69 protein-coding genes, 1 tRNA gene and 3 pseudogenes (2 of these 73 running past the window's edge) are annotated in these 57,671 nt (G+C 33.4%); 26 read left to right on the top strand and 47 right to left on the bottom strand.

The features are described from left to right. From J3U56_RS05930 to J3U56_RS05805, 27 genes and pseudogenes are all read right to left on the bottom strand, one after another. On the bottom strand, window positions 1-403 hold the 5' portion of the coding sequence (locus J3U56_RS05930) for an SMI1/KNR4 family protein (RefSeq protein ID WP_267367046.1). 263 nt of this gene lie to the left of the window's left edge; only the first 403 of its 666 coding nucleotides appear in the window; it begins with the start codon at window positions 401-403; its stop codon lies off the left edge, out of view. Between the two features lie 60 nt (window positions 404-463). Further along, a complete protein-coding gene (locus J3U56_RS05925; protein ID WP_065632882.1) occupies window positions 464-766 on the bottom strand; it encodes a hypothetical protein in 303 nt (100 codons plus the stop codon). Window positions 767-968: 202 nt separating this feature from the next. Further along, window positions 969-1,169 (bottom strand): hypothetical protein, encoded by a 201-nt coding sequence (locus J3U56_RS05920; protein WP_267347779.1) that lies wholly within the window; start codon window positions 1,167-1,169, stop codon window positions 969-971. Window positions 1,170-1,218: 49 nt separating this feature from the next. Further along, a complete protein-coding gene (locus J3U56_RS05915; RefSeq protein ID WP_267347781.1) occupies window positions 1,219-1,641 on the bottom strand; it encodes a hypothetical protein in 423 nt (140 codons plus the stop codon). 265 nt (window positions 1,642-1,906) lie between these two features. Further along, on the bottom strand, window positions 1,907-2,479 hold the full coding sequence (locus J3U56_RS05910) for an SMI1/KNR4 family protein (protein WP_267347782.1): 573 nt from the start codon (window positions 2,477-2,479) through the stop codon (window positions 1,907-1,909). Window positions 2,480-2,619: 140 nt separating this feature from the next. After that, the gene (locus J3U56_RS05905) at window positions 2,620-2,898 is read right to left on the bottom strand and encodes a hypothetical protein (protein WP_267332749.1); all 279 of its coding nucleotides are present in this window, start codon (window positions 2,896-2,898) and stop codon (window positions 2,620-2,622) included. Between the two features lie 127 nt (window positions 2,899-3,025). Next, window positions 3,026-4,045: an SMI1/KNR4 family protein gene (locus J3U56_RS05900; RefSeq protein ID WP_267347783.1), complete on the bottom strand. Its 1,020-nt coding sequence runs from the start codon at window positions 4,043-4,045 to the stop codon at window positions 3,026-3,028. A 330-nt stretch (window positions 4,046-4,375) separates the two neighbouring features. Next, window positions 4,376-4,585, bottom strand: coding sequence for a hypothetical protein (locus J3U56_RS05895; RefSeq protein ID WP_267347785.1), 210 nt, complete (start codon window positions 4,583-4,585; stop codon window positions 4,376-4,378). Window positions 4,586-4,587: 2 nt separating this feature from the next. Beyond that, a complete protein-coding gene (locus J3U56_RS05890; protein ID WP_267347787.1) occupies window positions 4,588-4,980 on the bottom strand; it encodes an SMI1/KNR4 family protein in 393 nt (130 codons plus the stop codon). Window positions 4,981-5,229: 249 nt separating this feature from the next. Beyond that, the gene (locus J3U56_RS05885; protein ID WP_267347789.1) at window positions 5,230-5,463 is read right to left on the bottom strand and encodes a hypothetical protein; all 234 of its coding nucleotides are present in this window, start codon (window positions 5,461-5,463) and stop codon (window positions 5,230-5,232) included. Window positions 5,464-5,465: 2 nt separating this feature from the next. After that, the gene (locus J3U56_RS05880; RefSeq protein ID WP_267347790.1) at window positions 5,466-5,945 is read right to left on the bottom strand and encodes a hypothetical protein; all 480 of its coding nucleotides are present in this window, start codon (window positions 5,943-5,945) and stop codon (window positions 5,466-5,468) included. Window positions 5,946-6,211: 266 nt separating this feature from the next. Then, a complete protein-coding gene (locus J3U56_RS05875) occupies window positions 6,212-6,655 on the bottom strand; it encodes a hypothetical protein (protein ID WP_267332745.1) in 444 nt (147 codons plus the stop codon). A 136-nt stretch (window positions 6,656-6,791) separates the two neighbouring features. Beyond that, a complete protein-coding gene (locus J3U56_RS05870; RefSeq protein WP_267367044.1) occupies window positions 6,792-7,388 on the bottom strand; it encodes a hypothetical protein in 597 nt (198 codons plus the stop codon). A gap of 288 nt (window positions 7,389-7,676) precedes the next feature. Beyond that, window positions 7,677-8,156: a hypothetical protein gene (locus tag J3U56_RS05865; protein WP_267367042.1), complete on the bottom strand. Its 480-nt coding sequence runs from the start codon at window positions 8,154-8,156 to the stop codon at window positions 7,677-7,679. Between the two features lie 549 nt (window positions 8,157-8,705). Continuing rightward, window positions 8,706-8,867, bottom strand: coding sequence for an RHS domain-containing protein (locus tag J3U56_RS12150; RefSeq protein ID WP_416379531.1), 162 nt, complete (start codon window positions 8,865-8,867; stop codon window positions 8,706-8,708). A gap of 282 nt (window positions 8,868-9,149) precedes the next feature. After that, a complete protein-coding gene (locus J3U56_RS05860; RefSeq protein WP_267332742.1) occupies window positions 9,150-9,467 on the bottom strand; it encodes a hypothetical protein in 318 nt (105 codons plus the stop codon). A 193-nt stretch (window positions 9,468-9,660) separates the two neighbouring features. Then, window positions 9,661-10,068 carry an NTF2 fold immunity protein gene (locus J3U56_RS05855; protein ID WP_100151982.1) on the bottom strand — a complete coding sequence of 136 codons (408 nt, stop codon included), beginning with the start codon at window positions 10,066-10,068 and terminating at the stop codon, window positions 9,661-9,663. A gap of 9 nt (window positions 10,069-10,077) precedes the next feature. Beyond that, on the bottom strand, window positions 10,078-10,305 hold the full coding sequence (locus tag J3U56_RS12145; RefSeq protein ID WP_416379545.1) for a DNA/RNA non-specific endonuclease: 228 nt from the start codon (window positions 10,303-10,305) through the stop codon (window positions 10,078-10,080). Between the two features lie 37 nt (window positions 10,306-10,342). Next, window positions 10,343-10,897 (bottom strand): RHS repeat-associated core domain-containing protein, encoded by a 555-nt coding sequence (locus J3U56_RS05850; RefSeq protein WP_267332741.1) that lies wholly within the window; start codon window positions 10,895-10,897, stop codon window positions 10,343-10,345. Between the two features lie 81 nt (window positions 10,898-10,978). Then, complete coding sequence (locus J3U56_RS05845; RefSeq protein WP_267347792.1) at window positions 10,979-11,527, bottom strand: imm11 family protein; 549 nt, start codon at window positions 11,525-11,527, stop codon at window positions 10,979-10,981. Between the two features lies 1 nt (window position 11,528). Next, window positions 11,529-12,347 (bottom strand): annotated as a pseudogene (locus J3U56_RS12075) (RHS repeat-associated core domain-containing protein); the annotation flags it as partial. Between the two features lie 58 nt (window positions 12,348-12,405). Next, complete coding sequence (locus tag J3U56_RS05830; RefSeq protein ID WP_267367039.1) at window positions 12,406-12,954, bottom strand: imm11 family protein; 549 nt, start codon at window positions 12,952-12,954, stop codon at window positions 12,406-12,408. A 106-nt stretch (window positions 12,955-13,060) separates the two neighbouring features. Next, window positions 13,061-13,638 (bottom strand): annotated as a pseudogene (locus J3U56_RS12140) (RHS repeat-associated core domain-containing protein); the annotation flags it as partial. A gap of 132 nt (window positions 13,639-13,770) precedes the next feature. After that, window positions 13,771-14,700 (bottom strand): hypothetical protein, encoded by a 930-nt coding sequence (locus J3U56_RS05820; protein ID WP_267332738.1) that lies wholly within the window; start codon window positions 14,698-14,700, stop codon window positions 13,771-13,773. A gap of 112 nt (window positions 14,701-14,812) precedes the next feature. Next, window positions 14,813-15,478: an SMI1/KNR4 family protein gene (locus tag J3U56_RS05815; protein WP_267332737.1), complete on the bottom strand. Its 666-nt coding sequence runs from the start codon at window positions 15,476-15,478 to the stop codon at window positions 14,813-14,815. Between the two features lie 233 nt (window positions 15,479-15,711). After that, entirely contained in the window at window positions 15,712-16,155 is a 444-nt protein-coding gene (locus J3U56_RS05810) for a hypothetical protein (protein WP_267344194.1), read from the bottom strand. Between the two features lie 114 nt (window positions 16,156-16,269). Further along, window positions 16,270-16,866, bottom strand: a complete 597-nt coding sequence (locus J3U56_RS05805; RefSeq protein ID WP_267367036.1) for a hypothetical protein — start codon at window positions 16,864-16,866, stop codon at window positions 16,270-16,272. A 795-nt stretch (window positions 16,867-17,661) separates the two neighbouring features. Between J3U56_RS05805 and J3U56_RS12135 the strand changes: the two genes are divergently transcribed. Beyond that, window positions 17,662-17,772 (top strand): SymE family type I addiction module toxin, encoded by a 111-nt coding sequence (locus tag J3U56_RS12135; protein ID WP_416379661.1) that lies wholly within the window; start codon window positions 17,662-17,664, stop codon window positions 17,770-17,772. Between the two features lie 138 nt (window positions 17,773-17,910). On the opposite strand, the gene J3U56_RS05800 is transcribed toward J3U56_RS12135, so the two are convergent. The 11 genes from J3U56_RS05800 to J3U56_RS05760 all read right to left on the bottom strand — a co-directional run bounded on the left by J3U56_RS05800 (window position 17,911) and on the right by J3U56_RS05760 (window position 24,030). Next, window positions 17,911-18,279, bottom strand: coding sequence for a hypothetical protein (locus tag J3U56_RS05800; RefSeq protein WP_267332732.1), 369 nt, complete (start codon window positions 18,277-18,279; stop codon window positions 17,911-17,913). A 15-nt stretch (window positions 18,280-18,294) separates the two neighbouring features. Next, window positions 18,295-18,465 (bottom strand): hypothetical protein, encoded by a 171-nt coding sequence (locus J3U56_RS05795; RefSeq protein ID WP_267332731.1) that lies wholly within the window; start codon window positions 18,463-18,465, stop codon window positions 18,295-18,297. A 227-nt stretch (window positions 18,466-18,692) separates the two neighbouring features. Next, window positions 18,693-19,289: a hypothetical protein gene (locus J3U56_RS05790; protein WP_267367034.1), complete on the bottom strand. Its 597-nt coding sequence runs from the start codon at window positions 19,287-19,289 to the stop codon at window positions 18,693-18,695. A 389-nt stretch (window positions 19,290-19,678) separates the two neighbouring features. Then, window positions 19,679-20,002 carry a DUF7716 domain-containing protein gene (locus J3U56_RS05785; protein WP_267344197.1) on the bottom strand — a complete coding sequence of 108 codons (324 nt, stop codon included), beginning with the start codon at window positions 20,000-20,002 and terminating at the stop codon, window positions 19,679-19,681. 27 nt (window positions 20,003-20,029) lie between these two features. Next, complete coding sequence (locus tag J3U56_RS05780) at window positions 20,030-20,197, bottom strand: hypothetical protein (protein ID WP_267347809.1); 168 nt, start codon at window positions 20,195-20,197, stop codon at window positions 20,030-20,032. A gap of 178 nt (window positions 20,198-20,375) precedes the next feature. After that, window positions 20,376-20,597 carry an RHS repeat-associated core domain-containing protein gene (locus tag J3U56_RS12130; RefSeq protein ID WP_416380300.1) on the bottom strand — a complete coding sequence of 74 codons (222 nt, stop codon included), beginning with the start codon at window positions 20,595-20,597 and terminating at the stop codon, window positions 20,376-20,378. After that, on the bottom strand, window positions 20,588-20,671 hold the full coding sequence (locus J3U56_RS12125) for an RHS domain-containing protein (protein WP_416380299.1): 84 nt from the start codon (window positions 20,669-20,671) through the stop codon (window positions 20,588-20,590). Before J3U56_RS12125 ends, J3U56_RS12130 begins: the two co-directional genes overlap by 10 nt. A gap of 249 nt (window positions 20,672-20,920) precedes the next feature. Then, window positions 20,921-21,295: a hypothetical protein gene (locus tag J3U56_RS05775; protein ID WP_267367031.1), complete on the bottom strand. Its 375-nt coding sequence runs from the start codon at window positions 21,293-21,295 to the stop codon at window positions 20,921-20,923. 296 nt (window positions 21,296-21,591) lie between these two features. Continuing rightward, entirely contained in the window at window positions 21,592-22,035 is a 444-nt protein-coding gene (locus J3U56_RS05770; RefSeq protein WP_267344201.1) for a hypothetical protein, read from the bottom strand. A 333-nt stretch (window positions 22,036-22,368) separates the two neighbouring features. Continuing rightward, window positions 22,369-22,782, bottom strand: coding sequence for a hypothetical protein (locus tag J3U56_RS05765; RefSeq protein ID WP_267332723.1), 414 nt, complete (start codon window positions 22,780-22,782; stop codon window positions 22,369-22,371). 765 nt (window positions 22,783-23,547) lie between these two features. After that, a complete protein-coding gene (locus tag J3U56_RS05760; RefSeq protein WP_267344202.1) occupies window positions 23,548-24,030 on the bottom strand; it encodes an SMI1/KNR4 family protein in 483 nt (160 codons plus the stop codon). Between the two features lie 274 nt (window positions 24,031-24,304). Between J3U56_RS05760 and J3U56_RS05755 the strand changes: the two genes are divergently transcribed. From J3U56_RS05755 to J3U56_RS05675, 17 genes are all read left to right on the top strand, one after another. Next, window positions 24,305-24,556: a hypothetical protein gene (locus J3U56_RS05755; protein WP_267344203.1), complete on the top strand. Its 252-nt coding sequence runs from the start codon at window positions 24,305-24,307 to the stop codon at window positions 24,554-24,556. A gap of 410 nt (window positions 24,557-24,966) precedes the next feature. Continuing rightward, on the top strand, window positions 24,967-25,170 hold the full coding sequence (locus tag J3U56_RS05750) for a tail protein X (protein ID WP_267344204.1): 204 nt from the start codon (window positions 24,967-24,969) through the stop codon (window positions 25,168-25,170). 309 nt (window positions 25,171-25,479) lie between these two features. Then, complete coding sequence (locus J3U56_RS05745; protein WP_267367029.1) at window positions 25,480-25,896, top strand: phage tail protein; 417 nt, start codon at window positions 25,480-25,482, stop codon at window positions 25,894-25,896. An 886-nt stretch (window positions 25,897-26,782) separates the two neighbouring features. Next, entirely contained in the window at window positions 26,783-27,421 is a 639-nt protein-coding gene (locus J3U56_RS05740) for a phage baseplate assembly protein V (protein WP_267367027.1), read from the top strand. After that, a complete protein-coding gene (locus J3U56_RS05735) occupies window positions 27,418-27,771 on the top strand; it encodes a GPW/gp25 family protein (protein ID WP_267344206.1) in 354 nt (117 codons plus the stop codon). Before J3U56_RS05740 ends, J3U56_RS05735 begins: the two co-directional genes overlap by 4 nt. Continuing rightward, complete coding sequence (locus J3U56_RS05730; RefSeq protein ID WP_267367023.1) at window positions 27,759-28,670, top strand: baseplate J/gp47 family protein; 912 nt, start codon at window positions 27,759-27,761, stop codon at window positions 28,668-28,670. Before J3U56_RS05735 ends, J3U56_RS05730 begins: the two co-directional genes overlap by 13 nt. Next, window positions 28,660-29,265, top strand: coding sequence for a phage tail protein I (locus tag J3U56_RS05725; RefSeq protein ID WP_267344208.1), 606 nt, complete (start codon window positions 28,660-28,662; stop codon window positions 29,263-29,265). The genes J3U56_RS05730 and J3U56_RS05725 overlap by 11 nt, the downstream gene beginning before the upstream one ends. Then, window positions 29,262-31,178: a phage tail protein gene (locus tag J3U56_RS05720; RefSeq protein ID WP_267367019.1), complete on the top strand. Its 1,917-nt coding sequence runs from the start codon at window positions 29,262-29,264 to the stop codon at window positions 31,176-31,178. The genes J3U56_RS05725 and J3U56_RS05720 overlap by 4 nt, the downstream gene beginning before the upstream one ends. 9 nt (window positions 31,179-31,187) lie before the next feature. Beyond that, complete coding sequence (locus tag J3U56_RS05715; RefSeq protein WP_267367018.1) at window positions 31,188-31,796, top strand: tail fiber assembly protein; 609 nt, start codon at window positions 31,188-31,190, stop codon at window positions 31,794-31,796. Between the two features lie 841 nt (window positions 31,797-32,637). Continuing rightward, window positions 32,638-33,813 carry a phage tail sheath protein gene (locus tag J3U56_RS05710; RefSeq protein WP_267344211.1) on the top strand — a complete coding sequence of 392 codons (1,176 nt, stop codon included), beginning with the start codon at window positions 32,638-32,640 and terminating at the stop codon, window positions 33,811-33,813. Window positions 33,814-33,826: 13 nt separating this feature from the next. Continuing rightward, on the top strand, window positions 33,827-34,339 hold the full coding sequence (locus J3U56_RS05705; RefSeq protein WP_267344212.1) for a phage major tail tube protein: 513 nt from the start codon (window positions 33,827-33,829) through the stop codon (window positions 34,337-34,339). Window positions 34,340-34,397: 58 nt separating this feature from the next. Continuing rightward, complete coding sequence (locus J3U56_RS05700) at window positions 34,398-34,697, top strand: phage tail assembly protein (RefSeq protein WP_267344213.1); 300 nt, start codon at window positions 34,398-34,400, stop codon at window positions 34,695-34,697. Window positions 34,698-34,705: 8 nt separating this feature from the next. Next, complete coding sequence (locus J3U56_RS05695; RefSeq protein WP_065634419.1) at window positions 34,706-34,825, top strand: GpE family phage tail protein; 120 nt, start codon at window positions 34,706-34,708, stop codon at window positions 34,823-34,825. Then, window positions 34,818-36,677 (top strand): hypothetical protein, encoded by a 1,860-nt coding sequence (locus J3U56_RS05690; RefSeq protein WP_267367016.1) that lies wholly within the window; start codon window positions 34,818-34,820, stop codon window positions 36,675-36,677. Before J3U56_RS05695 ends, J3U56_RS05690 begins: the two co-directional genes overlap by 8 nt. Before the next feature lies 1 nt (window position 36,678). Then, window positions 36,679-37,107, top strand: coding sequence for a phage tail protein (locus J3U56_RS05685; RefSeq protein ID WP_267367013.1), 429 nt, complete (start codon window positions 36,679-36,681; stop codon window positions 37,105-37,107). Between the two features lie 7 nt (window positions 37,108-37,114). Beyond that, window positions 37,115-38,233 (top strand): contractile injection system protein, VgrG/Pvc8 family, encoded by a 1,119-nt coding sequence (locus J3U56_RS05680; RefSeq protein ID WP_267347820.1) that lies wholly within the window; start codon window positions 37,115-37,117, stop codon window positions 38,231-38,233. Between the two features lie 83 nt (window positions 38,234-38,316). Further along, window positions 38,317-38,535: an ogr/Delta-like zinc finger family protein gene (locus tag J3U56_RS05675; protein WP_065633969.1), complete on the top strand. Its 219-nt coding sequence runs from the start codon at window positions 38,317-38,319 to the stop codon at window positions 38,533-38,535. A 252-nt stretch (window positions 38,536-38,787) separates the two neighbouring features. On the opposite strand, the gene J3U56_RS05670 is transcribed toward J3U56_RS05675, so the two are convergent. Beyond that, entirely contained in the window at window positions 38,788-39,609 is an 822-nt protein-coding gene (locus J3U56_RS05670; RefSeq protein WP_267332707.1) for a VirK/YbjX family protein, read from the bottom strand. A gap of 376 nt (window positions 39,610-39,985) precedes the next feature. After that, window positions 39,986-40,062 (bottom strand) — tRNA-Ile (locus J3U56_RS05665). Window positions 40,063-40,284: 222 nt separating this feature from the next. Between J3U56_RS05665 and J3U56_RS05660 the strand changes: the two genes are divergently transcribed. Beyond that, a complete protein-coding gene (locus tag J3U56_RS05660) occupies window positions 40,285-40,647 on the top strand; it encodes a DUF4156 domain-containing protein (RefSeq protein ID WP_065633640.1) in 363 nt (120 codons plus the stop codon). A gap of 54 nt (window positions 40,648-40,701) precedes the next feature. Here J3U56_RS05660 and serC read toward each other — a convergent pair whose 3' ends face one another. The 6 genes and pseudogenes from serC to J3U56_RS05630 form a co-directional block, all read right to left on the bottom strand. Next, on the bottom strand, window positions 40,702-41,787 hold the full coding sequence (gene serC / locus J3U56_RS05655) for a 3-phosphoserine/phosphohydroxythreonine transaminase (RefSeq protein ID WP_267347898.1): 1,086 nt from the start codon (window positions 41,785-41,787) through the stop codon (window positions 40,702-40,704). Window positions 41,788-41,946: 159 nt separating this feature from the next. Further along, window positions 41,947-43,320, bottom strand: coding sequence for an argininosuccinate lyase (argH, locus tag J3U56_RS05650; protein ID WP_267332653.1), 1,374 nt, complete (start codon window positions 43,318-43,320; stop codon window positions 41,947-41,949). 205 nt (window positions 43,321-43,525) lie between these two features. Next, window positions 43,526-44,743 (bottom strand): annotated as a pseudogene (locus J3U56_RS05645) (argininosuccinate synthase); the annotation flags it as partial. Window positions 44,744-44,847: 104 nt separating this feature from the next. After that, window positions 44,848-45,627, bottom strand: a complete 780-nt coding sequence (gene argB, locus J3U56_RS05640; protein ID WP_267367010.1) for an acetylglutamate kinase — start codon at window positions 45,625-45,627, stop codon at window positions 44,848-44,850. A gap of 92 nt (window positions 45,628-45,719) precedes the next feature. Beyond that, window positions 45,720-46,730: an N-acetyl-gamma-glutamyl-phosphate reductase gene (gene argC, locus J3U56_RS05635; protein WP_267367007.1), complete on the bottom strand. Its 1,011-nt coding sequence runs from the start codon at window positions 46,728-46,730 to the stop codon at window positions 45,720-45,722. A 294-nt stretch (window positions 46,731-47,024) separates the two neighbouring features. Then, complete coding sequence (locus tag J3U56_RS05630) at window positions 47,025-48,488, bottom strand: aminoacyl-histidine dipeptidase (protein ID WP_267332649.1); 1,464 nt, start codon at window positions 48,486-48,488, stop codon at window positions 47,025-47,027. A 139-nt stretch (window positions 48,489-48,627) separates the two neighbouring features. On the opposite strand from J3U56_RS05630, the gene gpt reads away from it, so the two are divergent. From gpt to proA, 4 genes are read left to right on the top strand one after another with little or no spacing between them, the layout of a single operon-like run. After that, the gene (gene gpt, locus J3U56_RS05625; RefSeq protein WP_082209453.1) at window positions 48,628-49,161 is read left to right on the top strand and encodes a xanthine phosphoribosyltransferase; all 534 of its coding nucleotides are present in this window, start codon (window positions 48,628-48,630) and stop codon (window positions 49,159-49,161) included. 16 nt (window positions 49,162-49,177) lie between these two features. After that, window positions 49,178-50,440: an alpha/beta hydrolase gene (locus J3U56_RS05620; RefSeq protein ID WP_267344221.1), complete on the top strand. Its 1,263-nt coding sequence runs from the start codon at window positions 49,178-49,180 to the stop codon at window positions 50,438-50,440. 26 nt (window positions 50,441-50,466) lie between these two features. Further along, window positions 50,467-51,576: a glutamate 5-kinase gene (proB, locus tag J3U56_RS05615; RefSeq protein ID WP_267332647.1), complete on the top strand. Its 1,110-nt coding sequence runs from the start codon at window positions 50,467-50,469 to the stop codon at window positions 51,574-51,576. 31 nt (window positions 51,577-51,607) lie between these two features. Next, a complete protein-coding gene (gene proA / locus J3U56_RS05610) occupies window positions 51,608-52,861 on the top strand; it encodes a glutamate-5-semialdehyde dehydrogenase (RefSeq protein ID WP_267344223.1) in 1,254 nt (417 codons plus the stop codon). A 56-nt stretch (window positions 52,862-52,917) separates the two neighbouring features. On the opposite strand, the gene yegQ is transcribed toward proA, so the two are convergent. Beyond that, window positions 52,918-54,261, bottom strand: coding sequence for a tRNA 5-hydroxyuridine modification protein YegQ (yegQ, locus tag J3U56_RS05605; protein ID WP_267367005.1), 1,344 nt, complete (start codon window positions 54,259-54,261; stop codon window positions 52,918-52,920). 398 nt (window positions 54,262-54,659) lie between these two features. Between yegQ and J3U56_RS05600 the strand changes: the two genes are divergently transcribed. From J3U56_RS05600 to J3U56_RS05590, 3 genes are all read left to right on the top strand, one after another. Further along, the gene (locus tag J3U56_RS05600; protein WP_267367003.1) at window positions 54,660-55,961 is read left to right on the top strand and encodes a GntP family permease; all 1,302 of its coding nucleotides are present in this window, start codon (window positions 54,660-54,662) and stop codon (window positions 55,959-55,961) included. 17 nt (window positions 55,962-55,978) lie between these two features. Next, window positions 55,979-57,136, top strand: coding sequence for a glycerate kinase (locus tag J3U56_RS05595; RefSeq protein ID WP_267344226.1), 1,158 nt, complete (start codon window positions 55,979-55,981; stop codon window positions 57,134-57,136). 242 nt (window positions 57,137-57,378) lie between these two features. Beyond that, a protein-coding gene (locus J3U56_RS05590) for a sugar diacid recognition domain-containing protein (protein ID WP_267344227.1) crosses the window boundary here: on the top strand, window positions 57,379-57,671 show its 5' end (the start). Its footprint extends 862 nt past the window's final position; the window shows 293 of its 1,155 coding nt (coding positions 1-293); the start codon lies at window positions 57,379-57,381; its stop codon lies off the right edge, out of view.

The following is a 57,671-nucleotide window of genomic DNA, read 5'->3' as shown; positions in this document are numbered from 1 at the left end:
TTAAGTTTGTATTTTGTTCTAAATACCCCCCTTTCATATCAAAATATAGATCATTAACTTCGTGATCCCAGTGATAAATTTTACCCTTCGGGCTTAAACAAAGTAGGTCACCATAATTAAGGCTAGCTATCGCTAAATAATTTTCTGGAATGCGATCTAAATAGCTATCATTGATTGCCAGTAAATCTTCTGTATCTTTTTTTGAAAAACCAAAAATAACCTCTAAGGGTAACGCTTCGCCATCGCAATTAATACAATAGTCTATTTCAGCTTCATCATTTAAAATGATCACATTATATTGTTTTAGAAATTCGATATAGGCATGATTTATTTTTGTATTTAAATTTAACTTTGTAATACGTTTATCAATATCATTTGGAACACTGTATTTTGATGTAAACATTTTAACTCCAAAAATATCATCCATAAATAAAAGCTGATGAGATATTAATTTCGATATCATTCAAATTGGTAACACACCCTTTATACCAGAGAATTTTTGTACATTTATATCCAATGATTTAAAATAATTTAGCGCATCTGATATATTTGTAAATTGCTTAATGTCTTCTACCCCATAATCTTCTATAATTTCCATTTTCTTTTCCATGATATGAAAAATATAGGCATTATATAAACCATTTTCCTTTTTAAGTGCATATTGAAAAAAAAATCGCTCACCGTCTATCTCTTTTATTTCATCAAAACCTCTAACCTTACCCTGCTCTATAGCCGCAATGATTTTTTCAACTGAAACGTTACTCATCACTATCTATCCTTACGTTTAATGTTTAAATACACATGGTTCAATCCATATCATGAAGTTAAGATGATACTAATTGAGGTTAAACCCAGTTAGTAACCCAAATGGGTCTGGCTGTTTAAGGTTAAAGTCGACGGCGCGGTTACTATAGCTGTGAAATAATTTTTATGTATTTATTGCTATAATAAGACTGATTTAATAAAAACTATATATTGTTTAACTTATTCATCAATTCTTTCATGCATTTGTTTGCAATTTCTTTATATTTTACAGCTTTCTTTTCAGAATAATTTTTATCTAACATTTGTTCAAACTGAGCCATTGTACCCCAAAAATCCTTAGTTTGAATTGAAATTCCGCCGTTAACCCAACAAACAAAAAATAATTGGAGGTTATCTTCAGGCATTTGAAAATAAACAATATTCTGTATTTTATATAATCTATTTTTAAACTGTTTAATTAAGTGTGAGCATCGTTAATTTGCCTTCCAATGATAAAGAAATAATCAAGCCTTTTCCTTCTAGATTAACAACATCGCAAAATTTATTTATATTCCATTTTTTTAATTTAGATAGTTCGAGCCATTTATCTAGTGTCCAGTCATTTACGCTACCTAGCGTCACCATCTTTTTTCTAATACCATGCATATCAATACTTATATTTATTACAATGTTATTTTCAGATAAAATGCTGACATTACCATACAAATAGTTGTATATTTTAAATTTTTTATTTAATTTTGCTTTTGGTAGTTCTGGTTCACCCAATGTTTCATCAATAAGAGAATCTGGTGATCCAACACGCAACTTGTTAATTTGTAAACTATCAATAATATCCATTATCTCAATTTGAAACATTGGGCTCCATTCTTTATTCATTATTGACAACCTATCTTGGCATTATATTTATGTACATTTTATTGAATATCCCTGTAGCCTCTTGAATTTCTTCTTCCGCTTAAATTCTTAAGTTTAATAAAGATGGTGGCTTGGGTTGATAATAATAGACTTCACTTAACACTTTCACCTATTTTTGAAAACAAAGTATTGTATTTTTGCACTTATTTTGAATGGACTAGTCATCACTCTATTTAAAAAATTATTAATTTTTAGTTAACTAATAAATGCATTTTAGGCAAACTTATTAACCATAAAAATATTGCATAAAATGATCAATGTTTTCACCTAAAATCGGAGAAAGCGCCATTTTAATTTTGGGTAAAAATTCAGGTTTTATTTCATCACAATCATCATTTGTATATATTTCATAAATATTATATTGGTTATAGACAATATCAACAATTACGGTTAATGCTTGTATAAATTGAAGAAAATTATCGGCGATTTTGAACGGTTCTAAAACGTCATATGCAGCAAAAATAGAGGGGTTATTGTTATCTTCTTGAAAATTAAATAAAATAGGTTCACCTCCTCCGTTCTGTTCTAAAAAAACAATATAATCTTGCTTTTTTAAATTCGAAAAAGAGTAATTGGTGTTTCGTTGTTCTAAATTTAAATAGTCAATAAACGATAAAGAAGACATACCCGTCTCTATAACAAGCTGTTGTAGCTCAAATTGACGGTAAAACTCGATTAAACATTGATTGTTATGTAAATAGGATGAATCCACCTCTTTTGGGCTTTTAGCTAAGTACTGACCATCATCATGTTTTTTTAATATGTCTAATAATCTTTCAAATGCATTAATTTCTAACATTTTTTATCCCAATACCTTTAACCATTTAATAATTTTCAAATAATGGCTGTTTATCAATCATTCTTTAGCCGCTATTTTTATAACTTACACGGTGTATTTGTTTTCAATTCAAGTATTGAATAATACTCGACCTGTTTTTTTTAATCACCCTCTGCGATGATAATTTCATTTTCATTGCTAGCTTTAACAAGAAAATTAATAAAGTTGATAATGTCGCTGTCTTTACTCTTTGCTAAATAGCTAATAAGTATTTTTTGATGATCGGGATAAATTCTGGTTTTACCATATGGGTCAATAGAAATCCCAGTTTTTTCTTTTAAATAGCAAAATGAATTTTCTAATTTTTTAATGATATTATCATGTAAAATGAACAATGGTTTATTGCCATCGAAATCGGATAAATAAGAAAAATCAATCATAATCAATACGCTTAATACACAATATATTGTGTATTATTTTATCGTGTACGATATTACAAAAGCAATTTCTATGTTAAATGCGTTATCGGTATTAATCTTGCGCAGTACTATTAGTCATCAGATGTTTTTAAAAATCTTCCAGATCCTTATCACAAATTAATTTAGACATAAATTCATTAAAGCTGTTACACAGGAAAAGTGTACTTTTACTTTGATTATCAGATACAGATAGATTGTCAGACCATGTATCGAAAGTGCAATAGTATATTTTTCCATTGTTGAAATTAATACAAAAATAGTTACCACCTGCGTCGTTGGCAAACGGCAATAATTGTTTCGACAATAATTCTCTATTCCAAAATTGTTGGGCAATATGATCCATCAAATAGGCTTTATTATCATTTAAAGTTGCATAATATTTTATCGGAACTAATTCATGAATTGTGACATAATCATATTCGCCTTGTGGATCGATCCAAGTATTATTTTCGGGCATCCCACCATTCTGTTTTAATAAAAACGCTTTTAATTGTTCGGGGATTTTAATTTTTAAGATACTTTCAATCTCAGCAATATCACTGGTATCAATTGATTTTTCAGAATGATAAAATTGGTTACTTTCACGGGGTTTGATATCTTCATATTCGATAGCGTAATCGTTATCTTCTTCATCTGCGGTCAGACAACCTAAGAAATGTTCTAAAGATTCAGATAAATAAATACTATTTTTTTCGAAATTTTGTTCTTTACTAAGCGTTGTATCCCAAACTGATCTTAGGTATTGATATATAGCACCAGTATCAATATTTATACATAAAAATCCATTCTGGTAACTGCGAGCAAATGGTAGTAGAAACTTAGGTAATTTGTCTTCATTCCAATGTTGTAATGCAATTCCCTCTATTACAAATTTGGGATCATTTTTAAATGCTTGATTATATTTTATTGGAATAAAATTTGAAATTTCAACAATATAAGCTGGCTCACCTACCTTATACACACTTTTATATACAAGGCCGCCATTGCAAGTAAGATACAGCTGTTTTAAGGATGACGGTAATTGAATACCTAACTTATTTTCACATTCTGTTAGGTTATCAATAGTTATCTTCTTTTCGCATTCATAAAAATTATTTTTGTCAAACATCCCTTTCACCTAATGATAAATCCATAGCGTTGGGTGGGTATTATCTTGGCTTTTCCCCAGGTTAATTAACCCTACTGCTGCGTTACTTTGCTTAATAAGTTTTTATTCAATCGAATAGTTGTATCGTGACACTGTAACAAATAGACAAAATGACATCACGACTTGAATGACATCTTACGCTGAACACTTTTCTGCTATAAATTAAAAAGCGAAGATGTCAGCTATAAAATCAGTTTTAACCAATTTACATATTGACTATTTTGGTAATGAATATTTTTTTATTTTATTAAATCTTGTTCACGTAATTTAGTTAGTACTTCACGCCCTTTTTCAGAAAGTTCCATTTTTTTTTAAATAAATAGCCAGCCTGTTTTCAGGAATTATTGAAATTCGTTTAGGATATTTTATGAAAGAATCTAAGGTATCATCTGGAAAAGGAATGTTAGGGTTATTGTAATCATCTTCATCTGGATCATAATCGTCTTCGACTTCTGTTCTTGTTATCATTGCTAATGAGGCATCAATGTCGTTGGCGACCAATTTTAAGTTTGTATTTTCCCCCCTTTCATATCAAAATATAGATCATTAACTTCGTGATCCCAGTGATAAATTTTACCTTTCGGGCTTAAACAAAGTAGGTCACCGTAATTAAGGCGAGCTATTGCTAAATAATTTTCTGGAATGCGATCTAAATAGCTGTCATTGATTGACAGTAAATCTTCTCTATCTTTTTTTGAAAAACCAAAAATAACCTCTAAGGGTAACGCTTCGCCATCGCAATCGATACAATAGTCTATTTCAGCTTCATCATCTAAAATAATCACATTATATCGTTTTAGAAATTCGATATAGGCATAATTTATTTTGGTATTTAAATTTAACTTTGTAATACATTTATCAATATCTTTGGGTATACGATATTTTGATTTAAACATGGTTATTCCTTACATAATCAAATTGATGCATTATTTTTATAATAAAAGCTTTTTTATTTTGTATTGATAAAATATCATACTTAATTATTAAACGCCATTACGATGCAACTCATTAATTTAAATTAATATTTAAGTTGATAAACTATTATTCTAAACAGGTGATTTTGATGTTCGACAGCAAAAGCCACTCAAGATATAGAGAAAACATAAAAATGTAGTAAAGCAATATAAGCAAGTTATATCGCTTAGTTAGGATTGTAGTAAATTGCTATTGATAAAAGAGATGACGTCGTCTTTATCCATTTCAAATTCTGGACTTGCATCAATGCCGCTTAAATAATCGATAACATAGGCTAGTTTTGCATCAGTAATACGATGATCTAAATAGAATTCAAAAGCATAATTCGCCACGTTTGACGCAGTATAATTATTATCAAGCAGATAAAATAATCCGTTTAAAAACAATAACCTTAAGTCATGCATATTCATCCATCTATTATTTGTGAATTTAAATTACTCAATATATCAGCGTAAAAAAACGTTTCGTTATAAGAAAAGATCATTCTATTTTTAGAGGCGATAAATAGAATACTTGTTTCGTCACTGGGATAAAAAAAATCATTCCATGATTTTATAAAAATATCCACAGGCACAATCGCACTTGCTATTTTCCCCCAGAAGAAAAAAACAGATGAATGACCTGCTAGTTTGTTTTCGAAAAAAAACGAAGATTGTTTGGAATTTTTAAAATCTAAATCGATTTTTTCTGTCACTGAACAAAACATTGGTGGCATTTTCATTAAGTGATCAAATGGGAATATCATATCCCAAAATCGACTAGATTCATCTTCATCAAGAAAAATTATCCTCTTTTTTTCTTCAGAAGATAATATGCATTCTGTAGAGTTGAATCTCCAACCAATTGGATATTTTTTTTCATCAATAGTAAAACTTTCTCTATTCATAATAATATAGTCTAGTACCAACAAGATTTTAACCGTACTTGATTAGCATTATTTATTTTTATGAAAGTTCTATTTCTTTTGAAAAATCAAATGCAACCAGACCGGCTTCTTCTACTTTTTTGCCTAAATACTGTCCCTAATACCTTAAATTCTGTTATATCTGGCTATATTCTATTTCTTGTATCGGTTTGCCGCACAATTAATAGCTATATATTTTTTTTCCAACTCTGGCAATAACGCCTTAGGCACTATTAGTTTTTAAGTTATCAATCCTCGAGATCTTTTAGCCATTTTTGATATCTTTCTGGATCCTTTGCAATCAATGTTTTTAATGTTTCAAACACTTCTTTTATCCCTGAAGGATCCACTTTATATTTATTGAATACAAAAATCATTCCCTCTGCGATGGTATCAAGAACATAGAACATTTGTTGCGTATAACAACTAAACGTTTTATAAGGTATAAAAATTGAGAAATGCACCTCTTTTCGTTTTGATAAGGTTAAAGGACCGTAGACTAAATTTTTGTGTTCTTGTGTAGCAGAGATAGTAAAAACTAAATCATAATCTGTTGTTTTAAACAATTTGTCATAATGTGGAAGCGTTTTGTTTAATTTATTGAGATTTGATCTCCACGGATTTAAAACCGTATTAGTAATTTCATAATAAACGCCAACTTCAGCCCACAAGAATAAAAAATCAATCTTCATTTACATCGTCCTTTCGATTTATCACTGTTTTGATTGCAAACTGGAATTTTTCCTGTTTTTGTATAATGCTCCTCAATTTTCAGTGTCGCTACTGGTTTTGTTGTTGGAAAGCGTTTTCAATAGCATAAGTATCTTGCTATTTAACTTTAACTTTCTCTACACATACCCCAACTAATTTGATATTTTTCAGCCTTTCATAAATACTTTCATATAAAAGTAAACCCAATTCCGTACAGCATATTGGGTATGGTGGATATTCGCTCTCAAGTAAAAACCACGGCGCTCTTTCTCTTCTTGAGTGAAAATGGCAGTCAGGGCAGACAAAAAGACGCTCATTTTCAGGAATAGGCTGTCCATCAAAAATATATGGTTTTTCACCTCTAAGTACAACGTAATCATATTTACTAATAAAAGTTATAAATGGCTGTTTATGCTTTTCACTTTCCACTTTATTATAAATAGAACCTATATTTAAATGTTTTTCAGCCTCTTCACCCAGCAAATTCAATAAGCGCAGCGACATACTACTAGGTATCAGAAGATGACCTACCATGGGCATATCTAGATTTTTCCTGATTTTCCCATCCGTAATCACATCCATACCACCGTGAGGTAGTTTTAGTGTATGGCAATAATGACAAAATTGCTCTTTGTTTTTACGCTCCCATTCGGGAACGATATCGACAGTGTCCATTCCTGAATAATATAGGTGATAAAGTTGTTCACGCTTCATTTAATTTCCTCATATCTATTATTATCTATATTCTCCCTAACAGCACTTTCAATATTAGTTCCATATTTTGCATCAGTTTTCCTAGCGGCATCAAAAGACGGTTGCTAGCTTTGCCCAGTCGGTGTTTTTCGATACGGCGTCGATTAGGCGGTGTTAGACGTCATAATCGAGTACAGGGTGCCGTTGGAAGTCTCATTCTAGGTGTTACAATAACGTCAAAATTTGTGCTAATCAATCTAGAGTAGATTAATTTTTTGAAATAAATTACATTATTATTTCAAATAAATATTATTTTTCTTTTGGTTCCCAAAAAGAATCATCAGAAACAAAAATCTCATTCAGTTTTAAATCTAAAGGAATATATTCAATATAATCAGCCATTTCATCATATGGTGAAGGAAGTGTAAAAGATATACCGTAATCTTCGTCAACAATAAGTGTACCATTTGGAATGCGCTGACTTTTTGTTAACAAGATAAGCTCTTTCATCGTAATCCCCGCATACAATTTTTTCTTGTATTTCCCTTGATAATGTTCATTACATCCTACAGCAATAATGTCACCTTCAGAATTAGTAGAAATTATTATTGTCCCAGCCTCTAAAAAATAGGCATACATTTTTTCATTAAAAGGGTAAGGGGTCATATATTCTTTTACTTCGACCGTAAAATTTTTGTATATTTCATCTAAATAAAAATCTATATGGCGTTCCAATTCAATATTTCCTAAAGATTTATAGCTAACTATATCTGCATTAAAATCAATCATTTTTCATTTTCCATTCATAAGCATTCCGTTAATATAGACAGGTGAATCTTGAATACGATCATAGTTTTTAAATTCCCAATGGCCAATTCTACCTAAAACCTCATCTGGCCCTTTGCCTGTTGATTTATAGACTTTCCAATAATCATTACTGTGTATATTAGGTTGAGATGCAGAACCACCTGTATGATAATCCAATTTATATGTTGTACCAGATTTAGTTGTTTTAACATAAACTGTATATTGAATAGCGTACGGATTTTTTGCTTATGATTTCGTTACCTTCCTCCCCTTCGATATCAAGTAATCATAAACTTCTTCTGGCTTTTTACTTGCAAACGATTTAACCAACATTTAGATCCGTTTTTTTTACGTTTGAATCCTTCGGAAGGTTTACAGCTCCAGTTCCACGGTTCGATCCATATCAACCCATTAGGCGCATACTGATACTAATTAAACCCACCCAACAGCCCAATCGGGTCCAGCTGCGTGAATCTACCTATATCACGTCGCTGTACCTTAAAATATTGTAATGTAGGCAAATTTATTTGTCTAAATACTGTCCCAATACCTTAGGTGATGTTGTATCTGGCTGTGTTCGATTTCTTGTATGGTGTTGCCCCGCAGCTGATAGCTGCATGACCATACAATATGATCGGTTTCATCAGTAAGTTCTTCTGGGGCACCGTTGACATCGGTGTGGTAGTACAGCACTTATGTTCTGTACCGGTGGTGGTCTCTACACTAGCTAAGGGTTCGTAGACGCTTTTACTTCTATCGGTACGAGTTTCTTGAATCATTATTAACCCGTCCCACAGAAAGTGGGTACGGTTGCAGGCTTTGCCCGCTCGGTCTATCTGGTGCTTTTCGATACGTCGGCCTAAGGCATCGTAGCTGTCGTACTGTGTACCTTTGCAATCTGTTTGCTAAGGGTACGGTCGTGTGCGTCGTAGGTATATTGCAGTCCACATAAGTTATGTAACTGTCTGCAACGTATTAGGTTCTGATTTTCGCTTTTTCTGTCTTGGTGCAACAGTTTTCGATGCGGCCGGTGCGGTCAGAGTGGTAATCGGTCTGTCCTTGCCGGGTATGTTTTTTACTCACCAGCCGGTCGAGGTTGTCGTACTGGTAGCGGCGGTCGGTAAGGATGTCGGACAGGATGGTGTTGTGGCCACGCCGAGTTTGTTTACGTTGTAGGCGGCTGTTGCGGCCGTATTTGAATTCGGTGTTCAGTTGCCCCTGACTGCGTAGGACTTCGCGGTACAGGTGGCCGGACCCGTAATACAGGCTGTTGAGGGTTCGCCCGTCCGGCAAAGTGGTGGCGATGCGGTTACCCGAGTTGCTGTACTGATAGCATAACGTCAGAAATGGTAAGTAATTTCGGCTATGTTGCCTGCGGTAAAGTCGACAATGTTAACATTATCAAGGAAATTAAACGTTAATTTTTTCACTTGAATTCTTTAGTTTAACAAAAATACTTGGTTGAATTGATAATAATTAAGAAAGATTAAAGAGTATATTTTTCCCATTTATTATCTATGTCATCGTAAACTTCTTTTTTATCAATCCGCCATTCATGATTTTTAAAATGCAAAGTATATCGAAATTGATCTTTTACGCCATTTTGTTCTTGAGTATATATTACTATTTTATTATTTTTCAATTCTTCGGTTTTTAAAAATTTTTCATCTGGCGAATATTCAGGCGGATTACCACAGCCCAATGAAACTTGCCGTCCATATTTTCGCTCTTTCTTTGTACAATATTTATTAAATATACAATTCAAATCATCAATCATATTTAAGCGAACTTCTTCGGATGAACCATTTTTTACAAGTGGATAATAATGTTTCTCCCAATTATTCATTGCAATAATAAAATTTTTTAAAATATTTTCTGCATTTTCTAAACTCATTTTATTTACCTAATTATCAAATACTTCGCTTAACACATTTTTCCCATTTTGAGAAACAGAATATTGTATTTTTGGACTAGTACTACCTTTGTCATAAATAAAATTCCATTCTATATCTACCGTTCCATTTTTTTCAATATATCTTCTTACTCGCTTCTCAAAAGTTCGGTATTTTCCCCGATTCAAACCTTTTAATTGAGGGAAAACATTATCTGTGACACCTGAACCTTCTAATATTTTAGCTAAGATATGTAAGCGTCATCATTTGCATTACCTAATCTTGTAGCCCAAGCTTTTGAAGAGGATTTGTTGCTGTCCCTGTGCCTATATCAGCTTTGGAAACTGTTGCTTTTGCTGAAAGAGGCTGACCATGAGTGCCCCGTTCAACTTTTACCTTACAAATCCAGCCCCACGGATCAATCCACATCAGCCCATTAGGCGCATACTGATACAGATTAAACCCACCCAAGAGCCCTATCGTATCCGGCTGCGTGAATCTGCCTATATTCGGGTCATAGTACCTGAAAGTATTGTAATGTAAGCCCGTTTCTCTGTCTAAATACTGTCCCTGATACCTTAAGTTCTGTTGTATATCGGTATGTTCGATTTCCTGTATCGGTTTGCCCCACAGCTGATAGCTACATGCCCATACAATATGACCGTCTTCATCAGTGAGTTCTTCCGGGGCACCATTGACATCGGTGTGGTAGTACAGCATTTTCTGTTCCGTACCGGTGGTGGTCTCCACTCTGGCTAAAGGCTCGTAGCCGCTTTCATCAGTGTAGATATAGACGTTTTTGCTTCTGTCGGTACGGGTTTCCTGAATCATGCTTAGCCCGTCCCACAGATAGCGTTTCGTTTATCAGATGTCTTTCTGACTATTGTTAATAGCCAGGTTTACTAAATTAGATTATGTGTATAAATCTATTCCTTTTACTTTATTTTTTATAAAAAACTGTCGTAACGACTCTGAAATCACAATTAGCCCTATAGATTCTTCACACCTTGCCATACAAAATTGCTCATTTATATTTTCTTTAAAGACAATTTCATAAAATTTTTTAGGTCCATCAGGCAAACTCTCTAATAATGGTATATATTCAGATTTATTCATATCAATACATGATATTAAACGCAGAATATTTAAAACCTTATAACCAGAATAGCTGCGACCATTAACAATTATAGTTGCATCTATTAGCTGGACATCATGTAAAAAATCTTGATTGTTTGAAAGTAAATTCGCAAGTCTAGGCGAGATAAAAACAGGACCATCACTGAAATAAATATCATAAGAGAGTAAACGTTTTTCACTTACTTTTTTTTCTAATTTAAAAACTATTGGTTTATTTGATTGAATTTTTTTGCATTGTAAAAGTTCGTAATAATCATCTCCAGTTGAGATATATTGAAACCAATAACTATCAGGATAATTACCTATCATAAGTTCATAAATCATATCAACATCCTTTAGACGGCCTAATTGAATTTTTATTTAAAATAGTTTTTCCACGACGTAAATCCATTCTTTCTGTTTTTATTAGTTCATTTAAATGTTTTTCGTATTGCTTTTGTGTCCAATTTTCTTTTTGACCCCTTTCATAAATGTCATCCATTTGCCTTTCTATCTTCCGTGTGTATGGTTTATGTGAACCGTTGTGAATCGTTCTAGTAGCATGCGCATCAGCTGAAGTAGGCAGATACATTATATTTTTAACCGAATGAATATTCATACCAGCCGCTTTAATTAAATTATGATTTTTCAGTTGCTGTGGAATAATATGATGCTTTTGGAACCCATCAATCTTCGGCATCGTATTATATGTCCATAAACCCCAAGGATCGATCCATATCAACCCATTAGGCGCATACTGATACAGATTAAATCCACCCAGCAACCCAATCGGATCCGGCTGCGTGAATCTGCCTATATCCGGGTCATAGTACCTGAAAGTATTGTAATGTAAGCCCGTTTCTCTGTCTAAATACTGCCCCTGATACCTTAGGTTCTGTTGTATCTGGCTGTGTTCGATTTCCTGTATCGGTTTGCCCCACAGCTGATAGCTGCACGCCCATACAATATGACCGGCTTCATCAGTGAGTTCTTCCGGGGCACCGTTGACATCGGTGTGGTAGTACAGCACCTTTTGTTCCGTACCGGTGGTGGTCTCTACTCTGGCTAAGGGTTCATAGCCGCTTTCATCAGTGTAGATATAGACGCTTTTGCTTCTGTCGGTACGGGTTTCCTGAATCATTCTTAGTCCGTCCCACAGATGGCGTTTCGTTTATCAGATGTCTTGCCTGACTATTGTTAATAGCCAGGTTTACTAAATTGGATTATGTGTATAAATCTATTCCTTTTACTTTATTTTTTATAAAAAACTGTCGTAACGACTCTGAAATCACAATTCGCCCTTCAGATTCTTCACACCTTGCCATACAAAATTGCTCATTTATATTTTCTTTAAAGACCATTTTATAAAATTCTTTTGGTCCGTCAGGCAAACTCTCTAATAATGGTATATATTCAGATTTATTCATATCAATACATGATATTGAACGCAGAAAATTTAATGCCTTATAACCAGAATAGCTGCGACCATTAACAATTATAGTTGCCTCTATTAGCTGGACATCATGTAAAAAATCTTGATTGTTTGAAAGTAAATTGGCAAGTCTAGGAGAAATAAATTCAGGACCATCACTGAAATAAAAATCGTAAGAGAGTAATCGTTTTTCACTGACTTTTTTTTCTAATTTAAAAACTAATGGTTTATTTGATTGAATCTCCTTGCATTGTAAAAATTCGTAATTGGCAACTACAGTTGAGTCATATTGAAACCAATAACTATCAGGATAATTACCTATCATAAATCTATAAATCATATCAACATCCTTTAGACAGCCTAATTGAATTTTTATTTAAAATAGTTTTCCCACTACGTAAACCAATTCTTCTTGTTTTTATTAGTTCATTTAAAGCTTGTTTGTATTACTTTTGTGTCCAATTTTCCTTTTGACCCCTTTTATCAATTTCATTCAGTTGCTCTTCTATATCCCGTGTGTATGCTCTATGTGAACCGTTGTGAATCGTTCTAGTAGCATGCGCATCAGCTGAAGTGGGCAGATACATTATATTTTTAACCGAATGAATGTTCATGCTAGCCTTTTTAAGTACATCATGATTTTTTAATTTCTGTGGAATAATATGATGCTTTTGGAACCCATCAATTGACGGCATCGTATTATATGTCCATAACCCCCACGGATCGATCCACATCAGCCCATTAGGCGCATACTGATACAGATTAAACCCACCCAAGAGCCCTATCGTATCCGACTGCGTAAATCTACCTATATCTGGGTCATAGTACCTTAAAATATTGTAATGTAAGCCGATTTATTTGTCTAAATACTGTCCCAATACCTTAGGTGATGTTGTATCTGGCTGTGTTCGATTTCTTGTATGGTGTTGCCCCGCAGCTGATAGCTGCATGCCCATACAATGTGACCGTCTTCATCGGTGAGTTCTTCTGGGGCACCATTGACATCGGTGTGGTAGTACAGCACTTATGTTCTGTACCGGTGGTGCTGCCTATTCAAGACAATGGGGTTCTGTCAGTATCAAGGTATGACAATTATAGCCGGCTATAACAAAGTTGAATCCAGTACAGACTATAAAAGTAAAATATTTAAAATTAATTATTTTTTACCTTCTCTGATTTGAGCTAAGCCATTTTCAAGACGACTTAGGTTTTGATATTTGTTAGCAGCTTGACTTCTATTTAAATATTTAAGCCATCCCTCTACAGCTGTATTAAATAATGCTAGACCTTCTGGTGTTACATTTTCCCTTTTAATCACTGTGTCGGTTTTTAATTTTCCTTGTTCATCAAAGGGCTCCAAATCGATTAATAATTTTTGTTTTTTTAAAAAACCGAATAAAGCTGTGGCAGTTTCAATGACAGCATCTTGAAGTTTTTTGCTTTTATTTTTATTAAGCAACATAGGAATATTATATAAAGGATAATCAATTATTTCTTTATTAAATGCAATTTTCAAATCCTTATCATTGATATATCCTAGCATTTCCTCACTCAATAAATATTCTAAATCAATATCTTGGTACGAGATTTTATTCTTTTGTATAGCATATAGACTGATTAAAAATGGATAAGCGTATGCCTTAGGATAATAAATAATATCATCAATCAATTTTTTATTTACTTCGATAAGATTATAGGCTCTTTCAAGATAGATGGTATTCAATATTTTAAGTATTGCATCAAAAATATTTTTTTTCCCACTTTCTGTTTTGGGTAATAAGATTGTATCAGATTTTTTTTCCCCAAAATAATGTGAACTATAGACCATATCCTTATTATCGAAATTTGAAGAGTAAGGAGGTTGAATACTATCAATAAAATCTTTGATTTCAGATGAATATACATACATATGGAATACATATTGATAATATCTAGAAGGTACAATAAATATATTTGCTTTAGCCCCCTTTTTATTGTCTAAAATAATTTTATTCCTATTTACTTTTATATAAGGATAAGATTTTAACTTATCTTTTAAAAAAATTTGTAATTCTTTTTCAAATTGGGTTCTTAATTCTTTAGACATCGTATATAGCCTCCAAACCTAACGCCTTTACCACTGTGCGTAGCAATTTCGATAATTCCTTTTTTACCTTTAGATGACATAATAGTTACTTCTGTTTGATTTAATTTATCTTTTAGTTTATTAAACCTTGTTCACGTAATTTAGCAAGGACTTCACGCCCTTTTTCAGAAAGTTCCATTTTTTTTAAATAAATAGCCAGCCTATTTTCAGGAATTATTGAAATTCGTTTAGGATATTTTACGAAAGAATCTAAGCTATCATCTGGAAAAGGAATGTTAGGGTTATTGTAATCATCTTCATCTGGATCATAGTCATCTTCAACTTCTGTTCTTGTTATCATCGCTAATAAGGCATCAATGTCGTTGGCGACCAATTTTAAGTTTGTATTTTGTTCTAAATAGCCCCCTTTCATATCAAAATATAGATCATTAACTTCGTGATCCCAGTGATAAATTTTACCCTTCGGGCTTAAACAAAGTAGGTCACCATAATTAAGGCTAGCTATCGCTAAATAATTTTCTGGAATGCGATCTAAATATCTATCATTGATTGCCAGTAAATCTTCTCTATCTTCTTTTGAAAAACCCAAAATAACCTCTAAGGGTAACGCTTCGCCATCGCAATTAATACAATAGTCTATTTCAGCTTCATCATCTAAAATAATCACATTATATTGTTTTAGAAATTCGATATAGGCATGATTTATTTTTGTATTTAAATTTAACTTTGTAATACGTTTATCAATATCTTTGGGTATACGATATTTTGATTTAAACATGGTTATTCCTTACATAATCAAATTGATGCATTATTTTTATAATAAAAGTTTTTTTATTTTGTATTGATAAAATATCATACTTAATTATTAAACGCCATTACGATGCAACTCATTAATTTAAATAAATATTTAAGTTGATAAACTATTATTTTAAACTGGTTATGTCGATGATTGATAGCAAAAGCTGCTCAAGATATAGAGAAGTAGTAAAGCGCTGTAAATTTTTAAAATTTTCAGTCCTCGAGATCTTTTAGCCATTTTTGATATCTTTCTGGATCCTTTGCAATCAATGTTTTTAATGTTTCAAACACTTCTTTTATCCCTAAAGGATCAGTTTTATATTTATTGAATACAAAAATAATTCCCTCTGCGAGGGTATCAAGAACATAGAACATTTGTTGCTTATAACAACTAAACGTTTTATAAGGTATAAAAATTGTGAAATAAACCACTTTGTTTTTTGACGATGTTGTAGGACCGTAGACTAAATTTTTGTGTTCTTGTGTAGCAGATATGGTAAATACTAATTCGTAATCTGTTGTTTTAAATAATTTATCATAATGTGGTAGAGTTTTGTTTAATTCATTAAGATTTTCTATCAACGGATTTAAAACTGCATCAGTAATTTCATAGCAAACGCCAACTTCAGCGTATAATTGTAAAAAATCAATTTTCATTTATATCGTCCTTTCGGTTTATAACTATTTTGATTGCCAACTGGAATTTTTCCTGTTTCACTGCCTCTACTGGTTTTGTTGTTGGAAAGCGTTTTCAATAGAATCAGTATTTTGCTATTTAACTTTAACTTTCTCTACACATACCCCAACTAATTTGATATTTTTCAGCCTTTCATAAATACTTTCATATAAAAGTAAACCCAAGTCCGTACAGCATATTGGATATGGTGGATATTCGCTCTCAAGTAAAAACCACGGCGCTCTTTCTCTTCTTGAGTGAAAATGGCAGTCAGGGCAGACAAAAAGACGCTCATTCTCAGGAATAGGTTGTCCATCAAAAATATATGGTTTTTCACCTCTAAGTACAACGTAATCATATTTACTAATAAAAGTTATAAATGGCTGTTTATGCTTTTCACTTTCCACTTTATTATAAATAGAACCTATATTTAAATGTTTTTCAGCATCTTCACCCAGCAAACTAAATAAGCGCAGCGACATAATACTAGGTATCAGAAGACGACCTACCATGGGCATATCTAGATTTTTCCTGATTTTCCCATCCGTAATCACATCCATACCACCGTGAGGTAGTTTTAGTGTATGGCAATAATGACAAAATTGCTCTTTGTTTTTACGCTCCCATTCGGGAACGATATCGACAGTGTCCATTCCTGAATAATACAGGTGATAAAGTTGTTCACGCATCATTCATATACCTTATATCTATTATTTGCTTTATTTTCCAAAATAGCACCTTCAATATTCATATTATTTAGTGTATTAGTTTTGTGTTTTTCGATAAGAACTTTTATCAAATGGTTGGCTACATTACTTGATGCTATAAAATCCCAAACCATAAATACCTCATATTTTAATTATTATCTATTGTGAGATGTTTATCTTTCTTAATTATTTTTACTTTCTCGAATTTTAGCTAAAGCTTTTTCTAGCCGACTAAGATTCTGATATTTATGAGGATTTGTGCTTCTATCTAAGTAATCATACCATCCTCGAACAGCAGTTTTGTATAATTCCTGACCTTATGGCATAAGATTAGATTTTATAAGAACCGTATCAGTTTTTAAATTACCCTCTTCATCAAACGGCTCAACACCGATTAATAATTCATGTTTTTTTAAAAAACCAAATAAAGCTGTTTTGGTTTGTATAATAGCATCTTGCCAACATTTTTTTTATTTCTTGTAAGCAACATTGGTAAATTACGTAAAGTATAATCAATTTCATTCATTATTTTACCCCACTAACAATTGACTATCGGGTCCGGCTGCGTGAATCTACCTATATCAGGTCGCTGTACCTTAAAATATTGTAATGTAGGCAAATTTATTTGTCTAAATATTGTCCTTGAGAGCTTAGGTTCTATTGTATTTGGGATGTTTTATTTCTTGTATCGGTTTACCTCACAGCTTATAGCAGCACTCCTAGATAATGTTACCGTCTTCATCGGTGAGTTCTTCAGCACACGGCACTATACCGTAAGTTATTTACAGCGATACACCGTTAATTAAGTTAAGCGGTAAATGGCTGAGAGAGGTAGGATTTAATACCGGCACCAGCGTGACAGTAAAGATTGCGAAGACTGTATTGATTTAATACCGGACAGTCCGCAGGAAGGGGAACTGAGGGAGCAACTGGCACAGGTTAAAAATATGCTCAGTTGGGTTAGGTAGAATTTAATTATTTAAAAAAATAGCTGGGAGAGATAAATTTTCCCGGCCCTACATATAACATCTATTCATATTTACTAAATTTCTCTATCCAGCCATTTTCTGTAAAAAGTTCACCAGATAATCCATCACTGAGCTCAAGAATATTTTTTTCATCATTCCCATCTTGAGATATCAACAACTTCATGTTTTCTTCATTTTGCTCAAGCATATTAAGAACATTATAAATAACACTGTCAATAGAATTAAAAACCACTTTTTTCAAAACATTAATTTGATTTTCATCAAAGGCTTTTATTTCATTACTCAGCTCAATAGAGCTTTTAGATTTCATTCTACCATTTAATATGGCTTCAAACTCAAAAATAGATTGATCTCTGATACTAGAGATAAACTCTTGACCAAAGGAATCAAGTAATTTCTTATCTGACATATTAATTACTCCTATCTAATTCCACGGTATATTTGATGATGAAGTTACACCCTGTGATCTTAAATTCCATAAAGATTGAGCGACAAGATCTCTCGCCTCTTTAGTGGTGGTACCACCGGCTTTAAGAGCATCTACTGCTATTTTTTGGTGTTCATCCAAGGTATTCGAGCAACCACTCTTAGCCACTTGATCATAAGCATTGCGTTGTTAATTAGTCATATCCTAATTTCGCCATGCCTTCTGATTCATATAGTCCTGACTAATTGAAAAACCTTTCTTTACATAGTCCTTTCGGTTTATAACTCTTTTGATTGCCAACTGGAATCTTTCCTGTTTTTGTATAATGCTCATCAATTTCAGTATCTCTACTGGTTTTGTTATTGGAAAGCGTTTTCAATAGAATCAGTATTTTGCTATTTAACTTTAACTTTCTCTACAAGTACCCCAACTAATTTAATATTTTTCAGCCTTTCATAAATACTTTCATATAAAAGTAAACCAAATTCCGTACAGCATATTGGATATGGTGGATATTCGCTTTCAAGTAAAAACCTTGGCGCTCTTTCTCTTCTTGAGTGGAAATGACATTCAGGACAGACAACTAGACGAACATTCTCAGGAACAGGCTGTCCATCAAAAATATTTGGCGTTTCACCTCTAAGTACAATGTAATCATATTTACTAATAAAAGTCATAAATGGCTGTTTATGCTTCTCACTTTCCATTTTATTATAAATAGAACCTATATTTAAATGTTTTTCAGCCTCCTCACCCAGCAAACCAAATAAGCGCTGCGACATACTACTAGGTATCAGCAGATCACCTACCATGGCCATATCTAGGTTTTTCCTTATTTTCCCATCCGTAATCACATCCATACCACTGTGAGGTAATTTGAGTCTATGGCAATAATGACAAAATTGCTCTCTGGTTTTATGCTCCCATTCAGGATCGAGATCGACAGTGCCCATTCCTGAATAATACAGGTGATAAAGTGGTTCACGCTTCATTTCGGTATACCTTATATCTATAATTGTTTATATTTTCCCAAGCAGCAGTCAATATTTATTAAATATTTTGCATCAGTTTCCTAGCGGCATCAAGAACAGTATAAAAAGATGGTTGCTAGCTTTGCCCTGTCGGTGTTTCGATACGTCAGCCGATGGCTTAGCGTGTGAAGTGGTGAAATGGTAAAATAAACGCAATGACACTATTTAGTCGTTCTTAAGTCAGTTTTTGTTTAGGCTCGTTCTAGTCTTATTGAACGATAGTCAATTAAATTATGTTTTATTCATATAATATATTTCTAATATCTTCAATTAAATACACAATTACAATCAGAATGATGACTTACACGTTATTGAAATGAAATTTTAGTATGATTAAAAGTTTCCAATTTTTAATCAAAGTCTAGAAATGCATCATTTTCATAATAAAAGATGAAAGATCTGAATAAATCATCTAATGTAACATTGTCTGATTGCCCTTGAGCATAACTAACTACATCTTCAATACTCGATCCGTCTAAGGTCTCTATCCAGCCGTCATTTTCAACTTGTTTGGGAAGATATTCATCTGAATCAAGAGGAAAATCCCCACTATCCAAAGAAAATATACCTTGTGTATCAAGATTCCAAGTCGTTTTATCTGGGGGAAGATAAAACCAAGTTTGAGGAATTTTATCTGGATTAGAAAGAATTTCTCGAATCGTCATTAGTTTCATATTGTCTCACTCAAATTACAATTTACATTAACCACCAAGCTTTTTTAAGCCGCCTTTCTGATTTGGATGTAAACTATTTTGTACAAGCCCATACGCTTTGTGCTCTGCTCTTGGTATGCGTTCAATCGTTGTCGGTTTATATGCATTATGATGCCATGAATATTTTGGTGGGCTTGTCGATTTCCCCCCCGCCAATAGGACCTAATTGAACAGGTGCCACAATACCTTTAGGTAACATCAACTAAATCTTTTTCTATTGTGCTGATTTCTATATGCATAGGTATGTCTGTTTGATACCATACACTATATTTAGAGCTAAATAAAGGACTACCAAAAGCATCTGCACCCAATGATTTTTTTGAACCCAGCCCCCTCAGTTCAACCCATTGGGCGCATACTGATACAAGTTAAACCCACCCAACAGCCCAATCGGGTTTGGCTGCGTGAGTCTGCCTATATCTGGGTCATAGTACCTAAAAGTAGTGTAATGTAAGCCCGTTTCTTTGTCTAAATACTGTCGCTGATACCTTGAATCTGTTGTATCTGGCTGTGTTTGATTTCCTGTATCGGTCTGCCCTACAGCTATTAACTGCATGCCCATACAATGTGACCGTCTTCATCAGTGAGTTCTTCTGGGGCACTGTTGACATCGGTGTGGTAGTACAGCACTTTTTGTTGTATGCTGGTGGTGATCTCTACTCTGGCTAAGGGTTCATAGCTGCTTTCATCAGTGTAGATATAGACGCTTTTGCTTCTGTCGGTACAAATTTGTTTATGACACAGGCTATATTACTCACTATTTTTGATAGCTATTGAGTTTTTTATCTTTTAAAAGTTGGAATCACGTCAAACATAATCATTAAAACTTAATTTAACTAAAGAGTAAAAAATATATATTTTTAGTTTTAAACTATTTTTTTATTTATTCTTACTTAGTTCATCAATAGCATTTTGAATACTTGTGATATAGTCTTTTTTCTTCATTTTTACATTAATTAATTTAGAACTATTCCATTTTTTAATTACCAAATAATCAACATCATTTATAGAGCATAAAATACCAAAATCCCCATCAAATGATTCAATGAAAATAGGCAAACACGAGTTATAGATATTTTCTGAAAGACTATCAAATACGGTATTGACTTCATTATAATTAACCTTAATTAAGCTACTATTAGCTAATCTAATAAGTAAATCATCAAATGATAATTTTAATGCGTCAGCTAATACTGTTTGTTCAAAATCACCAATGACATACTCATCACAGAATAAACAACAATTACAGAACAAATAATCGTTATCATTTGAAAAAAAAGTTTTAATGTTAAAAAAATGTTCATCAACACCTTTATTATGAATTTTTTAGAATCTATCCTTTTTCAAAACCCTATTAGATCTGACTGTGTGAATCTGATTATATCAAGGGCATAATGTAATATAGGTCAATTTTACTACCTACACTCTATTCCCTTTTACCTTGGATTTGTTATATCCGGCTGTGATCTATTTTTTTCGCACCGGTGATAACTATATATCTATTCTAACTAGAGCAATAGCGCCTTAAACGTTATAAATTTTTAAAATTATCAGTCCTCGAGATCTTTTAGCCATTTTTCATATCTTTCTGGATCTTTTGCAATCAATGTTTTTAATGTTTCAAACACTTCTTTTACCCCTGAAGGATCAGTTTTATATTTATTGAATACAAAAATAATTCCTTCTGCTATGGTATCAAGAATGTAATATATTTGTTGCGTATAGCAACTAAACGTTTTATAAGGTATAAAAATTGTGAAATAAACCACTTTGTTTTTTGACGATGTTGTAGGGCCGTAGACTAAATTTTTGTTTTCTTGTGTAGCAGATATGGTAAAAACTAATTCGTAATCTGTTGTTTTAAATAGTTTATCATAATGTGGAAGCGTTTTGTTTAATTTATTGAGATTTATTCTCAATGGCTTTAAAACCGTATTAGTAATATCATAGTTAACTTCTACTTCAGCATATAATTGTAAAAAATCAATTTTCATTTACATCGTCCTTTCGATTTATAACTCTTCATCTACATCATAGGTTTCGGCAAGATAAAATCCTTTATTTATATATTTTTTTATCATTTTTAGTATAACAATAATATAATGTTTTTTTTACCAATCTACTCAGCAATTTAATCCCTTTAATAATCATTTTGTTATATGACACTTAAGTTAAAGTTACAATGTCACATTCATTTAAATAATTAATTAACAACATGAGATTTTTGAATTAAAGTATGGGTCTTAATCGTGTAAAAATATGGCTAACAGTTAGCCTGTTTTTTGACTAAGTGAAATTCGGTTAGGGTTTTGTTAAAAACTATACTGTTAATCATCCTCTTTAGCAAAGCGAATAGCTTCTTTTACTCTTCTATTTTTCTTATTTTTAGCTAAAAATGCATCACTATTTAGAATGTTAATCAATTGTTCTTTTCCTAATATCCTTTTGATATTTGTTAACATAATTTCTAGATCTGAAACTTGATCATTAATATGATCAGATAAATCCATTGATAGATAACGATCTTCAAGCAAAGCTAAAGCACGATCGGGGTTAATTCTTAACAACAACTCAAATGCTGGTAATTGAAAGATACGACATTTTATTAGATTTTCTAACAAAAACGTTGCTTTTGAGACTTCTACCTCATCGATAAAATTATTTTTTCCATATTTATCCGTTAGTTCAATCCACAATTTTTTATATAAGGATTCAAATCTTTCGAGTGTATCAACAAGCATTTACGATCCCCTTATGAATAATCAACATATCTTATATTTTGCTAATTAGTTGCCTTATTGCTTGAAATTATCTTTTCAAGCCAAACTAATAGCAGATAGATTTATCTTCAATGTGATTAATTTTTGTTTTATTATGGTAAATAATATTTACGGCTAGAACTAAATTTATAACACTAATTCAATAAGTTAAATGTAAATACAACTTTTAACATTATAAATCTTTTCAATCATTCTAATGCATAATTATGACTGCAATTTTCGGTGATAATATTTAGATAATGTAGAATAATAATATGTGTTTTTTAATAAAATTTTTAAGTACAATTTAATTAAATATTTTACTATGTTTACAATATCCTACTCTTGTGGGATAGATGGAACTATAGTTCTATTTTTATAACAGTTATAATTGAATATGAGCAGCTAAATATAAAAATTTAAGCTTTTATTAAATACTACCTAATAAATTAATCTCATTTTAAAAAAATAAAACTTAACTAACTTAGTTGGTTACAACTTTTATCAGTGAAAGCAAGATGATAACAAATACTACATCTTATTTTTAATAATTCAATAAATAAATTCACTTTGCAATAGTATTGATAATAAAATCTACAACAACGCTTCAGGTTTATGTATAAGTTGTCATGCATAACCTAACAGCGACTTCACTAACAGTATATTACTGAATATAAAATTTAATATTGATGTTTAGTTCAAATATCAACAGCTTTCATTACTCACTAACATTTTTGACTTTGTTAACTATTTATCTTCAGTTAATGCATTTAAAAAATCATCCAATGATGCTGATAAATAATCGCTATTTTCCGTAAAGTTTTGTTCATGAGTTAAACTATCATCCCAATCCCATAAACAATATCGATAAATAGCACCATTATTAAGATTAATACAGATAAAACTATCGCTATAATCTAATGCAAATGGTAATAATGTTTTCTCTAATTTATGCTGTTGCCAAAGTTGTTGCACAGTTCCTTCTATTAAAAAATCAGGATCATGATCAGAGGCTAGGTTATATTTAATAGGCATAAAAAGAGCAATTTTTAACTTATCTACTAAATTGGGCAAAGTAAAACAATCTTTATATACCAAACCACCATTACAACGTAAATATAATGCCTTTAATGAGTCAGGTAAAGTAATGCCCAAAGTTTGCTCGCATGTTTGTAAATCTTTTTCAGTGAGTTGCTTTTCACTTTGATAAAAATTATTCATATCAATCATTTTATGTCCTTACTTTATTGCTTTGTCTTCCTACCTATTCATTATTGATCTTATTTTATTTATTTGAAAATAAATTTTTGTTATATAACGATCTACTAAAGTTCGATTAGCCAAAATATACGTTTATTGAAAAGTATATGTTACTAATAATCGTATGTTATTTTTAAAATAATTAATTTAATCATGGTATTATTAATTTTTTAGAAAATTCAATTATCTAGCTCTAGATGAAAGGTAATATTGTAAAACCACGATTAAAATTTTAGTTAGTCTTTTGACGTCTAACTTAGCTAATGCCATTTATGAGATAACCTGCCCTAGTTTTGTAAAGGTGAAATCAATTCCAACTGAATTAGAGATACTCCATGAAGGATGGCAAATAACACAGACGCAAAATGCGCTATTACATGTAGATTGGGACGAAGTCTGCTCTGATAGATCGGTTAATTTAGGCCAGCAAATCCCTTTCACCATAACGATTAACGGTAAAACATATAAACATGCTTGGCTAATAGACAATAATTAATCACATTGAACGCTATTCTGGGTAGTCTATGTTTACCGATAGCTTATATAGTGCAACATTTTTTTACCAAGCTTAGAATAGCGATTATTCAAATATTAAGCGAAACTTGATAAAAAAAACCCAAGTCGTAAGTTGTTAACAACAAAAGAGCAAGTTTCGACTTAACCAACCAATTAGCCCATTTATTGATTTGTAACTTACAAAAATACATTTTTAAACGGTTGTTCAAAAACCGTTAAATAGCGATCATACAGAGCAAACCTATTTCACTAAAATCACCCTATTTTGGTGTAACAGTTTAAATATTAGCTTTTTTATATACTTTAAAGGTCAATTTTAGTAAATAAAATAAATTATATTTCGTAACTAAAAAAGTCTAAACTTTTTAATAATTAATGGAGTATCTAATCATGCTTGTTTATTCAATGCAAAATGAAACAGTTGACGCATTAGCATATCGCGTTTTTGGTAGCACGGCTGGTATTGTAGAAACTATTTATCAAAATAACCCTAATCTTTGTGAACTCCCTGCCATGTTACCAATCGGCACTGCTGTCAATGTTCCTGAGTTTGTATCTGAACCCAAAAAAAATCAGATTAATTTATGGGATTAATTAATTCAAAACCATAGTTTTTGTTTACTTTACAGCTAAAAACAGGCCCGATTCTTTTAATCCACATCGATGACTTAATCGTCTCAATAATAAATTCAAGTAGGACAACAAAACCATATTTATTAAATAATAATAAACGTCTTGAACTAAGTGTAAAGATCGAATCATACTAAAACTAAACTCGAATAATAACCATTCAAACATGATTTAAAATAACAAAATGCTACGTTAATTTAGAATAATTTTTATTATATGTTTGGTATGGGTACATACGAGTAGTAATAACTCAACATAATCAAAGAGATTACTATGAAAAAAATTGATAACCTGAAACAATTTCTTTTTGAAAAAAAACTAATTAACAATGCCGTTTCACAATTACAAATGGCAGTAACAAACGGCCATATCGAAGCGATTACTACGAGTAATTTAGTACTTTTTTATCATTATACTTTGCATTTAACTTTTGATAATTACCAATTTCCATTCGAAGGACTAATGCAGGCAATAGTTAGTTGGATGACAAACAATCAAAGCGATAGTATGCTAAATCCAGAATCACGTAAAACGTCAATTAAATTTGATGTTCAAGACATCACTGAATGTCATTGCAAAATAAATATTAAGCTAAAATTGTCAGAACGCATTCTTACACAAAATATAAATGAAGCATTACAATCTCAAATAATTAAAGACAAAATTCTTGATGAAGATTTATTAAATTAGTGAGATTTTCCTTTTTAAAATAAGTTAAAATATCTGCCTACTCTATATAAGGTGTAATAAAAAACACCTTGTTCTATTTTATTTTTAATTTGATATAAATAACTTTTAGTGATCACATTTACATAGAAATAAAATCGATATTTGTTATATCCAGTTACTAATTGCATTAAACGAATACCAAAAACTTTATTATTTAGGTTAAATGAACGCATTTATGCAACGATAAAGTAATAATCAGAGTTTTTGCGAGTATATCTATTTTGTTAAAACAGTGATGGGCAATGAACTTGTATCTACCTTATTTTTTATTTGAAAAGAATAAAATAGCCATGGTATTGTAAAATATTTTTATAATTTGAATGAGTATAAAAAGGACTGGCATGGTTGACTTTAATGTGATGATAAATTGATCATTCCTATTATTCAATAAAACACTAAATTAGTTTATTTTAAGAGTGTTAGTAATATTTAATAATATATCCTACCGCAAATAGCATATTTCTCCTTTTATTATAGTTAACGCGCCTAACTTCCCCTACTCTTCCTTATAATCTTTAGAATTAAAATCCGCTGATAATACAATATTGGTTGCTTTTCCGCCCCTTTAGCCACAAAAAAACAAATTATCATTCTTATTGTCATTTTTTAACAAACCGTAACAAATGGCAGATGTTAGAAACATAAGGATTGTGTGCTACGCAGCTTTTCAAAACACATTTTATTCAATGAAAGCTGACATCCATATAAGTTGTAAATACATTTATAACCAACCCCGCCTATTGTTTTAATCACGCTAATAATTATTAGCTGTTCATGGATGTTGTAACTAAATATTCTACAAATAAGGTCGCTTTATTTTTAAAGCATAATTGACGATTATAGCGCCATGAAAACATATCATCCAGCCGACTTAGTCGACATATTACGAAAAATAGAAAATCTGATCCGTCCCGGTGTAGTTTGTGAAACAAAAGGTGACAGGGTTAGAGTCCGTTCAGGCAATCTTATTACAGCTTGGTTGCCCTGGTTTACTCATCGAGCAGGGAAAAGCCGTTCATGGTGGCGCCCATCTGTTGGAGAGCAGGTGTTTATCTTAAGTCCCAATGGTAATTTGGAGCTAGGGTGCGTATTACCAAGCCTTTATTGCAATGATAATCCAGCACCTTCAAATTCTGAGGATGGATATTGTGTGACTTTTCCCGATGGCGCTTCATTCGAATACGAACCTAAAACTAGCAGCTTAACGATAAAGGGAATAAAAACAGCAGTCATTGAAGCTAGCGAACAAATTACCGCTAAAGCTGGTACTAAAATTCACTTTGATACACCACTTGTCGAATGTAGTGACCATGTCACATTTAAATCTTTCAATGCAACAGGTGGTGGACAAAGTGGCAATACCGGATATTTAACTGGCAATGTGATTCATCAGCAAGGCCAATTATCGTCCAATGGTATTGTTTTAGATTCACATATCCATACAGGTGTTAGAGCTGGTGGTGAAACAACAGGAAAACCCAAATGAGTTATATTGGCATGAATTGTAAAAGTGGGCGCACGATTACTGATATGGATCATATCAACCAATCTATTAAAGATATTTTGACAACCCCTGTCGGTTCTCGAATTGAACGTCGTAATTATGGCTCATTACTTTTTTTATTATTGGATCATCCCAATACCGAAGCAACAAGATTAAAAGTGATTTCCGCAACAGTAATGGCATTAAGCCAATGGGAACCACGTATAAAAATTGATGCAGTTGATATTTTCAATGACAAAGAAAAATTAACAGTACACATCGTTGGTTCACGAACAGATAAACCAAATGAATCATTCAGCAGTGAGATTGAGGTAGCAACATGGCAACATTAACAGATCTTTCATTATTACCCCCACCTGACATCATTGAATCGTTAGATTTTGAAAAGATCTTTCAACAACGTAAAGATAAATTTATAGCACTTTATAGTGATGAACAACAGCAAGAAGTCGCCAAAACATTACAATTTGAAAGTGAACCAATTGTTAAATTACTGCAAGAAAGTGCCTATTACGAATTAATTTTACGTCAACGAATTAATGAAGCATCACAAGCCTTGATGATTGCACATGCTAAAGGTCGTGATCTTGATAACTTAGGCGCGAATTTTAATGTACAACGCTTAGTGATCCAACCTGAGGATAATACGGTTGTTCCTGTAATTAAACAAATTAAAGAATCGGACAGCGATTTTAGACTGCGTATTCAGAGTGCATTTGAAGGTTTATCCGTTGCTGGTCCTCGAGCTGCCTATGAATTTTTTGCCCGAAGTGCTGATGGACGAGTATTGGATGCAGCTGCTGAAAGTCCTTCACCTGCTTGTGTAACTCTTGCAATTTTGTCGCGAGAAAATAATGGCAAAGCATCGGATGAATTAATAGCAATTGTCAAACAAGCCGTAAATGAAGAAAATCGTCGTCCAATCGCCGATCGTGTCACAGTCAAATCAGTCGATTTGATTCACTATAATATTAAAGCTTCACTTTATCTATACCCAGGACCTGAATCTGAACCAATAAAAAAGACAGCAATCAACAATTTGCAAAATTATATTACCGAAAAACACCGAATTGGTAGACGCATTAGTCGCAGTGCAATCATCTCTGCTTTACATGTTGTTGGCGTTGAACGAGTAGAATTACATGAACCTGTGCAAGATATATTAGTTAATCGCGAACAAGCCAGTTTTTGTTCTGATTATCAAATTGGGGTAGTGAGTTATGGCGAATAAAACTTTACTTCCGCCGACTGCTACAAGATTTGAGAAAAATCTTTCACAGGCTATGTTATGCGATCCACCCATTCCTTTACGTTCACTTTGGGATCCAATGACTTGCCCTTTCAAACTTTTGCCATACTTAGCTTGGCAATATAGTGTTGATCGCTGGGATGAAACTTGGCCAGAACAAACGAAAAGAAAGGTAATTGCTGAAGCTTTTGAAATTCATAAATTGAAAGGTACTAAAGAAGCAATTCGTCGCGCAGTCGAACCATTTGGTTATTTAATTAGTATTACCGAATGGTGGCAAAACAACCAAAAACCTGGCACTTTTTCATTACAAATAGGTGTTTTAGATAAGGGAATTACTGCCGACTCTTACAAAGAATTAAATCGAATTATTGACGATGTAAAACCCGTTTCACGTCAATTGTCTTCACTCTCAATTCAATTAGTGTCCAAAGGTGAAATCACTGTTGGTGCTAGCTGTTACGACGGGAATATTCTTTATATTTACCCTTATGTGACTGAAACAATAACTACAACCTCCGAACGCCAAGTAGGCGCAATTATTCACTTAATCGATACAATGAGCATAAAACCATGAGTCAAACTTACTATACAATATTAACTAAACAAGGCGCTGCATTGCTTGCTAATGCAACAGCTTTAGGGGTGCCATTAAAATTAACGCAAATGGGTGTTGGTGATGGCAATGGATCAATCCCTAAACCACTCGCTACTCAAACAAAACTGGTTCATGAGGTCAGACGAGCTGCTATTAATACGTTATTTATTGATAAACAAAATTCTAACCAAATCATCGCCGAACAAGTCATTCCTGAAAATGAAGGTGGTTGGTTTATTCATGAGATCGGTTTATATGATGATGAAGGTAATTTAATTGCAGTCGGTAACTGCCCTGCAACTTATAAACCTAAATTAGTTGAAGGTAGTGGTCGAACCCAAGTAATAAGAATGGTAATTATAGTTGATAACGTCAACTCAGTTGAACTAAAAATCGATCCTTCTGTAGTACTTGCAACTCGTGAATATGTTGATAACTTAATTGCAACGAAAATGGAAGCACATGAAAAATCAACCAACCATCCTACTGCTACAACTAAATCAAAGGGATTTGTACAATTAAGCTCAGCAACCAATAGTACAGCTGAAAACCAAGCCGCAACGCCTTTAGCAGTAAAAAATACTTATGACTTGGCAGCAAACTCAGTTAAAAAATCAGGGGATGTAATCAGTGGACAATTAAAGTTTGAATACAAAGCGTACGGTATCAAATTCAATTATGAAAATCCTGATAATGTTACAGTAATTCGACCAATTGGAGACAACTTCTCATTTCTTTTTTATGATGCAGAAAAAAAGAATTGGTTTACAAAGCTTAGGTACACTAATAGTGGAAATGCGTGGAGATTTGAAAATAATGATGATGTTACCATCAATGGTAAATCAGCATTAAAAGCAGGCGATTACGGGATTGGCGGTCAAACAGGCGCTACTGTCAACAATTTTGATGAACGCTTGGTAGGAGGGTTTTATCAATGTAGAACATCCAATTTTCCTAATTTGCCACTTAACGGGAGAGATGATTCGGCAACATTGCTTGCGTATCCTAGTAACAGCGAGCATTGGAAAGTCGAACAATTAGCTGTAGTTAATAACAAGACCCCTCGCATTTATTATCGCACAGATTCAAAAGATGATGGTAAGCAAAATTGGTATGAAGCAATAACAACGGCAAATGTCGAAAAGTACGCATATCGTTTTCATGGTTATTTAAATAATGAAAATCTTAATAATATCAAAGCGCCGCGACATGGCATCTATTTGCAAAACATGAATGAATTTGCGACGACATCGAATAATTATCCGATACCCGCCGCGGGGTCGTTAATCGTGACCCAGACGGGCGGAGACGGTATTGACGGCTGTGTACAGATTTACACAGACTATTACTCGTCACGACAATTTATTAGAACGTATCGACATTCATATAACGTGTGGTCAAACTGGTCTGAGCAAGTTACATCCAACAATATTAATAATTATATCCCTGCCGGTATACCTATGCCGTGGCCAAGTGATCGGTTGCCGCTGGGCTGGCTGTGGTGCGACGGCGCGCAGTTCAATGTTCAACAGTTTCCTCGACTTGCCAGCGTGTACCCGTGGGGCACTTTGCCCGACCTGCGGGGATTATTTATTCGCGGAAACGACAACGGACGAGGAATAGATCCGAATCGTGGATTACTCAGCTATCAAGATGATGCAATACGTAACATTTGGGGTAGGTTTCCAACTGTTTTTAGAGCCACGAACCCGCCTCCAATTGGTTCCGAGGGGGCTTTTAGGACTGATGCGTTTTGGAATCCGGCAGTAAAAACAGGAAACCCCGACGATTGGGGCGCTATTTTTGCGTTTGACGCATCACAAATCGTGCCGGTCGCTAATGAAAACAGACCAAAAAATATTACATTTAACTATATTGTAAGAGCAGAATAAGGGGAAAAAATGAAATACGAATTACAACCAGCAGTTGCAATTTTAGATGAAAATGGATTAACCACATCAGCTGGATGGTCAATAATTTATAATGTGGATTCGCAAACTGGCGAATATCAAGGAGCAACATATCAGTTTTTACCGGTCGGTGTAGGCTTACCCGCTTATGCATACTTAGATGCTCCAAAAAAAGCAGAAGATGATCATGCAATTGTTCGTCAAGGTGATAAATGGATATACCCAGTGGATCATCGTGGTAAAGCAATTTATTCAACAGAAACTGGTGCAGAATCAACAGTAACTAATATCGGTGATACCCCAGAAGGTTACACGTTGTTAAAACCAACCAGTGATTTTGATTCGTGGAATGGCAAAAAATGGGTACTAGATAAAGAAAAACAGCATCAATATGATGTGACTACAGCGCAATCACAACAATCACAATTACTTAATGATGCAAATAGCGCAATTAGTAATTTACAAGACGCTGTTGATGCTGAAATTGCAACAGAACAACAAACTGAAATGCTTAAAAAATGGAAAAAATATCGTTTTGAATTAAATCAACTAGATGTTAATACCGCGCCAAATATTCAATGGCCAGCAAACCCACAGTAACAATTAATTATTCCGGGTAATTGTATCTGTTTTTCATGTCTAGACAGTGCAATTATCAGGAATATCAGTATTAATAAATGACATTTTGCTCATTTTAGATTGTCACCAATTACTATACCCCGCCGTATATCAGTGAATTAGCTCCAGTATTATATTTTATATGGATTACAACATTCTCACTCAAATGATATTATCACTTATGATAATTATATACACATGGAAAGTTGATATATTTCTCATGATTTTAATTACTAAAATAATTGCATTCTTAAAATCACCAATTCATTTATCTATTATTTCCTCTTAACGACATCTCATTAGCAAACATCTATAAAGAGAATAGTTTTTTATTAAAAAAGTCTTTAAAATAAGATGTTATCATCTACTAAATTGATGATATGTTATTAATTTGCGTAACGTCTCCCGTTTAACATGCTAAAAACATGTTAAAGCTTATATCATCAAAAAATGTGATTATTTTTCATATGTATCTCATTAAGAAACCAATAATCTTTGATATTGAATTTATTTAATTGATTTTCATAAATCATCAACTAGTTATTTTAGTTTTTATTTAAGTAATGTTTAAAGTTATTCTAGTCAAATGTATAAACTGCGTCCAAATATTTTCTTTAAAAACATTATTTGCCTTTAGAAAAGGACTATTTTTTTTAATATTTTCTAATCTGATCAAATTTAATTACCATCAATCATCGATGAATTCTCTTATTCAGTTGTAACAATATTACTTACAAATTCAACGACTAACACTCATTTCTGAAATATGTGACTATAAGCTCGCACATTAACCTTACCATATATTAATCGAAACGGAGATCTTATGGCTAACGATTATCATCACGGCGTCCGAGTCATCGAAATCAATGAAGGAACACGTACTATCCGAACAGTTTCAACAGCTGTTATTGGGGTGGTCTGTACTGGAGAGGATGCCGATGCAACTTATTTTCCACTTAACACCCCTATTTTAATTACAAATATCAATACAGCAATTGGTAAAGCAGGTTCTCAAGGTACTTTAAAACCAACACTAGAAGCAATTGCTGATCAATGTACGCCAGTAATTGTAGCTGTACGTGTTGAAAAAGGCGCATCTGATGCAGAGACAGAAGCAAACATTATTGGTACTACAACCGAGAATGGCAAATATACCGGTATGAAGGCCCTTCTTTCAGCACAAACACAGTTAAAGGTCAAACCACGCATTTTGGGGGTACCGGGTTATGACTCGTTACCTGTTGCAACAGCATTAGTGTCATTAGCGCAAAAATTACGTGCATTTTGCTATGTTTCAGCGTTTGGCGCAAAAACAAAGGAACAAGCGGTGCTCTATCGCGATAAATTAGGTGCTCGCGAAGCTATGATCATTTGGCCAGATTTTGTCGGGTTTGATACCACCAAAAAATCAAACGTTACATTGTCTGCAACTGCACGAGCATTAGGTTTACGTGCACAAATTGACCAAAAGGTAGGTTGGCATAAAACCTTATCTAATGTACCAGTTAATGGTGTCACCGGTATATCACATGACGTGTTTTGGGATTTGCAAGAAGAAAGTTCAGACTCAAACTACCTTAACGAAAATGAAGTAACAACATTGATTTGCAATCAAGGTTACCGTTTTTGGGGCTCACGTACCTGCTCTGCAGATACCTTATTTGCTTTTGAAAACTATACACGGACAGCACAAGTATTAGCTGATACGATTGCCGAAGCACAATTTCAATTAGTCGATGCGCCTATGCATGCTTCTTTAATTAAAGATTTAGTCGAGTCGATTAATAATAAATTCCGTGAATTGAAATCTAATGGTTACATCGTTGATGGTAAAGCCTGGTTTGATCCAGAATCAAATACTGCCGATATATTAAAAGCTGGCAAACTTTATATCGATTACGATTATACCCCAGTGCCCCCACTTGAAAATCTTATGTTACGCCAACGTATTACCGATAAGTATCTAATCGAATTGGCTGACTCAGTTGCTACAAACTAAGGAGAACAACTAAATGGCTCTACCTAAAAAACTCAAATATTTCAATGTCTATGTGAATGGTACATCGTTTGTCGGTGAAGTGGAATCTTTCACACCACCAAAACTAACCCGTAAGTTTGAAAACTATCGTGGTGCAGGCATGCCTGGTAGTGTTCCAATTGACTTAGGCTACGATGATAACGCACTCACTGTGGAATGGACTATAGGCGGCTTAGCACATGAAGTTCTAAAACAACATGGCGGATTGCTCAATGGCGTAACTTTACGCTTTGCCGGTGCTTACCAAAAAGATGACAGTGAAGATTTTATAAAAGTCGAAATCATCGTCAATGGTCGACATAAAGAACAAGATCGTGGAGAACTTAAACAAGGTGAAAGTAACGCAACCAAAATAACAACACAGTGTACCTATTATAAAGAAATTATTGATAACGAAGAAATAACCGAAATTGATTTTATTAACATGATTGACAAAGTTAATGGTGTAGATCGTTTATCCTCTGCACGTAATGCAATTGGTTTATAAATTAACACATAAAAATTACTATAACTCAGCCCGAAAGGGCTAATTGAGAGATTAATCAATGACAAACACAAATAAAGTAAAACTAAAAACTGGGATTTTATCAGGTAAAAAAATGATTACTGAATTTACCATTCGTAAACCATTAACTGGTGATTTACGTGGTGTTAAATTAATTGATTTTATTGATTTAGATATCGATGCATTAGCAAAAGTATTACCAAGAATTACTATGCCTTCAATTGCTGAACATGAAGTTTTTGGTTTAGATTTAATTGACTTATCTGAAATCACAAAAGTTGTTATCAGTTTTTTGTCCCCGAACTTGAACGATGCGAGCCAAGAATCCCTAACCGAGTAGAAGATGCAATGGCAGATATTGCCTTGATATTTCATTGGCAACCTTCCGAAATGTACAAATTTACGTTAACTGAACTAATGGAATGGCAAGAACAAGCTTGCCAAAGAAACGGTACCCAAAATGGATAATAGAGAAAATATCACAGTCCAACAACATGATACAAAAATGGCGCTACCGTTTCGCGCCATTTTTGTGGCTGTTGGTGATTTAAAAAAACAGACTAAAATCATATCAAATCAATATAATAGTTACCGCAAGTTACAATTAAAACTTAATAACGGGTTATCAAGTGAATTAAAACTCACCGATAAAAATAACGCGTTAAAGCTTATTAGACAAAATCGTATTAATTGGTTAACAAAATCAAATAATGCTGCTAATCAAATTGTAAATAATCATGACTTAACTTGTTTGATCAAGCCCAATATTATTTTTAAACGTAAATTCCCATTATCAAAAAATGATAATCCTAGGAGCGATTTGTTACACAAAAGCCACGCCAATATAAACTACCAAAAACAAAAAACTGATAATTTAAAATTTAAAAACTGTCATAACCATTTAATTAAAACTGTCCATAAACTGGCTATCGCAAAAATTAACGCCAATAACAAACTCAATGAGCAACGAGTAAAATTAATTAATTTTTTTAATGGTGATATTCACTATTCAACACATAAAATCAAAAGCCCATACAGTAAAAATAGAGATATTATAAAAGCGCATATTAATAGCTCAATTACGCCAAATCATGCGGCTGCTCAGATCAATTTTAAAAAAAATATAAACGTAAATAACGACTATTTGAATCGGAATATAAGCTATCCCAAAATTTCAGTTAATCTGAAATTTATAGATAGCTTTGCCTATGTATTTAATCAATCTAAACCATTTAGGCTTAACATACAAAATTTGGAATTTGTTACCACTATTCTTGCAATAGATGTATTGGTTAATAACATTAATACAACCAAAACGATTTCACAGCGCGTAAAAGAATGTTTTTTTAATTACTTACCTAAAACAACTAAACATAGTTTTTGGATAGATAAACATCCAACTTTAAAAGCAACATCTGAGCTATTTAAGATAAATCCTATCTTATATACTAAATCAGCTATTAGCCTAATGAGAAACTTAATATCATCTAACAACAAAAAAAGTGAAAGGTTCGATCCAAAGTTAATTCGTCATGATGATTTTTCGAGTAAAATATTCAATCATACTTATAATAATTTTTTTGCTAAGCTCACCACAACTAAACAAGCCAGTACAGACAAGAGGTTAAATAATAGTTTAGAAACGCTCAAACAAATAGCTAGCGCTAATCAACATTATCTAATTTCAACTAACAGTTCACTCATCAACAAGACCTCAAAATCATGTATTGATGGTTTTTATTTACCTAATCTAACATTTAAACTTATTGAAAAAAGTTTTACTTCCTACAAAATCTTTTCTCAAAAAAGTTTCAATGCGCTAAAAAAACTGTATTTAGAATCAACCGATAATCCCCATTTACAAATGCTTTTTATGAGAATAGTTAAGGATTTCACCCATCGTTTTAAAAATAAGGTATTGGATAATAAAAAAATAATCTTGAGTTTATTTGAAGATACATTGATTGATCATAACTTCATTAAGGTTTTCTACGACGTTAACCTTAAAACGATTAAAAATAATTTTCAAGCCATTGTTCATGGTAAAGATGAAATACTTTATTCCATGTGCAATTTTGCTAACAAAATTAATCTAACGCAAACCAACATTGAAAATTATCTAGTAAATAGTCATTCAACGCTAGTTACAAATTTGACTAACAAGTTAATTCAAGGAAGCGCTTCACAGTATTATATCACTGTAAATGCCGCCCCTGGCATGAATGAACAAGAACTTGCAAATAAAATCACTGAAGAACTTGATCGACGAGAACAACAAAAATTATTTCAATTTCGCAGTAGCTTAAAGGATATCGATTAATATGATGATGTGTTATGGCTTTTTTGTTTTTAGCCTAAAAAATTTACCCTATCAGACCATGAAAATAAATAAAAGTTGGAGTTACGTAGCTAATGAAAGAGTGAACAGACGCCCTGCTCTTCAATATACTGGTCCAAATAATGATACAGTTACTTTATCGGGATCAATCTATACTGAAATTACCAATGGTAGACCAAGCCTTGAATTATTGGAAAGAATGGCTTATCTAAAAACGCCATTGCCGTTGATTGAAGGTACTGGTGTACCGCTAGGCTTTTTTGTGCTCGTCAGTGTAGAACGCACCCATAGTGAGCTAAATCGTAATGGCTCACCTCTGAAAATTGACTTTACTATGGTATTAAAAAAAGTCGATATTTCTGACTTTTTTGGTGATAGTAAAATCAGCGACATAATAGATATAATCATATAGGTATAAAATGGCAACCCCTAAATTCAAAATTGAATTATTACCAGATAATAATCAACAAAGTAATTCAGATCAACGCGAAGATTTAACTTCATTATTTGATGCAAGACTTATATCGATGATAATTACAGATAATCGAGGTTTTGAATCAGATACAATTGAAATGCAACTCAATGATGCCGATGGTAAACTCAAATTACCAAAGCGAAAAGCCAAACTCGCTGTTACTTTAGGATGGAGTCAAATTCAAGCAACTGATAAGGATTCAGATGACAATATCATCGGGCCTAACATCAAAAACGTTTTTTTGATAGATGAAGTTGAGCACAGTGGTACTCCTGACCTAATGACTATTCGTGGTCGAAGCGCACAAAATACCGAGGAGTTAGAAGAAAAAAAAGAACAAAGTTATGAAAATATTACGCTGGGCGATTTAATTGCTATCATAGCTAAACGAAACAATTTAGCTTATCGTTTTGATAAAGATATTGGGGCCTCGCAAATCTTTCATATGGATCAAACTCAAGAGTCTGATATCTCTTTTCTTACGCGAATGGTAGATGAAGCCGGTGGCGTTGTGACCGTAAAAAACGATATAATGCTCGTGTTTAAAAAAGGAAAGGGACTTACCGTTGGTGGTAAAATCATACCTCCAGCAATTATCAAGCGAGAGTCGGGAGATAAACATCGATTTTTTACCTCTGAGCGAACAGGTTATACAGGTGTTCAGACCTATTGGTATGATTATGCCAACCCAACTAAAAATCCACTTAAAATCATTTATAAAAGTCAGATAGATAAAAGCCAAATTGTATTAAATGGTAAAAACGAAAAAATCAAAATAATTCGATATGTCTATGCCAATAAACAAAGTGCTGAAAAAGCAGCAAAAAGCGAATTAAACAAAATAAAACAAGGTACAGCTCAATTTACCATCGAGTTAGCTAAAGGTAGGCCGGATCTTTTTACCGAAATGCCGGTTATCGTTGAAGGATTCAAAACAGAAATAGACTCGACCAACTGGACTATCATACAATGCGTTCACACTTTAAATAGAAGCGCTGGATTCAAAACAACGGTACATTTAGAAATCAAACTTAAAGACGAAATTTATTATAATGAAAATTAAAGCCTAAATAGTAAAAAAACGCTAGACTTAATTTAAGTTTAATATAAAATTAAGCTTAGCTTAATTATAAAAGGTATCAAAATATGAAATGTCCACACTGCCGTAGTAAAACTTTTATCCGTTCAAGTGAAGAAATTAGTAATTTAACTCGAAAACAATATTATCAATGCTCCAATCTATATTGTGGTCACACTTTTACTGCAATACAGTCTGTATCAGAAACTATCGTACCTAGCGCTATTCCCGATCCAACTGTAAATATTCCTATATCACCTTATAGTCGTTATGCTAAACATGCATAAATAAAGATCGGGTTAGAGGATTAAACTAACCCGATTACTTAAAAGGCTCTATCGACTTATTATCGTTTATAAAATTACAAATAAAAGTGTTAGATATAATAAATGTTAAGCTAAATTAAAATAAAAAATAGATCGAATAATTTTAATATAACTAAATAACTTATTGATAGAATGAATTGTCTATATATCAACAATTCATTCTATCATTTTGCTAACAGATAGTTTCACACAAATACCAATAAAACTTTGGTATTATTGAGGGTTAACAATTGCTAAAAGATTTTTTTGACATTGTTCACTAATACTTTCGCGAATTAATTCTCTTTTTTTGAATTCACTTCGCTTATTACTTTTAACATCTTCAATCGATTTTTGAGGCTGATTACACGGCAATTTAAACCAAGCTTTATTATATGAGACACCATTTAATTCTTGCCAAAATTTATCATAATCGAAATCAAATTTACCAAACTTCACATGCCCTTTACTTTTGACAGCGTATATATTTTCGATTTTAAAAAATTTAGCAATTTCCATCATAAAAACCATTATTAAATTCTTAGGCCTAAAACCAAAAAAGTCTTTTGTTAGTTGCTTTAATATCTCATTGCTTGTATGACCTTGTACGCCCGCGATATAAATTTCATTCAATAACGTTATGGTAAAATGAATTGAAAAAACCAACTGTTCACCAAAACGCATAATAATCCTTAAATCTCCTTCTCTTGGATACAAAGGCGCAGTAAGATGGAACGAAATTTTTGCATCATTCTTACCCTCAACTTGAGCCAACATAATACCATCAAGCTTTTTAGAATAAAGTTTATCTATTACACGTGGATTGATTTTTTGATCAATAAAATCAATATGAGAATTTAAAATAGCGAGCTTTTTATTATATGAAATTTTTTCACTAAGATATTTATGGAATATTTTTTCACTAAATGGATAAGGATTTTCCCATTTTTGGTAAGCTAATGGATAGACACTTGAGGTACATTTTTTTTTAAAGTCTGAATAGTTAGATCTATTTAATGTAGCTTTAATATAAAATAAAGTTAATCGCGACTTCATTCCTAGAATTCCTTAATGATATAACAAACAAAAATGGAGATTTTTAAGCCATTATTATGAATTTTTTAAATGATTATATAGTAAAAAAATAATAATGTATTATTTCATCTTATGATAGTAAGTAAAGCCAATAATATAACAGTTTTTTAATTTATGACTTTACGCTTAATATATAAAATAACTTACTCACCAATCGATAATCTTACATAATAATTGATAGAACACATTTTTTACATTATAAAATCGCGCGTTCGCGTTGGTCAAAAAAAGTTGTTACTAAGAAGTTATTTATTGTTTAATTTTCAAAAAAACTGAATCAATTCTAATTTATGTTAATGTAAAAACTCAATTTAAAAGAAAATAGTCAATGTAGATATGGTGGCCCCTACTGGACTTGAACCAGTGACCAATCGATTATGAGTCGACTGCTCTGACCAACTGAGCTAAGGGGCCATATTGAGAAGTGCTACTTAATTAGTAGGGTTGCGATTATAATAGAGTTATTTTTAATTTGCTACAATTAATTATTAAAATAGGTTGGGTTGCTTAATTATTAATCTTTAACTCGTAGCCATATCTATATTGATTAATAATTACAGATATTTTTTAATCTATTAACCTGATACAATAACTTTATAAATAATTATTCGTTGTTTTATTGGTTGAGGAAATATTATGTCTTTCAAAAAATGTTTACTTATTAGTGCAGCTATTTCAACTGCATTACTTTTAAATGCTTGTAGTAACTCTAACTATCAACTCACCTCTGCGGGTAGACAAGTTCAATTTATTGACACAAAACCTGCCGCTAGTTGTCAATTTGTTGGTAAAGCAGAAGGTCGTCGTAGCTCACTATTTTCTGGCTTAAAAACACACAGTGAGCTTATTCGAGATGCCGCTTCAGATTTAATGAATAAAGCTGCCGCTATGGGTGGAAATGTGATTTATAATGCCCAAGATGCATCATTGAATTATATATCAGAAGTCGCTCCAACAGATGCTGTCATGGTTGGTGAAGTTTTCCGCTGCAACAATTAAGCAAAATAAAAAAGGGAGCTTAATGGCTCCCTTTTTTGACAGAGTTTTAAATAATTATCCGTACTGTTTTTCAAAGTGCTTCATAAAATCGATTAAATAGTTAACGCCTTCAAGATCCATTGCATTATAGATTGAAGCCCTCATCCCACCAGCAATTCTGTGACCTTTAATTCCGATAATATTTGCTTGTGTTGCTTCGCTAACAAACTTTTTATCAAGATCGTCATTGGGTGATAAGAAGGTTACATTCATGATAGATCGATTAGAGATAGCCACGGTATTACGATAAAAATCAGATTGATCAATAAATTGATATAACAATTGTGCCTTAGCTTGATTACGTTGCTCAATCGCTTTTAATCCACCTAAATTTTTAATCCATTTGAATACTAACCCAGACATGTACCAAGCGAATGTAGGTGGCGTATTAAACATTGAGTCATGATCCATTAAGATTTTATAGTCTAAAACGGAAGGTAATACTTTTTGAGCATGACCAATTAGATCTTCCCGAACGATGACAATCGTGATTCCTGAAGGGCCAATATTTTTCTGTGCCCCCGCGTATATAATGCCATAGCGACTTACATCAATCGGTTGAGATAAAATACAAGATGATAAATCAGCAACGACTGTTTTATCGCCAAAATTAGGTTGTTCGAATATTTCCACTCCGTCAATGGTTTCATTAGGGCAATAATGAATATACGCGCTATCATCACTCAATTGCCATTCGGACATGGGTTTGATTGAGGTCATGCCTTGGTTTTTAATCACCACATTTTGTTCAATCACATTACAGTATTTTGTTGCCTCTTTGGCGGCACACTGGCTCCAATAACCACTGTTTACATAATCAGCACTTGTTTTATTACCAAGAATATTCAAAGGTACGGCAGCAAATTGCGCTCTTGCTCCACCTTGGCTAAAGAGAATTTTATAATTATTAGGTACGTTTAGAATATCACGAAGATCGTTGGTTGCTTCAATTGCACAAGCATCAAAATCCTTACCTCGATGACTTAACTCCATGACAGAAGCACCTGTATTATGCCAATCTAATAATTCAGTTTGAACTTGTTTTAAGACATCAGCAGGTAGTTTTGCAGGACCTGCACTAAAGTTATAACTTTTACTCATTGCAATTCACTTTAATCCTTTCAAAAAGAGCTCTATTTTTACACTGTCTTAAAAGATATACAATCATATTTTTAGTAAAAATATTTGTTTAATAAATAGGTTTTTATCAAAATGCCGACTTATCATCGGCAAATTATATAGCTAGATTTAGATAGAAAGTTATAAAACTTGTTGTTTGGCGTTGGCTATCGCTATTTTAACTTGTTGTGGTGATACACCACCTTTGGCTAATCGCTTAGCTAAACATGATTCGAGTGAGAGATTTTCATAAACATCTTGTTCAATAACCGAACTGAAGATTTTTAATTCATCCAAAGAGAGTTCTTCTAATGCTTTTTGTTTTGCTATTGCACCAATAACCGCTTCGCCGACAATATGATGCGCTTCTCTAAATGGTATCCCTTTTGCCACCAAATAATCGGCAAGTTCAGTTGCATTAGCGTAACCTTGCTTTGCAGCTTGTCGACAAACAGCATAATTGACTTTTATATCTTCAAGCACTAATGCGGCCATATCTAAACACTCATGCCATGTGTCTAGTGCATCAAATAAATGTTCTTTATCTTCTTGCAGATCTTTATTATAAGCAAGAGGTAAGCCTTTAAAGGTTATCATTGCCCCAGTTAGTGCACCTGCAACTCGCCCTACTTTACCTCGAATAAGTTCTAATGCATCAGGATTCTTTTTTTGTGGCATTAATGATGAACCCGAGGTTACACGATCAGACAATTCAATGAAATTGGCTTCACCGCTATTGAAAATGATTAGATCTTCAGCAAATCGAGATAAATGAACCATACCAATTGACGCATTGTTCAATAGCTCTAAAATATGATCACGATCAGAAACAGAATCTAAACTATTATTGGTCGCGCAAGAAAATCCTAACCAATAAGCTAACTCATCACGATCGATTGGATATGCTGTGCCAGCAAGCGCGCCACTACCCAAAGGACTAACATCTAAACGTTTTAATGTATCTTGTAAACGACTTTCATCACGTGTAAGCATTTCATAATACGCTAAGCACCAATGCGCAAACGTAACAGGTTGTGCACGTTGTAGATGGGTATAGCCAGGCATAACCGCATCTTGATGCTGCTCGGCTGTAAGCACTAAGCGCTTTCTGAGCTTGTTAATAGCAGTGATAAGGTGAGCAATTTCATCTTTACACCATAATTTTAGATCGGTTGTTGATTGATCGTTACGGCTACGCCCCGTATGTAATTTTTTACCTAAATCACCAACTTTTTCGATGAGTTTTTGCTCTACCCAACTGTGAATATCTTCCGCATCACTTTGTAGAATTTGTTGTGGGTTTTGCCGTACTGATTCTAATAATTCATTTAAAGCTTTTTCTAATTTTTTTTGTTCATCATAAGATAAAACGTCAACTGTCACCAATGCTTTAGACCATGCAATTGATCCAATGATATCTTGCTCTGCAAGCCGATAGTCAAAGCGTAAAGAATCATTAAAATGTTTAAATCGTTGATCTGCTGCTTGGCTAAAACGCCCACCCCATAATGCCATAATTACCTCAAATATTATCTTTAAATCAATTATAAATTTATAAATTAATTAATAATTCTATAACACCATAAACAATATATACAGGACTTTGCCTGTATATATTATTAAGTTTTATCAAATTTAGTGGTTAAAACTATTTTTTAGTTTTAGTCGCTGTTTTCGATTTGTTTGCTGTTGTTTTAGTATCAGCTTTTTTAGCTGGTTGTTTTTTCTTACCTTCATTTAATGCTCGAATGCGTGAAGATAATGAGAACAAGCGAATAAATCCACCTGCGTGACTGTGGTCGTACACTTCATCTTCACCAAAAGTCGCAAATTCTTCACTATATAAGCTATTAGGTGATTTTTTCTGAACGGCTGTAGCACTTCCTTTATAAAGTTTAACGACAACTTCACCTGTCATATCCTCAGCCAAAACATCAGCTGCCGCTTGAATTGAACGACGGTATGGCGCAAACCAACGACCATCATAAACAACATAAGCCATTTCTAAACCTAACTGTTCACGCCATTTGAAGCTATCACGATCTAAAATCAACTGTTCTAAACCTCGTAATGCAGTCATCATAATTGTGCCGCCTGGGGTTTCATAACAACCACGCGATTTTATACCAACTAAACGGTTTTCAATAATATCAACACGGCCTACACCATGTTTAGCACCAATTTTATTTAAAGTCGCAACACAATTGTATGGTGATAATTTCTTGCCATTGACTGAAACCACTTCACCTTTTTCAATACCAATGGTGACAAGTTCTGGTTTATTTGGTGCATCTTCTGGTGATACTGTCCACGCCCAACAATCTGCATTGGCTTGATTCCATGTACTTTCAAGTACACCACCTTCTGTTGAAATATGCCATGCGTTCTCATCACGACTATAGATTTTTTCAACGGTTGCAGTTGTTGGAATTTTACGTACTTTTAGATAATCAATTAAAGCTTCGCGCGAACGCAAGTCCCATTCACGCCAAGGTGCAATAACTTTAAGTTGTGGAGCAAGTGCAGTATACGTTGTTTCAAAGCGCACTTGGTCATTCCCTTTACCTGTAGCGCCATGACATAATGTATCGGCACCCACCTCTAAAGCATATTCAACTTGCGCTTTAGCAATAATAGGACGAGCCATAGAAGTGCCTAGGTAGTATGTACCTTCATATAAAGCACCTGTTTTTAATACCGGGTAAACATAATCTTTAACAAATTCTTCTCGTAAATCGACAACTTTACAAGCTACTGCCCCAGATGCTTTAGCTTTTTTCTCAACATCTTTTAGCTCTTTAGGATCTTGACCAACATTAGCGACTAGAGCATAAACTTCACAATCGCCATAATTTTCTTTTAACCAAGGAATAATTGCTGATGTATCTAAACCACCTGAATAGGCTAAAACAACTTTTTTTGTTCCACTCTTTTTCATGTTATACCCTTTCTTAATTAACTTACGACAAATAAATGAGTTAAAGACGTTTGTTACTTACTTTAAATATAAATGACCAGTTTAATATACTGTCTGAATTATATTTAAGCAATAATTCTTGTCCCTGTTATTCCTGTTTTTCCATTAAATAAATCAATTAGTTTATCTGCTTGTTTCCAACTGGCTATATCAATAGGTCTACCTAATGCTTTAGCCGCTTCAAAAGCTGAATTTACTTTTACTACCATGCCATCGGTAATCACCCCAGTAGCAATTAAATTATCGGCATTTGATTGAGTTAATGATGCTATTAATTGCTTATTACCATCTAAAACACCAACAACATCAGAAAGTAAAATCAAATCAGCATCTAATGTTTTTGCGAGTGCAACCGCTGCATGATCGGCATTAACATTCATCATTTTACCTTCTTGAGTTATACCAATAGAACTCATAATGGGTAGATAACCTGAATTAAGTAGTAAATTTACTAATCTAGGATCGCCACTGCTAGCTTCCCCAACATAACCTAATTCTTCTGATATCTGTTTAACTTCAACACTATTACCATCTGCTAAACAGAGCCCAACGCTTGGAATAGCTAATTTTTTTGCTTCAGATAACAAGGTAGTATTGGCACTGCCTGCTAAACTTCCAACAATAACATCAATCTGATCAGCAGGCGTAACACGTAATCCATTTCGGCGCACAACAGGTAAGGATAGACGGTCCATTAAAGAATCAACAACATTACCTCCACCATGAACAATAACAAGTGAACGTTGAAAATTCTTCTTATATTTACTAATCACGTCAAATAGATCACTTAATGCATCTTTATTATCGAGTAACACTCCACCAAGTTTAATAATTAATGGTTTCATTTTCATTTCCTATTGATTCAAATTAAGTTAATCAATTCTAAAATTGAATAGGTTGCAAATTGTTAATAAGCTTGTCGTTGAATTTATTTCACCTAAAATAATGAAGTTGTTTCTTCAAAACCAAATCGAATATTCATACATTGTACCGCTTGCGCTGCTGCACCTTTTAATAAATTATCTTCGACCGCAATCAAAATAAGATGTCGCCCTTTTAACGCAAATCCAATATCACAAAATGGCAAATCCACTACGGACTTTAAAGCAGGCCAGTCTTTTTGATAAATTCTGACTAACGGTTTATTGTGATAATATTTATTTAAAGCCGCAAAAATATCATCTGATGTAACACCTTCTTTTACAAGGCAAGTAATGGTGGCATGAATACCTTGTTTAAAACTGCCAAGATGGGGAGTAAAAATAACGTCTTGCCTTAAATGTGTGGCAATTTCAGGTTGGTGTCGATGTGTAAATAATCCATAAGCATGCAAGCTCACTTCACAAAATAGATTATTAAGTGAAGGTTTACGACCTGCACCACTAACGCCACTTACAGCATTAATAACAGGCCATTGCGTTTTATCTAGTAGATCTTCCTCAATTAATGGTTTTAGCGGTAATTGTGATGCGGTGGGATAACAACCAGGCACTGCAATTAATTGTGCTTGTTTTATTGCCTTATAATTCCATTCTGCCAAACCATATACTGCTTGTTCTAACCATGTTTTATGTTGATGTTCAAAACCATAAAATTGCTTATAAAAAGAAGTATCATTAACACGAAAAGCACCAGATAAATCAATAACAGTGCAACCTCGCTCTAAAAAATAAGGCGCAATATTATGGCTAACTTGATGATCAGTTGCGAGAAAAACAACATCAACCTGCTCGATAAGGGAAGAATAATCATTGGTTGCAATTAAAGGTAAATCAACAATACCTTTTAATTGAGGATATAAATCCCGATCTGAGATACATTTTCCCCCATCTTGGCTATTTTCAGAAACAGTTAAGGCGATAATCTCGATATTAGGGTGCTTATTTAAATAATAAGCAAGTTTAGCACCTGCATAACCACTCGCTCCCACAATTATTGCTTTTAACATATTATTCCTTATTTATTATTTTTAATAATAGACATATAGTAGGATATTTATTATATCAACACAAGCAATAAAATGAATTTTTATTCACTTTTTATGAATTTAATTTCATTTTTAATTTAATCTTTAGCAAACAATTTGGACAGTCTAGCGGTTTATGCCACCTAAGACGTTAAAAGATAGATATTTTAGCGTGATTGTATGAATCATCACTCAATTAAAATAAGTGATGCCTAAGAAAAAATTAGAAGTGATACTAAAAAGATCCTGTCGGATAAACACGACAGGATTTTAAAATTATCTTAATTGAGTTGCAGAGCGTAACATTGCAATGAGTAATTCCCAATAACGAATTACACTTTGGATATTAACTTTTTCATCAGGTGAATGTGGTGAAACAATGGTTGGACCAATCGAGATCATATCCATGTTTGGATAAGACTGCTTAAATAAACCACATTCTAATCCAGCGTGGATAACCATAATCTTCGGTTTTTGCGAGAAGATTTCATAATACTTATCTTGTGCTAACTGTAAAAGGCTCGAATTTAAATTAGGTTCCCAACCGGAGTATCCCCCTTTTATTTCATAATTCGCATTAGCTAATTGACTAAGTGAAATAAGTGTTGAAACAACGGCATCTTTTGCACTATCAACTTGTGAACGAATTAAAAAATGAACATACAGTTGGTTATCCTCAATATTCACAATCCCTAAATTTAATGAGGTTTCAACAACACCCTGCAATTGATCACTCATTCGCACTACGCCATTTGGTGCCGAATTTAACCAATTGATAATTTTATTTTGATGTTCTGTCGTTAAAACGCGTTTAATCTTATCGGATTTAACTTCAGTTAGGGTAATTTCTAGGTTTGGCTCGACTTGTCCTAATTCATTTTGTAATGTCGATTTGTATTGATCAATAATAGATTCAAATTTAGATAAATCATCTTTACTTAAACTGATTTCGACAAAAGCTTCCCGTGGAATTGCATTACGGAGTGAACCACCTTTAATATCAGCGAGGCGAAATGAAATATCTTGCGCATATTCAGCTAAAAATCGCGCCATTAATTTAATTGCATTACCGCGCCCTAAATGTATATCACAACCAGAATGCCCTCCTTTCAACCCTTTAAGGGCGATCTGCATATAACAATCATGTTTTTCAGGCATAACGGCATAAGTCACAGCGAAAGTAGAGGTAAAATCGACCCCACCAGCACACCCAGTAAAAATTTCGCCTTCATCTTCAGAATCAGTATTAATCAAATAGTGACTTTTTAACCAATCTGGTTGCAAACCAAATGCACCATGCATACCTGTTTCTTCCGACGTTGTCACTAAAACTTCAATTGGACCGTGTTCAATGGCAGGATCGACTAAAACAGCTAGAGCTGATGCTAAACCAATACCATTATCGGCGCCAAGTGTCGTTCCTTTTGCTTTAACCCATTCGCCATCAACATAGGCTTCAATAGGATCGGTAAAAAAATCATGGACTGTGCCTTCATTTTTTTGTGGAACCATATCCATATGAGCTTGCAATGCAATTGATGGGCAATGTTCCATCCCTTTAGTTGCAGGTTTTGTTAACAAAATATTACCAACTTTATCAAGTTCACAACGGATGTGATGTGAATTGGCAAAATCAACGATATATTTAGTTATCATTTGTTCATGATGAGAAGGATGTGGAATCTTACAAATATCATTAAAAATCTGCCAAACAAATTTTGGCTTTAGTGTAGATAGCATAATTTAACCTCAATATTATGTCATTAATGAATTAATGAGTGGTTTTTTTTGTCTAATCACTCTATAATAAGGTGCAATTTTACATCTATTTCAAGCCCATTAATATTAATTTATTAACGATTAAAATTGCAGGTTACTCATGTCAATAGAACAAACACTAACAGAAGAAGAAATTCAAGCTAAAAAACAACATAAAGCAGAACTCATCGCTGAAAAAGAAAAATTCAACGTAACATGGGAAATGCTACAATCCTATGGTCGACAACTTTCAAAAAGATTATTACCCGCAAACCAATGGAAAGGCATCATTGCTGTTAGTCGTGGTGGTTTAGTTCCTGCTGCGATTCTTGCTCGTGAACTAAGTATCCGTTATGTCGATACTGTTTGTATTTCAAGTTATGATCATGATCATCAACGCGAAAAGTTAATCTTAAAACAAGCAAATGGCGATGGTGAAGGTTTTATTGTCGTTGATGATTTAGTTGATACAGGTAATACAGCTCATACTATTCGAGATATGTATCCTAAAGCACGCTTTGTTACTATTTTTGCCAAACCAGCAGGTAAACCATTAGTTGATGATTATATTGTGGATATCGAGCAAGATACTTGGATTGAACAACCATGGGATACTGGCGTGATGTTTGTAAAACCGATTAGTGACCACAAATAATAAGGATACTAAGGTTGTGATAACAAATACCGAAAACCTATCAGAAAAGATCTTTAAACCACAATATGATTATCCTGAAACAACCACGCTGGTCAATCGTATTGATTGCAGCGAAGGTAACAGTGTTAGCCCATTAGATGGTGAAGTTGATTCAAAATGGTATCGGATTGTTAATCCTATTTTATGGTATTGGCGTGGTTTACCCAAATTAGAGTTGGAAGAAGTACTATCAAAAATAGCTGCCTCGACCAAACGCCATACCAATGATAACTGGTTAGATTCAGTCATTGGTTATCAACCAGGTAATTGGATTTATGAGTTTTTGAATCAAGCAGCAAAATGGCAAGCCAAAGCGGATTCTATCGATAAATCCAATTTAACTGAAGATAATAAATCTAAATTAAATCAATATTATTTGATTGCTAGTCAATATTGTAGTATTGCAAGCTATCCTCATTTTAAAAATGATGAGCTAGCTATGTATGCGCAAACATGTGCTTACCAAGCTTATCATAAGGCATTAAGCTATTCACCATTTACAAGCAAAGAATTGGAATTTAACGTTGATGGGCGTAATGTTAAAACAATTTTACATTTACCACAAAATTGTGATGGTGTATGCCCTGTCGTCTTAGTATGTAATGCATTGGGTAATTTACAAATCGATTATTACCGATATTTCAGTGAATTTTTAGCACCAAATGGACTAGCGATGTTAACAGTCGATTTACCAACTGTTGGTTTTAGTCGTAACTTCGCTTTAACACAAAATAGTAGCCAAATTTACCAAGCTATTATTGAACAGCTTTCAAACATTCCTTGGATTGATAGTAATCGTGTTATTGTTGCGGGCTTTCGATTTGGCTCACATATTGCAACGCGTTTGGCTTACTTAATGCCCAATAAAATTAGAGGGTTATTTAATTTCACGCCGTTTGTTCATGAAATGTTTGTAAATAAAGAATTACAAAAAAGTCTTCCTAATGTTTATAAAGACATGTTAGCAAGCCGCCTTGGATTACCTTGTGTATCAAACCAGCAATTAGCAGCAGAATTAAATTATTTTTCGCTTAAAAATCAGGGTCTTTTGACCCATGCTTGTTCTTTGCCTGTTATGAATATTGTTTTTGAAGGTGATAAATTAAGTAGTATTAATGAAGCAAAATTAATTCATTCAACTAAGCAAAATAAAATAGTTACAATACAAAAAACACCATTACAAAAAAACTTACATGATGCTCTAACGCAATCGGTAAAATGGATGGAGACTATTTTGTAATACATTATTTTAAAAAGAGTATTGTTATGGACAATAAAAAACAACAAACTGTAGTGGTTAAACTTGGTACCAGTGTATTAACTGGTGGCACGAAAGAATTAGATCGTGCTCGAATAGTTGAGTTGATTCGACAATGCTCTCACTTACATCAAGCCGGACATAAAATTATCATTGTGACATCAGGCGCAATTGCTGCAGGTCGTGAATACCTAAAATTCCCTACTCTTCCTAATACTGTCGCTTCAAAACAATTGTTAGCATCTGTTGGACAAAGCAAATTAATACAACTTTGGGAACAATTATTTTCGATTTACAAAATTTACATTGGGCAAATGTTACTAACCCGAGCCGATTTAGAAGATCGTGAAAGGTTTTTAAATGCTCAAGATGTCTTAAAGGCAATGTTAGATAACCATATCATTCCTGTAATCAATGAAAATGATGCTGTCGCTACTGCCGAAATCAAAGTTGGAGATAATGATAATTTGTCTGCACTAGCGGCTATTTTAGCCCAAGCAGATAAACTTATATTATTAACAGATATCGAAGGCTTATATACAGCCGATCCGAGATCGGATAAACATGCAAAATTAATCGCAGAAATTGAACATATTGACGATCATTTACGTAGCATCGCAGGGGATAGTGTTTCAGGTCTTGGCACCGGAGGCATGAGCACTAAAATTCAGGCAGCCGAAGTGGCAGGTAGTGCAGGAATAGAAGTCATCATTGCGGCAGGAAATAAAGAAAATGTGATAATTGATGCCGTCAATAATCAATCGGTTGGTACGCGTTTTTTACCACAAAAAACCCCATTAGAACATCGTAAGCATTGGTTATATGGCGCGCCAAATGCTGGAAAAGTGATACTAGATGACGGTGCTGTCAACGCGATTTTGAATAATGGTAGTTCACTCTTACCTAAAGGAATTGTAGCGGTTGAAAAAGATTTTTCGCGTGGAGAAGTCATTGATATCTGTGATAAGTCAGGAAAACGAATCGCTAGAGGTGTAACTCGTTATAATAGTGATGCATTAAAACAAATTGCAGGACACCATTCTCAAGAAATCAACCAAATCATTGGTTATGAATATGGCGCTGTTGCTGTACATCGTGATGATATGTTAATTAAATAACCTATAAAAATATTATATATAGAGGCAAAAAATGTTACAACAGATGGGAAAAGATGCAAAACAAGCTTCATATCAATTATCACAATGCCCTACTGCCATTAAAAATAAAGTGTTAAGTAGTATTGCTGATTTACTCGAAAAAAACAGCACAATCATCCTTAATGCAAACAAAAAAGATATTGAACTCGCTAAACAACAAGAATTAAGTGAGGCACTACTTGATCGCTTACTTTTAACCCCAGAACGGCTAGCCTCTATCGCAAATGATGTACGTAAAGTCGAATTATTAACCGATCCAATCGGTCAAGTCATTGATGGCTCAACCTTAGAAAACGGATTAAAGTTACAACGTCACCGAGTGCCACTAGGCGTTATCGGCGTAATTTATGAAGCAAGACCCAATGTAACTATCGATATTGCAGCATTATGTTTAAAAACAGGCAATGCCACAATATTACGTGGCGGTAAAGAAACTATTCACACCAATACCGCTATTATAGCGATTCTTCAACAAGCATTAGAACAAGTTGGATTGCCCAAAACCGCGATACAATTTATTGATAATCCTGATCGTAAATATATCAATGAACTACTAAAGCTCGACCGATATGTTGATATGATTATTCCACGTGGTGGTTCAGCCTTGCATAAATTGTGTCGTGAACACTCCACTATTCCAGTCATTACAGGTGGAATTGGTGTTTGTCATATGTTCATGGATGAAAGTATGGATTTTGATTGTGCATTTCCAATAATTATTAATGCAAAAACCCAACGTCCAAGTACTTGTAATACACTTGAAACATTACTTGTTCATACTAATATTGCCGATACATTTTTACCCAAACTTAGTCAAATCATGGCAGATAATAACGTAATATTACATGCCGATGCCGATGCATTTAAAATTTTAGAAACAGGCGTTGCCAACGTATTTCCTGTTGAAGATGCAGAGCTTCGTCAAGAATGGCTATCAAAAGATTTAAATATTGTCATTGTTGATTCGCTAACCATGGCTGTTGAACACATTCGCGAATATGGCAGTGGTCATTCCGAAGCTATCTTAACGCGAGATTTAGCTAATGCCGAACAGTTCGTTAATTTAGTTGATGCAGCAGCGGTTTATGTCAATGCATCTACTCGCTTTACAGATGGTGGACAATTTGGCCTTGGTGCTGAAGTTGCCGTAAGTACGCAAAAACTGCATGCGCGCGGACCAATGGGACTTGAGGCATTAACGACTTATAAATGGATAGCTTTTGGTGACGATTTGATTCGTCAATAGTCAGATAGTAAAGGCTGTTCGGCTTGTTTGCCGAACAGTTTTGAATCGTAACTAAATTAATCAAAATTACGCATGAGTAGTGCATAATTTAGGTCAATTTCTTCGGGAATTGGGATATAAACAATATGTCCATCACCAAGACCTGCTGGAACAGGTTGCCCTTTTTTATTTTCCATTCGTTCAATTACAAAATTTTTATTGCCCTTTGGCGTCATCATTTCCACACTATCGCCTACCGAAAACTTATTTTTAACAATCACTTCGGCAAGACCATTTAAACGTTCACCGCTAAACTCACCAACAAATTGTTGCCTTTCTGACACTGAATGACTATGCACATAATTTTGCATATCTTCGTGTTTATGACGGCGTAAAAAGCCTTCGGTATAGCCTCGATGCGCTAAAGAATCCAATTCAGCTAATAAGCGAGGATCAAAAGGTTTACCTTCACTTGCTGCATCAATAGCTTGACGGTAAACTTGAGCAGTCCTTGCACAGTAATAAAAAGACTTAGTTCGCCCTTCGATTTTTAAAGAATGAACACCGATCTTAGTCAAATCACCGACTAACTCAACAGCTCTTAAATCTTTTGAATTCATGATATAAGTGCCATGCTCATCTTCATAGGCTTGCATATATTCACCTGGGCGCCCAGATTCTTCAAGCATAAAAACCTGATTAGTGGTTGGTCCAATACCTAAAGTAGGATCAATTTGCTGAACTGGTATAGGTTCACATTTATGCACAATTTGCCCTATTTCATCCTCTTTGCCTTCAGATACTTTATACTCCCAACGACACGCATTAGTACAAGTACCTTGATTTGAATCTCTTTTATTAATGTAACCGGAAAGCAGACAACGCCCTGAATAGGCCATACACAGTGCACCATGAATAAATACTTCAAGCTCCATTTCAGGTACTTTTTCACGTATTTCAGCTATCTCATCGAGTGATAATTCACGCGATAAAACTACACGGGTTAATCCCATTTTTTGCCAAAATTTTACTGTCGCCCAGTTAACGGCATTCGATTGCACCGATAAATGCACTTCCATTTCAGGAAAATGCTCACGAACCAACATAATCAATCCTGGATCTGACATAATAAATGCGTCAGGCTTCATATTAACGATTGGTTCTAAATCTCGAATAAATGTTTTTAATTTTGAATTGTGTGGCGCAATATTAACAACCACATAGAATTTTTTACCCTGTGCATGAGCTTCATTAATCCCGATAGCTAAATTTTCGTGATTAAATTCATTATTACGTACACGTAAACTATAACGTGGTTGACCGGCATAAACCGCATCTGCGCCATATGCAAATGCGTAGCGCATATTTTTTAAAGAACCAGCAGGAGAAAGTAATTCGGGTTTTGCATATAAATTTGTCATTAAAAAATGCCTCTGATTTCAAGTCAGTATTACTTATTAGTAATAGGTTAAGCAAAATAGGTGGGCATTTTACGCTTAAGCGGATCGGTTGGCAAATTTATGTGAATCACTTAATTTAGATAAATGATTTTAAGCATCATGTAAGAATATTTTGTAAAAATCACTTAAAAAAATATAACATCAATCATATATTGAAACATATATTCTAACTTATTGTTAAAATAATAAATATATTACCCAATAATGTGACGTAGCTCACATCAAATTATAACTACGCCCAATTTTATTAAACTTATAACTTATGATTTTTGGGCAATGTTACATAGCTTTAAACTCATCCTAAGATTAAAATTAGCCGAATTCAAATTAATGCTATTTTCAAAACAAGGAGGATTTTAATGACTGAACTGATCAATTGGTACGGTGCACTAATAGGTTTGTTTTTAGCTATTTTTTTAATTTTGCGTGGTATAAATCCTGTTTATTCACTATTCTTTGGCGCTATCATTGGTGCTTTTATTGGTGGCGCAAACTTACTTCAAACAGTATCGATATTAACTAGCGGTACACAAAGTATTATGGGAACGGTGATTCGTGTATTAGCTGCAGGTATTTTAGCTGGTGTGATGATGGAATCGGGCGCTGCAGAAACGATTGCCCAAGCAGTGGTACGAAAATTAGGTGAGAAAAAAGCATTACTTGCTTTAGCGTTAGCAACAGGAATTATTACCGCATCAGGTGTCTTTATACCTGTTGCAGTATTAATCGTAGCCCCTATCGCACTATCAGTCGGCAATAAAATGGGCATATCACGTTTAGCACTTTTATTAGCACTATCTGGAGGTGGAAAAGCAGGAAATATTATTTCACCAAACCCAAATACTATAGCCGTTGCAAATGGATTTAATTTAAGTTTAAGCGATGTGATGATAGCTGGTTTCATTCCTGCAATATTTGGGTTAATGGCTACAGTTGTTATTGCTTCATTAATAAAAAATAAAGGCGACAAAATCGCGACTCAAGAAGTGCTAATGTTAAAAAATAATACTGAGGAAAAAACCAATAATCCTTCATTAGGAAAAGCTATTGTCGCCCCCGTTACTGCTATCTTATTACTAATGCTAAGTCCAATTGGTAATATTTTTCATATTGATTTTTTAACTAACTTAAAACTAGATGCATTATATGTTTTACCTATTGCCGGTATGGTTGGTATGCTAGCGATGGGTCAGCATCGTAAAATTGCGCTGTACACTAAATCAGGTATCGATAAAATGACGCCGACTGTACTTATTTTGGTCGGAGCTGGTGCTATAGCGGGATTAATTGGTTCATCTAACCTCGCTAAACAAGTCATTGATATTATTGATTCTATGGGGATATCAGGTTATTACCTGTCACCAATTTCAGGTATTTTAATGGCTGCAGCAACCGCTTCAACATCAACAGGGGTAATTCTAGCAACCGGTACATTCGGTACAACCATTACTGATTTAGGAATACCAAGTATAAGCGCTGCTGTCATGATGCATACCGGTGCAACGGTAATTGACTCCTTACCTCAAGGTAACTATTTCCATGTCACTGGTAATAGTATGAACATGTCAATTAAACAACGTATGAAATTAATTCCTTTTGAAGCACTTGTTGGTGGCACGATGACAATCGTCGCAACAATTTTATATGACTTTATTATTTAATATCGGGATATTATGTTATGAAACAAAAAACATTTGTACTTGCACCGGATTCTTTCAAGGAAAGTATGACTGCAAAGGAAGTTTGTAAAGCAATGGAATCAGGTTTAAAAAAAGTATACCCTGATGCAAATTTTATTCATGTTCCTATGGCTGATGGTGGTGAAGGAACAACACAATCCTTAGTTGATGCAACAAATGGTACACTTTATTCTTGTCAAGTAACAGGTCCTTTAGGCGATAAAGTAACTGCACATTATGGAATATTGGGTGATAAAACTACTGCAGTTATTGAAATGGCTTCTGCAAGTGGCATTCAATTAATATCAAAAGAAAAACGTAACCCGTTGATTACCACAACTTACGGTACTGGTGAATTGATTCTAGCTTGCTTAAAACATGACGTAAAGAAAATCATTTTAGGTATTGGTGGAAGTGCAACTAATGATGGTGGAGCTGGAATGGCTCAAGCTTTAGGGGTTAAATTCTATGATAAAGATCATAAAATATTAAGCAAAGGTGGTGGTGCGCTAGCTGAATTGGTAAAAATTGATGTGACTGATATAAATCCAGCACTAAATACAGTTCAGTTTATAGTTGCAAGTGATGTAACTAATCCATTATGTGGAGAAAAAGGTGCTTCAAACGTTTTTGGTCCACAAAAAGGGGCTACCCCTGAAATGGTCAAACAATTAGATAACAATTTAAAACATTATGCCTCGATTATCCAATCTCAACTCGGCAAAGATGTAGCGACTATTCCTGGTGCAGGGGCTGCAGGTGGATTAGGAGCAGGATTAATGGCTTTTACTAATAGTAAGATGGAACGAGGCATTGATATTGTTATCCAATACAGTGGCTTAAAAAACAAATTAAAAGGTGCCGATTTTTGTTTCACTGGCGAAGGTGGTATTGATTTCCAGACAAAATTCGGAAAAACACCTTATGGTGTTGCACAAGTTGCTAAAGACTTAAGTATACCTGTTATTGCATTAGCGGGTACTGTTGGTAAAAATATTAATGAACTATATCCGGAAGGAATTGATGCAATTTTTGGCATCATTCCATGTGCTGCAAATATAGAAGATTTATTGGATTCAGGTTTTTGCAATATTGAGCGAACAAGTGAAAATATAGCTCGTTTAATTAATATTGCTCAACTTAAAAACAAAATCTAGGCAACATCCGAAAATAAGTAAAAAGGATAGAGTAAACTAAAAGATAAAATTTAGTTAAACTTTATCCTTTTTTATAAATAAAATTTTCTTTATTAATATAGTAAAGATATTATCGTTTTCATTTTAGAAAATAATTTACATAACTTAAGTTGATATTATTACAATAAGTTTTATACAAAATGCAATTTAGATCCAATATTTTAATGGCTATTTTATTATTAATCTTTTAAGGTATTTGTCCTATGAAATCTAATAATTTCACGCCAACTCTTGCTCAATATATCGTTGAAAAAACAATGAAAATTATCGAGCACAACGTTAATGTCATGAATGGCGAGGGTAAAATTATTGGTAGTGGAGATTTGGATAGAATTGGACAACTACATGAAGGCGCAATGCTTGCCATTTCACAAAAAAGAGTAGTAACCATCGATTCACCTACAGCAAAAAAACTTAAAGGAGTTAAGCCTGGCGTCAATTTTCCACTTAAATTAAACGATGAAATCGTTGGCGTAATCGGCATCACCGGCGAACC

Origin of the sequence: Gilliamella sp. B2824, assembly GCF_026536245.1 — a bacterium.
In the GTDB taxonomy this organism is placed as follows: domain Bacteria; phylum Pseudomonadota; class Gammaproteobacteria; order Enterobacterales; family Orbaceae; genus Gilliamella.
Note: the sequence above shows the minus strand (reverse complement) of the source record. Positions and strands in the feature narration are given on the sequence as shown.

What these genes read in the sequence shown, in the direction of transcription:
- J3U56_RS05925 (WP_065632882.1), bottom strand. Translation starts at nt 766, where the DNA reads ATGAGTAACGTTTCAGTTGAAAAAATCATTGCGGCTATAGAGCAGGGT.
- J3U56_RS05920 (WP_267347779.1), bottom strand. Translation starts at nt 1,169, where the DNA reads ATGCCTGAAGATAACCTCCAATTATTTTTTGTTTGTTGGGTTAACGGC.
- J3U56_RS05915 (WP_267347781.1), bottom strand. Translation starts at nt 1,641, where the DNA reads ATGAATAAAGAATGGAGCCCAATGTTTCAAATTGAGATAATGGATATT.
- J3U56_RS05910 (WP_267347782.1), bottom strand. Translation starts at nt 2,479, where the DNA reads ATGTTAGAAATTAATGCATTTGAAAGATTATTAGACATATTAAAAAAA.
- J3U56_RS05905 (WP_267332749.1), bottom strand. Translation starts at nt 2,898, where the DNA reads ATGATTGATTTTTCTTATTTATCCGATTTCGATGGCAATAAACCATTG.
- J3U56_RS05900 (WP_267347783.1), bottom strand. Translation starts at nt 4,045, where the DNA reads ATGTTTGACAAAAATAATTTTTATGAATGCGAAAAGAAGATAACTATT.
- J3U56_RS05890 (WP_267347787.1), bottom strand. Translation starts at nt 4,980, where the DNA reads ATGTTTAAATCAAAATATCGTATACCCAAAGATATTGATAAATGTATT.
- J3U56_RS05885 (WP_267347789.1), bottom strand. Translation starts at nt 5,463, where the DNA reads ATGCATGACTTAAGGTTATTGTTTTTAAACGGATTATTTTATCTGCTT.
- J3U56_RS05880 (WP_267347790.1), bottom strand. Translation starts at nt 5,945, where the DNA reads ATGAATAGAGAAAGTTTTACTATTGATGAAAAAAAATATCCAATTGGT.
- J3U56_RS05875 (WP_267332745.1), bottom strand. Translation starts at nt 6,655, where the DNA reads ATGAAGATTGATTTTTTATTCTTGTGGGCTGAAGTTGGCGTTTATTAT.
- J3U56_RS05870 (WP_267367044.1), bottom strand. Translation starts at nt 7,388, where the DNA reads ATGAAGCGTGAACAACTTTATCACCTATATTATTCAGGAATGGACACT.
- J3U56_RS05865 (WP_267367042.1), bottom strand. Translation starts at nt 8,156, where the DNA reads ATGATTGATTTTAATGCAGATATAGTTAGCTATAAATCTTTAGGAAAT.
- J3U56_RS05855 (WP_100151982.1), bottom strand. Translation starts at nt 10,068, where the DNA reads ATGAGTTTAGAAAATGCAGAAAATATTTTAAAAAATTTTATTATTGCA.
- J3U56_RS05850 (WP_267332741.1), bottom strand. Translation starts at nt 10,897, where the DNA reads ATGATTCAGGAAACCCGTACCGACAGAAGCAAAAACGTCTATATCTAC.
- J3U56_RS05845 (WP_267347792.1), bottom strand. Translation starts at nt 11,527, where the DNA reads ATGATTTATGAACTTATGATAGGTAATTATCCTGATAGTTATTGGTTT.
- J3U56_RS05830 (WP_267367039.1), bottom strand. Translation starts at nt 12,954, where the DNA reads ATGATTTATAGATTTATGATAGGTAATTATCCTGATAGTTATTGGTTT.
- J3U56_RS05820 (WP_267332738.1), bottom strand. Translation starts at nt 14,700, where the DNA reads ATGTCTAAAGAATTAAGAACCCAATTTGAAAAAGAATTACAAATTTTT.
- J3U56_RS05815 (WP_267332737.1), bottom strand. Translation starts at nt 15,478, where the DNA reads ATGTTTAAATCAAAATATCGTATACCCAAAGATATTGATAAACGTATT.
- J3U56_RS05810 (WP_267344194.1), bottom strand. Translation starts at nt 16,155, where the DNA reads ATGAAAATTGATTTTTTACAATTATACGCTGAAGTTGGCGTTTGCTAT.
- J3U56_RS05805 (WP_267367036.1), bottom strand. Translation starts at nt 16,866, where the DNA reads ATGATGCGTGAACAACTTTATCACCTGTATTATTCAGGAATGGACACT.
- J3U56_RS05800 (WP_267332732.1), bottom strand. Translation starts at nt 18,279, where the DNA reads ATGTCAGATAAGAAATTACTTGATTCCTTTGGTCAAGAGTTTATCTCT.
- J3U56_RS05790 (WP_267367034.1), bottom strand. Translation starts at nt 19,289, where the DNA reads ATGAAGCGTGAACCACTTTATCACCTGTATTATTCAGGAATGGGCACT.
- J3U56_RS05785 (WP_267344197.1), bottom strand. Translation starts at nt 20,002, where the DNA reads ATGAAACTAATGACGATTCGAGAAATTCTTTCTAATCCAGATAAAATT.
- J3U56_RS12130 (WP_416380300.1), bottom strand. Translation starts at nt 20,597, where the DNA reads ATGCAGTTAATAGCTGTAGGGCAGACCGATACAGGAAATCAAACACAG.
- J3U56_RS05770 (WP_267344201.1), bottom strand. Translation starts at nt 22,035, where the DNA reads ATGAAAATTGATTTTTTACAATTATATGCTGAAGTAGAAGTTAACTAT.
- J3U56_RS05765 (WP_267332723.1), bottom strand. Translation starts at nt 22,782, where the DNA reads ATGCTTGTTGATACACTCGAAAGATTTGAATCCTTATATAAAAAATTG.
- J3U56_RS05760 (WP_267344202.1), bottom strand. Translation starts at nt 24,030, where the DNA reads ATGATTGATATGAATAATTTTTATCAAAGTGAAAAGCAACTCACTGAA.
- J3U56_RS05750 (WP_267344204.1), top strand. Translation starts at nt 24,967, where the DNA reads ATGCTTGTTTATTCAATGCAAAATGAAACAGTTGACGCATTAGCATAT.
- J3U56_RS05745 (WP_267367029.1), top strand. Translation starts at nt 25,480, where the DNA reads ATGAAAAAAATTGATAACCTGAAACAATTTCTTTTTGAAAAAAAACTA.
- J3U56_RS05740 (WP_267367027.1), top strand. Translation starts at nt 26,783, where the DNA reads ATGAAAACATATCATCCAGCCGACTTAGTCGACATATTACGAAAAATA.
- J3U56_RS05735 (WP_267344206.1), top strand. Translation starts at nt 27,418, where the DNA reads ATGAGTTATATTGGCATGAATTGTAAAAGTGGGCGCACGATTACTGAT.
- J3U56_RS05730 (WP_267367023.1), top strand. Translation starts at nt 27,759, where the DNA reads ATGGCAACATTAACAGATCTTTCATTATTACCCCCACCTGACATCATT.
- J3U56_RS05725 (WP_267344208.1), top strand. Translation starts at nt 28,660, where the DNA reads ATGGCGAATAAAACTTTACTTCCGCCGACTGCTACAAGATTTGAGAAA.
- J3U56_RS05720 (WP_267367019.1), top strand. Translation starts at nt 29,262, where the DNA reads ATGAGTCAAACTTACTATACAATATTAACTAAACAAGGCGCTGCATTG.
- J3U56_RS05715 (WP_267367018.1), top strand. Translation starts at nt 31,188, where the DNA reads ATGAAATACGAATTACAACCAGCAGTTGCAATTTTAGATGAAAATGGA.
- J3U56_RS05710 (WP_267344211.1), top strand. Translation starts at nt 32,638, where the DNA reads ATGGCTAACGATTATCATCACGGCGTCCGAGTCATCGAAATCAATGAA.
- J3U56_RS05705 (WP_267344212.1), top strand. Translation starts at nt 33,827, where the DNA reads ATGGCTCTACCTAAAAAACTCAAATATTTCAATGTCTATGTGAATGGT.
- J3U56_RS05700 (WP_267344213.1), top strand. Translation starts at nt 34,398, where the DNA reads ATGACAAACACAAATAAAGTAAAACTAAAAACTGGGATTTTATCAGGT.
- J3U56_RS05695 (WP_065634419.1), top strand. Translation starts at nt 34,706, where the DNA reads ATGGCAGATATTGCCTTGATATTTCATTGGCAACCTTCCGAAATGTAC.
- J3U56_RS05690 (WP_267367016.1), top strand. Translation starts at nt 34,818, where the DNA reads ATGGATAATAGAGAAAATATCACAGTCCAACAACATGATACAAAAATG.
- J3U56_RS05685 (WP_267367013.1), top strand. Translation starts at nt 36,679, where the DNA reads ATGATGATGTGTTATGGCTTTTTTGTTTTTAGCCTAAAAAATTTACCC.
- J3U56_RS05680 (WP_267347820.1), top strand. Translation starts at nt 37,115, where the DNA reads ATGGCAACCCCTAAATTCAAAATTGAATTATTACCAGATAATAATCAA.
- J3U56_RS05675 (WP_065633969.1), top strand. Translation starts at nt 38,317, where the DNA reads ATGAAATGTCCACACTGCCGTAGTAAAACTTTTATCCGTTCAAGTGAA.
- J3U56_RS05670 (WP_267332707.1), bottom strand. Translation starts at nt 39,609, where the DNA reads ATGAAGTCGCGATTAACTTTATTTTATATTAAAGCTACATTAAATAGA.
- J3U56_RS05660 (WP_065633640.1), top strand. Translation starts at nt 40,285, where the DNA reads ATGTCTTTCAAAAAATGTTTACTTATTAGTGCAGCTATTTCAACTGCA.
- serC (WP_267347898.1), bottom strand. Translation starts at nt 41,787, where the DNA reads ATGAGTAAAAGTTATAACTTTAGTGCAGGTCCTGCAAAACTACCTGCT.
- argH (WP_267332653.1), bottom strand. Translation starts at nt 43,320, where the DNA reads ATGGCATTATGGGGTGGGCGTTTTAGCCAAGCAGCAGATCAACGATTT.
- argB (WP_267367010.1), bottom strand. Translation starts at nt 45,627, where the DNA reads ATGAAACCATTAATTATTAAACTTGGTGGAGTGTTACTCGATAATAAA.
- argC (WP_267367007.1), bottom strand. Translation starts at nt 46,730, where the DNA reads ATGTTAAAAGCAATAATTGTGGGAGCGAGTGGTTATGCAGGTGCTAAA.
- J3U56_RS05630 (WP_267332649.1), bottom strand. Translation starts at nt 48,488, where the DNA reads ATGCTATCTACACTAAAGCCAAAATTTGTTTGGCAGATTTTTAATGAT.
- gpt (WP_082209453.1), top strand. Translation starts at nt 48,628, where the DNA reads ATGTCAATAGAACAAACACTAACAGAAGAAGAAATTCAAGCTAAAAAA.
- proB (WP_267332647.1), top strand. Translation starts at nt 50,467, where the DNA reads ATGGACAATAAAAAACAACAAACTGTAGTGGTTAAACTTGGTACCAGT.
- proA (WP_267344223.1), top strand. Translation starts at nt 51,608, where the DNA reads ATGTTACAACAGATGGGAAAAGATGCAAAACAAGCTTCATATCAATTA.
- yegQ (WP_267367005.1), bottom strand. Translation starts at nt 54,261, where the DNA reads ATGACAAATTTATATGCAAAACCCGAATTACTTTCTCCTGCTGGTTCT.
- J3U56_RS05600 (WP_267367003.1), top strand. Translation starts at nt 54,660, where the DNA reads ATGACTGAACTGATCAATTGGTACGGTGCACTAATAGGTTTGTTTTTA.
- J3U56_RS05595 (WP_267344226.1), top strand. Translation starts at nt 55,979, where the DNA reads ATGAAACAAAAAACATTTGTACTTGCACCGGATTCTTTCAAGGAAAGT.